A 57671-nucleotide genomic window follows, 5' to 3' on the forward strand; every position below is an offset into this window, starting at 1 on the left:
TTTTGATCTGGTTTCCCAACGCAAGCCCAACCACTCGCTACCGGGCGCGCTATATAGCAGTGATGAAGTCTATCGCCAGGACCTCGAGCAGATCTGGCACAAGGACTGGATCTTTGCAGGCCATACTTTCGAAGTCGCCAAACCCGGTCAGTACATGACGCTTCAAGTAGGCGATTACCCCGTGGTCATCGTGCGCAGCAAGGACGGCGAAGTCAGAGCGTTCCACAACGCCTGCCGCCACCGTGGGGCCAAGGTCTGCGAAGCCGCGCAGGGCAAGGTCGCCAAGCTGGTCTGCCCGTACCACAAGTGGACGTTCGAGCTCGATGGCAAGCTGCTGTTCGCCGGCAACATGGGCCAGGACTTCGACAAGAGCCAATACAACCTCAAACCGGTGCACTGCGAAGTGGTGAACACTTACATCTACGTGTGCGTAGGTGTAGTCAAACCTGACTTCGAATCGTTCCGAAAGGCTGTGGATCCGTTCGTGGCACCGCACAACCTTGAAGAATGCAAAGTTGCCTTCGAGTCGAACATCATCGAGAAAGGCAACTGGAAACTGGTGTTCGAGAACAATCGCGAGTGCTACCACTGCGACGGCTCGCACCCTGAACTCTTGAACTCGTTCGTGGATAATCTTTCAGTGGGTGGCACCAGTGGGGAAGACGATCCGGAACTGGCGGCATACTGGAACAAGTGTGAAAAGGCCGGCCTGCCCAGTCGCCTGGTCATGGATATCCACGGACGCTTCCGCATGACCCGGATACCGCTGTCGGCGGGCGCTGTCAGCTACACCATGGACGGCAAACCTGCCGTCAACGGTCGCCTGGACAAGTCCGGCGAGCCCGACATCGGCGCCTTGCTGTACTTCAACTATCCGTCGACCTGGAACCACTTTCTGGGCGACCACGCGTTGAGCTTCCGCGTGCTGCCCATCAGCGCCACTGAAACCCTGGTGACCACCAAGTGGCTGGTGCACAACACTGCCATGGAAGGTGTGGACTACGATCTGGATCGCCTCACCAAAGTCTGGATTGCCACCAACAACCAGGACAGGACACTGGTAGAGGGCACTCAGCGTGGGGTCACTTCCCCGTCGTTCGAACCGGGCCCGTTTTCCGAAACGGCCGAAACCGGCGTTTGCCAGTTCGATGACTGGTACTGCAATACCATGCTCGATCGCCTTCAGGGGCCGATCCCTTTGAAGTCGGTTGGCTAGGTTCGAAGCCGGGGGGGCATTTGCACCCCCGCGCCCTGTCTGCACAGCGACCGCGTGGCCGAATCACGCGCACCGCCTTCCCTCCTCGCCACGCAAGCATGGCGCTGTCACAGTCGATGCCGCATAATTCCCCGATTCGTTTTCGGGAGGCAGTGGGGCGCATTCGCAGCCCCTCCTAGATCAATGGCTCATATTCTCTACGGCATCAAAGCCTGCGACACCATGAAAAAGGCCCGTACCTGGCTCGACGAGCACCAGGTGGAGTACGCCTTTCATGACTACAAGAGCGCCGGTATCGACCGCGAGCACCTGTCCCGCTGGTGCGACGAGCACGGCTGGCAAATGGTGCTCAACAGGGCCGGTACCACCTTCCGCAAGCTCGGCGACGAACAGAAGGCCGATATCGACCAGGCCAGGGCCATCGAGCTGATGCTCGCCCAGCCGTCGATGATCAAGCGCCCGGTGTTGCAGCTTGGCGACAAGACCGTGATCGGCTTCAAGCCTGATATCTACGCAGCGGCCCTTGCCTGACGCGGGCCCGCACTTATTCTGCACGAGGTAATTCCATGTCCAATTCCCTGTTCAGCCTGGCCTTCGGTGTCGGCACGCAAAACCGTCAAGGCACCTGGCTGGAAGTGTTCTATGCACAGCCGTTGACCAACCCGTCCACTGCACTGGTCGATGCCATCGCTCCGCTGCTGGGTTACACCGGTGGCAACCAGGCCGTTGCCTTCAGCAACACCCAGGCCTCGCAGCTGGCCGAGGCGCTCAAGCACGTCGACCCGGCGCAAGCCGCCCTGTTGACCCGCCTGGCCGAAAGCCACAAGCCGCTGGTCGCGACGCTGCTGGCCGAAGACGCCGCGCTGACCTCCACGCCCGAGGCGTACCTGAAGCTGCATCTGCTGTCGCACCGTCTGGCCCAGCCACACGGCCTGAACCTGGCCGGCATCTTCCCGCTGCTGCCCAATGTCGCCTGGACCAGCCAGGGCGCGGTCGACCTGGCCGAACTGGGTGAGCGTCAGCTGGAAGCCCGCCTGAAGGGCGAACTGCTGGAAGTGTTCTCGGTGGACAAGTTCCCCAAGATGACCGACTACGTGGTACCGGCCGGCGTGCGTATCGCCGACAGCGCGCGCGTGCGCCTGGGCGCCTACATCGGCGAAGGCACCACCGTCATGCACGAGGGCTTCGTCAACTTCAACGCCGGCACCCAAGGCCCAGGCATGATCGAAGGCCGTGTCTCGGCGGGCGTGTTCGTCGGCAAGGGCTCGGACCTGGGCGGCGGTTGCTCGACCATGGGTACCCTGTCCGGTGGCGGCAATATCGTGATCAAGGTCGGTGAAGGCTGCCTGATCGGCGCCAATGCCGGTATCGGCATTCCATTGGGCGACCGCAACACCGTGGAAGCCGGCCTGTACATCACGGCGGGCACCAAGGTGGCGCTGCTCGATGAACAGAACCAGTTGGTCAAGACCTTGAAGGCACGGGACCTGGCTGGCCAGCCCGACCTGCTGTTCCGTCGCAATTCGGTCACCGGCGCCGTGGAGTGCAAGAGCCACAAGTCGGCCATCGAACTCAACGAAGCGCTGCACGCTCACAACTAAGTGGCGATATCGGGCCCGGCATCCCTGCCGGGCCTTTTGCCTGGGGTCTTCGACCATGTTCCACGCCTCCCCCTGGCGCTCTGACTTTCCAGCCATCGCCGCCTTGCACCAGCAGCAGCAGACCTACCTGGACAGCGCTGCAACCACCCAGAAACCGCAAGCCCTGATCGACGCCATCGGCCACTACTATGGCCACGGCGCGGCCAACGTACATCGCGCCCAGCATCTGCCGGGATCCTTGGCGACCCGTGCATTCGAAGCCAGCCGCGAGAAGGTCGCGCGATGGCTGAATGCAGGCAGTTCCGAGCAGATCATCTTCACCCACGGCGCGACCAGTGCGCTGAATCTGCTCGCCTATGGCCTGGCCGAGCAACTGCAGCCCGGGGACGAACTGGTGATCAGCGCCGCCGAACACCATGCCAACCTGCTGCCGTGGCAACAGCTGGCCAAACGTCGTGGCCTGCCACTGCGGGTGCTGCCGCTGGATGCCAGTGGCGTGGTCGACCTGCAGGCGGCTGCGCAGATCATCGGGCCACGCACCCGGCTGCTGGCAGTGACCCAACTGTCCAACGTCTTCGGCGCGTGGCAACCGCTGCCGGAACTGCTGGCGCTGGCGCGTGCACAAGGGGCGATCACGGTGGTGGATGGCGCTCAGGGCGTCGTCCACGGACGCCATGATGTCGAGCGCCTGCAGTGCGATTTCTATGTGTTTTCCAGCCACAAGCTGTATGGCCCGGACGGTGTCGGCGTGCTGTATGGCCGGCGCGAGGCCTTGCAGAAGCTTGCGCACTGGCAGTTCGGCGGCGAAATGGTGCACCAGGCCGATTACCAGAGTGCGAGCTTTCACCCGGCGCCCTTGGGCCATGAAGCGGGCACTCCGGCCATTGCCGGAGTGATAGGACTGGGCGCGACCCTGGATTACCTCAGCGGTCTGGACGCCCAGGCCGTGGCCGCACACGAAGCGTGCCTGCATGCGCAATTGCTGGCGGGGCTGCACGCGCGCAGCGGCGTGCGCTTGCTCGGCACGCCGCAGATTGCGCTGGCCAGTTTCGTCGTGGACGGCGTACACAACGCCGATCTGGCGCACTTGCTGACCGATCAAGGTATCGCCGTACGCGCCGGGCATCACTGCGCCATGCCATTGATGAAGCACCTTGGCCTGTCCGGCGCCATTCGTGTGTCCTTGGGCCTGTACAACGACTCTGGCGACCTGCAACGGTTTTTCGAGGCACTGGACAAGGCGTTGGAGATACTCACATGACCTTGAACCCACAGGCTGAAGACGCACTTCAGGCTTTCAAGCAGGCCGCCGGTTGGGAACAACGGGCGCGGCTGTTGATGCAGTGGGGCGAACGCCTGGAGCCGCTGGGCGAAGGGCAGAAAGTGGACGCCAATCGTGTGCACGGGTGTGAAAGCGTGGTGTGGTTGGTGGCTGAGCGGCAGGATGAGCGCTGGCACTTCAAGGCCGCCAGTGATGCACGGATGATCCGCGGCTTGCTGGCGCTGCTGCTGGTGCGGGTCGAGGGCCTGGATTCGCAGGCGCTGCGCGAGCTGAAGCTGGCCGACTGGTTCGAACAACTGGGCTTGGGCCGCCAGCTGTCGCCTTCGCGCAGCAATGGGCTGAATGCGGTGTTGAAGCGGATGGCCGAGCTGGTGTGAACCTTGTAGGTCCGGTGGGCGAGCCCTTCGCGGGCAGAGGGCTCGCCGCCCGCCCCGCTCCCACAAAAGGCGCATGCATCATACTACCCCTGTGGGAGCGGGCTCTGCCCGCGAAGAAGCCGCCGCGGCGTTATGGCTACCTCTCCCTCAGACTTCCGCCTTGACCCTATCCGCCGGACGCCGCACCCCGGCCACGATCTTGTCGACCGCCTTGGTCGCCGCCACCATGCCAAAGGTCGCCGTCACCATCATCACCGCCCCGAACCCCCCGGCGCAGTCCAGCTTCACCCCGTCACCGACGAAACTCTTCTGCAGGCAAATGCTGCCATCGGGCTTGGGGTACCGCAGCTGTTCGGTGGAGAACACGCAGGGCACGCTGTAGTGGCGCGTGACCGTGCGTGAAAACCCATAGTCGCGACGCAAGGTCGAGCGCACCTTGGAGGCCAGTGGATCGTTGAACGTACGGTTCAGGTCGCAGACCTGGATCAAGGTCGGGTCGATCTGCCCGCCGGCGCCCCCGGTGGTGATGATCTGGATCTTGCGCCGCTTGCACCAGGCGATCAGCGCGGCCTTGGCATTCACGCTGTCGATGCAGTCGATCACGCAGTCGATGTTCGGCGTGATGTATTCGGCCATGGTGTCGCGAGTGACGAAATCCGCCACCGCGTGCACCGTGCAGTCGGGATTGATACCGCGCAGCCGCTCGGCCATCACCTCGACCTTGGGCTTGCCCACGGTGCTGTCCAGCGCATGCAACTGCCGGTTGGCATTGCTGACGCAGACGTCGTCCAGGTCGAACAGCGAAATCTCCCCCACCCCGGTGCGAGCGATCGCTTCCGCCGCCCACGAGCCGACGCCACCCACACCGACGATGGCCACGTGGGCGTCACGCAGGCGCTGCATGCCCTCCAGGCCATAAAGGCGGGCAATGCCGGCGAAACGGGGATCTTCTGTACTCATCACACGGCACCTCAAAAAACCGGCGCGCAGTATACACCACCGCCCAATGCAGGAGCGGTCATCGGCCGTGAAGGGCGCACCGCGGTTCGCCTGATACACCGCGCCGCCCTTTTCGCGGCCACGGGCCGCTCCTACGGACGAACGCTGCACCACGCCCACCGTAGGAGCGGTCATCGGCCGCGAAGGGCGCACCTCGGTCTGCCTGACGCACCGCAGCGCCTTTTCGCGGCCACGGACCGCTCCTACGGACGAACGCTGCACCATGCCCACCGTAGGAGCGGTCATCGGCCGCGAAAGGCGCACCGCGGTCTGCCTGAAGCACCGCAGCGCCTTTTCGCGGCCACGGACCGCTCCTACGGACGAACGCTGCACCACGCCCACCGTAGGAGCGGTCATCGGCCGCGAAGGGCGTACCGCGGTCTGCCTGAAGCACCGCAGCGCCTTTTCGCGGCCACGGACCGCTCCTACGGACGAACGCTGCACCATGCCCACCGTAGGAGCGGTCATCGGCCGCGAAAGGCGTACCGCGGTCTGCCTGAAACACCGCAGCGCCTTTTCGCGGCCACGGACCGCTCCTACGCGAGGGAAAACGTTAATATAGCGCCTGACCGTCATTATCCGAGGTGAACCCCATGAGTTCGTCCACACCCCATACCGCCAAGCTCGATCGCATTCTCGCCGATGCCCAGCGCGAGCGCGAAAGCGGCTACCGCGACAAGGCCCTGCGCATGTACCCGCACGTGTGCGGCCGCTGCGCCCGCGAGTTCGCCGGCAAGCGCCTGAGCGAGCTGACCGTGCACCACCGCGACCACAACCACGACAACAACCCCCAGGACGGTTCCAACTGGGAACTGCTGTGCCTGTACTGCCACGACAACGAGCACTCGCGCTACACCGACCAGCAGTACTACGCCGAAGGCTCCACCAGCAGCCCGACCATCGCCAAGGCGACCCACAACCCCTTCGCGGCCCTGGCCGGATTGATGAAAAAAGACTGAGCGAGCACGTGGCCAACAAACGGTACAGCTGCATCGGGTTGTTCAACCCCAAATCCCCGGAAAACGTCGGCTCGGTCATGCGCGCCGCCGGTTGCTACGGGGTCAACTCGGTGTTCTATACGGGCAAGCGCTACGAGCGTGCACGTGATTTCGTCACCGACACCAAGCGGGTTCACTACGACATACCACTGATCGGCATCGACGACCTGCAGAAGATCATCCCGCTGGGCTGCACCCCCGTGGCCGTCGAGCTGGTCGATGGCGCACGTCCGCTGCCCGAATACACCCATCCGGATCGCGCCATCTACATCTTCGGCCCCGAAGACGGCAGCCTCGACCAAAGCGTGCGCGACTGGTGCGAAGACACCATCTACATCCCCACCACCGGCTGCATGAATCTGGCCGCCACGGTCAACGTCGTGCTTTACGACCGCCTGGCCAAAGGCAACAACACGCGCTCCGGGCCCAAATTCAAATAAGCCGATGGAACAGCGTGAAGATTTGGCAGTCAGCTTGTTATCACTGCCCTATCAGGAGATTCACCATGAGCGACAGCAAAACCGTGGACGTCATCAAATCCGTTACCCAGCCCGACTACCATAACGTCAAGGGCTGGGAACGCGCCGGCTCGTTGCTGGTGGGCGTCGTCTCGATCGGCAAGGGTCTGCGCCGCGGCGGGATCTTCGGTCTGATCCAGGTGGCCATTGGCGGCGCAGCCCTGGCCCGCGGCTGGAGCGGTCACTGTGCAGCCAAGTCGCTGGCCGAGAAAGGCCGCAACGATCTGGAAGAGATCCGCAACAAGATCGAACGCGCTGGCGAAGATCTGCTGAACCTGAAGAAAAATGCTGATTCGGCGACCGACACCGCTACCGTGACTGGCGAAGACCCGGCGGTAACGCCAAAGATCTGAGTGCCTCGAGCCTCAAACGCGCCCCTCTGCAGTCATGCTGCAGCGGGGCGCAGCTTTATCGGCCGAGCGACCGGCGCGACGAATCAACCCGCGCGAAAGATCAGATAGTCTTCCCAATCGTCTTCGTCGACATCCTTCTCGCTGACCATTTTGCCGGACTGCGAAATACGCTGTTTGTGCACCTGTTCGCGGTCACCGCAGACCAGATGATGCCAAAGCGGCAGGTCCTGGCCCTGGCTGACCAGGCGATAACCGCAGGTCGGTGGTAGCCATTTGAATTGGTCGGCCTGGCCCGGCGTCAGCTGGATGCAGTCCGGCACGAAAGACTTGCGCCGCGGATAGTCGCTGCACTGACAGGTCTTGAGGTCGAGCATCTTGCAGGCCACACGCGTGTAGTAGACGCTCTCGTCGTCTTCGTCCTCGAGCTTCTGCAGGCAGCACAGGCCACAGCCGTCGCACAGGGACTCCCACTCGAGCGGGTCGAGTTGCTCGAGCGTCTTGCGCATCCAGAAGGGTTCGACGATGGCAGCCATGTGACCGAATGTCCTGTACGAAATTGACGGCTCAGGCGCGGGCGGTACCTGAAAGGGCCGCCAGTCTAGTGCGCCCTGCAGCGCGGGCCAAGCTCTGGCGACTGCCGGTAAGCTTCACTTGTCAGGCGCGATCGATTCGCAGTAGTTTTTACCCCCTGCCCTCCATCACCCTTCAATCAGGAATGCCATGAGCGCCAATCCCCGCATCGCCGACTATGCCATCCACGAGCAATTCATCAATCGCTGGTCGCCGCGCGCGTTCGAGCCGGTCGAGATCGAACAGGACACCCTGCTCAGCTTCTTCGAAGCTGCCCGCTGGGCCGCCTCGGCCTACAACTCGCAACCCTGGCGCTTTCTCTACGCACGCCGCGGCACGCCGAACTGGGAGCGCTACCTGGGCCTGCTCAATGAATTCAACCGTTCCTGGGCGCAGCACTCGTCCGCCATCGTGATCATCGCCTCGAAGACCACCTTCACCGCCCCCGGCGCCACCGAAGAATCGCCGGCGTTGTGGCACACCTTCGATACCGGCTCGGCCTGGGCGCACCTTGCGCTGCAAGCCAGCATCAGCGGCTGGCACACCCATGGCATGGCCGGCTTCGATCAGGATAAAACCCGTGAAGAGCTGAAGATCCCGGCTGAATATGCCGTGCATGCAGCCGTGGCCATCGGCAAGCTGGGTGACAAGGCCACCCTGGCCGAGTACCTGCAAGGTCGCGAACTGCCCAGCCCACGCCTGCCGTTGAGCCAGCTGGTGGCCGAAGGCGATTTCACGCTGTAAGCCAACCCGTAGACCGATGGGGCGGCAGACTCTGCGCCGCCGCCCCTGACCCACTCAATACCCGCGAGCGAAATCCACTTCGCCGCGCAGCGCCTTGCCGTCCTGCCACGCCTGCAGGTTCTCGACGAACAGCTCGACCATCGCCAATGGCGAGGTTGGCGCTGCGCTGTGGCCGGTGAGCAGCAAGCCCCAGGCCGTCCAGAACGGGTGTTTGACCGGCAACGGCTCCTGACGACAGACGTCGATCACAGCCCCAGCCAGGTGCCCTTCCTTGAGTGCTTCCACCAGATCGGCATCCACCACCGCCACGCCGCGCCCGGCATTGATGAACAGTGCCTGCGGCTTGAAGCGCTTGAACAGCGCGGCGTCGAACAGATCGTGGGTCTGCGCGGTGTCGGGCAGCAAGTTGATGACGTAGTCGGCCTCTTCCACCAGACGCCCGAGCTCAGCGAGCCGCGCCACCTCGACGAACGGTGACAACTCCCTTGCAGTGCTGGCCACACCTATCAGCGTGACGCCGAAGGGTTGCAGGAACTTCGCCACGGCCTGGCCGATCTCGCCGACGCCGACAATCAGCACGCGACGCCCGGCCAGACTGCAACCGGGGCGCGGATCCCACTTGCGCTCGACCTGGCTGACCAACCGCGCCAGCACTTCGCGCTCATGGCCCAGCATATAGGTCAGCATGTACTCGGCCATGACCTGGCCGAAGATGCCCACGGCACGGGTCAGGCGATAGGCACGCGGCAGGCCGTCGCCCAAGAGCGGGGTGATGCCCGCCCACGTCGACTGCGCCCAGTGCGGGGTCGCGCCGGTGCGCAGCAGGTTGACGAACAGGTCCGGCTGGCCGAGCCAGACCGGGCAGTCCGCCGCCAGCCGCGCCAGCTCGGCAGGGTCGCCGCTGGTGTGTACATTCAAATGGGGAGCAGCTGCGCCGAGCAACTTGGCGTAAACGGCATAATCGTGTTCGGCGATCAGAACGCGGGTCATTGCGAGGCCTTGGTCAAGACAGCTGCGCGACCCCGTATCGGCAGGGCGGCAGCAGGCAGGGTTGGTCAGATAAGGAAAGTCAGATAGGGTCGTTGCGGCGCAGCAGCTCTTCGGGAAGATGCTCGATGTACTCGTCTTCGGCAGGCGGCATCTGCAGGTGGTAACCCTGTGTTTCCAAGTGCTCGAGCACCAGGTTGATGTCTTCGCGCGCCAGGGCACGTTCCGGGCTGAGCACCAGATCGAAGGCGTGCACCGGTTTGCCGAACACGCTCAACAGGCCTTCGGGAACGCGCTCGAGCGCATCGCTCTTGAGCACATAGAGGTACATTCCGTTCTTGCACGGGCTACGGTAGATCGAACAGATACGTTTCATGGCTGGTCTCCAGCGGTGGCCAGGCTGTCGAGCAGGGCCTGCCCCATGCGCTCGCGTCGCCATCCACGCAGCGAATCGGGCAAGTGATAGGGGCCGTCGGGGTAGCCTGTCTTGAGCAACGCCTCGAGGGTCTTCTTGCGCAGCATCAGCTCGGGCGCCATGTTCAGACGCTCGGCCTCACGCTGGCCAATCGCACGCAACTGCTTGAGCACGGCCGACGCTTCGATCGGCAGCGGCTCGGGCAGCACCGCAGGCCACTGCTCGGGCGCAACGCTGGCCGCAGCCTTGATCAACGCCAGGATCTGCTCGCCATCCTGGCGGACGGTGCGCGGATGCATGTCTTCGATCTTGGCCAGCGTCTGCAGGTTATCCGGTTGCAGCTTGGCCAGCGGCCACAGCGACTGCTCGCGCACGATGCGGTTGCGCGGCAGGTCGCGCGCACGGGCTTCCCGTTCGCGCCACGCGCACAGTTCGCGCAGTACCGCCAGTTGCGCGCGTGACAGTTTCCAGGCCAGCTTGGCGTCACGGTACAGCTCGTCGGGGTTCACTTCGCGGCGCAGCTGTGCCACCAATTCGGCGCCGTCTTCGAGGACCCAGGCGTACTTGTCAGCGGACAGCTGCGGGCGCAGCTTCTCGAACACCTCGGCCAGGTGCACGGCATCCTCGGCAGCGTAGCTGACCTGGGTGTCGGACAACGGTCGCTGCAGCCAATCCGAACGCGTCTCGCCCTTGGGCAACTCGATGCCCAGCACTTCCTGGACCAGGCGCGAGTAGCCCATGGAGAACCCCAGGTTAAGGTAGGCGGCGGCCAGCTGCGTGTCGAACAGCGGCGCCGGCAGGCTGCCGGTCAGGCGCAGCAGCACTTCCAGGTCTTCGCTGCAGGCGTGCAGCACCTTGATCACCGCCGGATTTTCCAGCAGTTGGGTCAGTGGCTGCCACTGGGTAATCGACAACGGATCGATGAGGAAGGCGCTGGCGCCATCGCCGATCTGCAACAGCCCTGCGATGGGGTAGAAGGTGTCGACCCGCATGAATTCGGTGTCGAGGGCAACGTACGGCAAGCTCTGCCAGTGGGCGCAATGCTCAGCCAGGCTGGCATCGTCGCGAATCCAGTGAATATCGATGGCCACAAGGCTCTCCCACGAATAATGGCGCGCAGTATATATCGGCCCTGCTTCCACGGGGACATCCATGCGTGCCTGCGGTCGTTAATCCGGCGAGCGCCCGTTGCGGGCACATGCATTGAACGATCTGCCCCCAACGGGGGGTCGAACCTAGGCATCGGGTCATTTTCCATGGCCCACCATTCTGTCCACCCCACCCAGAGGTGTCGAGATGCCGGTAAAACACAACCTGTTCGCTGATCTGAAACAGAGCAAGGAAGAAGTCGAAACCCGCGCCAAGAGCGACGATCGGCTTAGCCAGCTACTGACCCAATACCATGTCAGCGATGCCGACGTGGTCAAGGCCGAAGACCGCGCCGCGCCGGACGACGAGGTCAAGAAGCTCAAGGAAAAACGCCTGCTGATCAAGGACAAGATCGTTCAGCATCTGGGCTGACCCTACCCATCGCAGCGGCGCATGCGCGCCGCCTGCCGCCGCACCGATCCTGCACGCTTCACAACGTCGACGATTCGCGCTTCAGGTCTGCATGGCGAAAGGGCTTTGTCGCCCCGGACAGCGATGTGGCGACTTGATCGAGCCAGTGCTCGGCAGTGAATTTTGGCGCAGCCCCGGCGAGCGTGATCAGCATCAGGCCAGGCAGCAACGTAGCCGGCCCCAGGCGCTGCAAGTTCCAACGCTCCAGCACCAGCAAAAATCCAAAGGCGGCACTCCCCCCGATCAACGCGCCCATGATGGCCTCCGCCATCGGGTGGATCACATTGCCCACCAGTGTCGCCGCAAACCATACTCCAAAGCCGATACCTGCCAAGGCTGCTGGCCATCGCAGGTATGGGTGAACCTGCCGCGCCAGAACGCTCGCCAGCACCGGCACCATCAGACAGGCATTCATCGCATGACCGCTGAACACGGCAATGTTCAACGACGGCAGGCCGATGCCCCAGCCCTTGAACAGGATCTTGCTGGCACCCACCAGGCCATAGGCGCACAGCACCGTCAGCAACCACACCGTACAAGCCGCGCGTGAACCGGCCAACCACAACCAACCGGCAATCACCAGCGCAATTGGAAACATCACGGTGATAGCACCGTATTCCAACAACATGCATCACTCCTTCAAAATCGAACAGGCGGCGCCAGGCGTGAAGCCCGGCGCGACGTCAAAGCGTCTTGTTGAGCGTTATACGCGAGATATCATTCACCGCGATGTACTTCTTGGCATTCTTCGACACACGCATGCAACCAAACACCAGCACGTAGGCACCGGCCAGGTCTTCCAGCTCATGGATGGGGAAACGCTGGGTGAAATCATCGACCAGCGAACCGTCGACCACCACGCTCAAGTCCTGCCGCCCGCCGGTGTTGAGCCACAGGCTCGGCGGCTGATCGCCCGACTGCGCCGCATCGGACACCAAGCCCCAGTAACCGCGCATGCGCTCCAGCTCATCGAACTCGGCGCGGGCGAACGGCACGAAGAAATCGCGCACCTTGAACAGCCCGCTTTCCACCGAAATCAACTGCTCGGAGCGACGGAAGTCCTCACTCAGGATCAAGTTCTTCAACAGCGTGCTCAACCGACGCTGACGCGTCTGCGCCCCCTGGGCGGCATGCCCGCCACTGTGCCGGCCCACCCCGTAGACCGGCTCGGTACCCTCCTCTACCCCGTAGTGACGCAGCGGCGCACCGAAGGCAAAGTCCACCTCGATGCGCTCGCCACGATTGACCACATCATCCTGCTCCAGCGTATCACCCCGATACGACTCACTTTGCGGGCCGCCCATGTCGCAGAAGTCGGCATGCGGCCGCGCACCGAAACACGACGCCTGGCCACTGCGCGCCGCCTTGCGATAGAACCCCGGCCCCAGGCAACGCGGACACAACAGATTGCGCCGCATGACAGCCACGCAATTGGGGCTCAGCGCCTCGAATCCGGCGATGTCGTAAACGGTGTTGTTGATGGTGCACAAGGCGACGTCCATGCAGCTCTCCGGCTCAAGCGTTTGGTAAGGGAAAGCCGGAGGTTGGCAGCGGGTGGGGTGGGAGGATAGGCAAAGGGGGGATTTTCAGATTTGTCCTACAGGGTTTCTTCAGCGCAGCCTATGTATGCAAGAGACCAGGGAGCGAGCCGGTAACCGGCTCACCCTGGACGCAGGTAGGGGCTGCTGGACCCATGGAAAAAAATTTCGCCAGACCGCTTTTCAGGCCTTGGCAATCTCTGGCGCCAGCAGCCATTCGGCACTGTCATTCCAGACGTCCATGCGCACTATCTTGCCATTGCGTACCTCGAACCGATCCAGATAACGATTACCCGAGAAACTGCGGCCATCAGCCCACTCGCCGAACAGCGTGCCGTTCGAATACACCACGGTGTGATCGCCACGATCCATCCAGTCGAAGTTACCCAAGGCCTTTTTGACCCAAGCGTAACGTGAACCGTTGAACGCAGTGATTGCCTGGGGATCGGGCATCACCCGCCCGCCGGTAAAGGTGATCTGCACATCCTCACTCATGAACGTCGCAGCGCGGACCGGATCCGGCGCCATCGAAGCTTCGAGGAAACTGCTAACAATCTGTACGTCTTCGTTCATATCGATCATTGCCATAACTCCTGAATCAAGGGAAACCCGGCAACCAAGGATGCCTCTGCCTGGTGCGGAACGCTTTATTTTGGCGCGTAAACAGGCGCTCGGATGGCTAGTTAAGCCGTTTTCAAGGATGTAACGACTGGCACCCTACTTGCTAGCAATAAATATGCAAATGCTAGCAATCAGGAGAGTAAACCATGGCCACCTGGCTTCCAAACCTGCAACGTCTGCTGTTCCCCGTGGCTGCGGCAGCCACTTTCAACCTGGCAATGGTCCTGGGCGCACACGCGGTCGAACCGCCGATCAAAGTCGGTCTGGTAGCCGCCCTCTCGGGTCAGTCGGCCAAGTCGGGCGAAGCCTTGACCCGCGGCCTGAGCATGGCCATCAATGAGGTCAACGCCCGTGGCGGCGTGCTTGGCCGGCAGTTGGAGTTGGTGCGCCGTGACGACGAAAGCAACCCGTCCAAAGGTATGCTCGCCGCCCGCGAACTGGTCCAGCGCGAGAAAGTCACCGTGCTGTTCGGCGGCTTGGACACGCCGGTTTCTCTGGCAATCGTACCGCTGGCCAATCAGCTGAAAGTACCGTTCATGGGCATCTGGGCGGCAGGTACGAAGATCACCGAGAACGGCGCGGCAGATAACTATGTGTTCCGCGTCTCTGCCGTTGACGAGCTGGTGGACGAGGCGCTGGTGCAATACGGCGTCGCCAACGGCATGAAAAAGCCGGGAATGATCCTTATCAATAACCCATGGGGCGAATCCAACGAGGCAGGTTTCAAACGTGCCCTGGAAAAACGCAGCCTGGCCAATGCCGGTGTCGAGCGCATCCAGGACAGCGATCTGGATGTAGTTCCGCAGTTGACGCGCCTGAAAAACGCCGGTGCGGACACATTGCTGATGGTCGGCAATGTGGGTCCATCGGCGCAGGTCGTGAAGTCTCTGGACCGCATGGGCTGGGACGTCCCGGTGGTTTCCCACTGGGGGCCGGCCGGTGGTCGCTTCGGCGAACTGGCAGGCCCCAATGCGTCCAAGGTGCATTTCATCCAGACCTACGTGTTCACCGAACACAACGGCGCCAAGGGCGATGCATTGCTGGCCGCATTGAAAACAGCCTACCCGCAGATCAAGACCGTGGCCGACGTGACCCCGGCAGTCGGCATTGCCAATGCGTACGACGCGCTGCATCTCGCTGCTCAAGCCATCGAAAAGGCCGGCAAAACGGACGGCCCGGCCGTGCGCGATGGTTTCTACGCCATCACCGACTATGACGGCTTGATCAAGCACTACAAGCAGCCGTTCAGCCCATCCAAGCATGACGCCCTGGGGCCTGACGACTATATCTTCAGCCACTTCGTCAACGACCAGATCGTACCGCTCAAGCCGCAGGAGTAAGCGATGTTCACCGCCGCCATTGTTACCGGGCTTGGCCTGGGCAGCATGTATGCGTTGCTGGCGTTGGGTTTTCACCTGACCTACGTCGTATCGCGCACCGTCAACTTTGCCCAGGGCAGCGCCATGATGGTCGGTGCGGTGCTCGGCTACACGTTTTGCATCAACTGGGGCTGGCCACTGTGGGCGGGCGTGCCGCTGACACTGATCCTCTGTGCGCTGTATGGCCTGGCGATCGAGCGCTACCTGGTGCGACCTTTCCACAGCCGCGGCTCGCAGGCCTGGCTGATGGCAACGGTGGCGGGCGGAATCCTGGTGGACAACCTTGCGCTGTTTACCTTCGGCAAGGAGCCTCGACAGTTCGAAAGCGCCTTGGTGAACCTGAATGTCGAGCTGTTCGGCAGCCACATCAGTGCCCTGCAATTGCTGATTCCGCTAGCAGGCGCTGCCGTCGCCTTGGCGCTGCATCTGGTGCGGCGTTACACCCGGCTGGGCAAGGTACTCGAAGCCTGCGTGCAGAATCCGCGCGCCGCGATGTTGATGGGCATCAACGTCAATCGTGTGGTGGCCATCGCCTTTGCGTTGTCGACCGTCTTCGCGGGGGTGGCGGGCCTGCTGATTGCGCCGCTGTTCAGCGTCAACGCGGAAATGGGCATGTTGTTCGGCCTGAAAGCCTTTGCGGTAGCGATTCTGGGCGGCATCGGCAGCGCCGGCGGGGTCTTTGCCGCCGGATTGCTGTTCGGCCTGACCGAAGCATTGATCACCTTGTACTTCGGCTCGGCATTCACCCAGATATTTACCTTCGCGCTGGTCATTCTGGCGCTGGCGATTCGTCCCAACGGTCTGTTTGGCAGCCGGGCATTGGTGAAAGTATGAACAACCTCAAAACCCTGGTCGCTCCGGCGTTCATCGCCTTGCTCGCTGTGCTGTCTGGCGTCCTGGCATTCACCCTCGACAGCTACTCGCTGTTGGTTTTCACCCTCTGTGCGCTGGCGGCAGTGGTCGGTGTGGGCCTGAACATCCTGATTGGCCTGAGCGGGCAAATTTCCTTCGGACATATCGCGTTCTACGCGATTGGCGCTTATGTATCGGCCCTGCTGAGCATGGCGGGATGGTCGTTGTGGCTGGCCCTGCCGATGGCCGGTGCCGTGGCGGGTCTGATCGGCGCGCTGTTGGCGATCCCCGCGCTTCGGGTCAGCGGCCCGTATCTGGCGATGATCACCATCGCCTTCTCGTTCGTGGTGCACCACGGCTTGATCGAATGGCGGGATGTAACAGGGGGATCGAATGGCCTGATGGGTATCCCGTTGCCGGAGTTCGCCGGCCTCGATCCGGCGATCCTGCTCGCGCTGCTGGCCGCCGCGCTGATGATCGGCGCGCTGCTGTTCTATCGGCGCCTGAGCCAGAGCGGCTGGGGCAAAGCCATGCTGGCGGTGAAAACCTCGGAAATCGCCGCGCGCTCGCTGGGCTTCAACCCGGTGATAAGTAAAACCCTGGCATTCGCATTGTCGGCGGCCTTGACCGGGCTGGCAGGTGGGTTGCTCGCGCCCTTGCTGATGTTCATCAACCCGGAGTCCTTCCCCTTCTCCCAATCCATCCTGTTCGTTCTGGCCGTGATCGTGGGCGGCAGCGGTATGCTGTTCGGGCCGCTGATCGGTGCCGTGTTGATCGTGTTGGTGCCGGAACTGCTGTCGGATTTCGCCGAATACCGGTTGCTGATCTTCTCCATACTGCTGCTGATCGTACTGTGGATCGCGCCCAACGGCTTGCTCGGTGCCCTCGCCCGGCGCGTGATCAAACCCGCTCGCCTGGTGCCGCCGACGTGCATCGATCACGCACGCGTCGCCGCTCATCTGCGCAGCCGCGGCCCGTCCTCAGGGCTGCGGGTTACCGATATCGGCATCCGCTTCGGCGGCGTACAGGCTGCGCAACACGTCAGTCTGCAGGCACCCGCCGGCAGTATCACCAGCATCATCGGCCCAAACGGCGCGGGCAAAACCACGGTTCTGAACATGATCAGCGGGTTTTACGCACCGGACAGCGGCCAGATCGAATTGCAACAACCGCTGGCTGGGCTGCCTGCCTGGAAGACGGCCCGGGCCGGCATTGCCCGTACGTACCAGACCACCTTGTTGTTCGGCGAACTGTCCGTGCTCGACAACCTGCTCGTGGCGATGCAGAAGGGGCGCCTGGGCCTGCCGTTCAGCCGTGCCCTGGAAACGCAACGCAGCCTGGCGCTGGAGTTGCTGGCGTTGGTGGGCTATCGCGGCGAAGTGAATATTGCCGCCGAGGATTTGCCCCACGTAGACCGCCGCCTGGTGGAAATAGCCCGGGCGCTGGCGACTGCACCGACCGTGCTATTGCTGGACGAGCCAGCGGCAGGCCTCAGCCGTCGCGACACCGACGACCTGGCGGTACTGCTGCGCAAGCTGGCGGATTTTGGCCTCACAGTGATTCTGGTCGAGCACGACATGGCACTGGTGATGTCGGTGTCCGAGCATTTACTGGTGCTCGACGCGGGCAAGCCGATTGCGTCGGGGCCACCCTCCGAAATCCGCCAGAACCCGCAAGTGATCGCCGCGTATCTGGGCGGCACCGACTACCAAGCCACCCCGCGCGCGCAACCCTGGGCGGGTAGCCGCGACGCGCGTTTGTACGTCAAGGATCTGGTCATTGATTACGGCGCGTCCGCCGTGGTCAACAAGGTCAATCTGCTGGTGAATCCCGGCGAACTGGTGGCCATCCTCGGCGCGAACGGCGCGGGTAAATCCAGCATCCTGCAATGCCTGGCCGGCCTGCATCGCGCCAGCAGCGGCAGCATCCTGCTCGACAACGAAAATATCGAACAAACCAGTGCCAGCCTGATCGCCGCGCAGGGCCTGGCGTTGGTACCCGAAGGTCGTCAGGTCTTTCCTTACCTGAGCGTGCGCGACAATTTGTTACTGGGTGGTTACTCACGTCGCGAAGCCTTCGATACCGACGCTGAAATCGAGGCCATCCTCAAGCGCTTCCCTCGTCTGCGCGATCGCATCGACAACCCGGCCGGTCTGCTGTCCGGTGGCGAGCAACAGATGGTCGCGGTGGGTCGCGGCCTGATGGCAAAGCCGAAAATCCTTCTGCTCGATGAACCGTCGCTGGGCCTGTCACCTGCCATGATCGGCGAGCTTTACGACGCGCTGGCTGCGCTGCGCGACGAGGGTGTGACCATTCTGCTGGTAGACCAGATGGCCAACCTCGCGCTGCAAGTGGCTGACCGCGCGTATGTGCTGGAAACCGGAACCATTGTGAAGTCTGGCAACGCCGCGCAATTGCGCGACGACAAAGATCTGGCCGCGGCCTACCTGGGCGAAGGAGTCAGCGCATGAACGCTTTGCAGATCATCAATGCGCGGCTTGGCGACGGTAACCACCTGACCCAGCTGCAGGTAGAGAACGGCTATTTCGTCGACGCCTGGAGTGCCGACACACACCAGTGGGACACCCTTGATCTGCAGGGGCAGCTCATCATGCCCGGCCTGATCGAAACCCACATTCATCTGGACAAGGCCTGCATCATGGAGCGCTGCCACCTGCAGGAAGGCACGCTGGCCGAAGCGGTGGCCCAGACCCGAGCGGCGAAAGCGGGGTTTACCGAAGACGATGTGTATCGGCGCGGCGCTCAGGTGCTGGACAAAGCCATCGTGCAAGGCACGACACACATGCGCACCCATGTCGAGCTGGACCCTCAGATCGGCTTGACCGGCTTCCATGCCATTCGCCGCTTGCAGGCTGACTATGCCTGGGCGATCAGCCTGGAGCTGTGTGTGTTCCCGCAGGAAGGGCTGCTGAACAACCCGGGCACCGAAGCGCTGTTGTGCGAGGCCCTGGAAAGTGGCGCAACGGTCCTGGGCGGGTGTCCGTACATGGACAGTGACCCGCTGGGACAGATCCAGCGCTTGTTCGAATTGGCTACGCGTTACGACTGCGACCTTGACCTGCATCTGGATTTCGATTTGAACCCCGAAGGCCTGACCGTCATGGAAGTCGCACGCTGTACGCGGCTGCATGGCTGGGGCGGACGCGTGACCATCGGCCATGTGACCAAGCTGTCCGCCCTGCCCAGGGAATCACTGACGGTAATCGCCCTCGAGCTGGCCGAAGCAGGCGTACAGGTGACCTGCCTGCCCAGCACCGACCTGTTCCTGATGGGTCGCGAGGTGTTCCACAACAAGCCCCGCGGGCTGGCGCCGCTGGCGTATCTGCACGCCTGTGGCGTGACGTGTTCGGTGTCTACCAACAATGTCGGCAATCCGTTTACGCCCTATGGCGATGCCTCGCTGGTGCGTCAGGCCAATCTGTTCGCCAACGTCTGTCAGATGGGTACTGTAGGGCAGCTGCTGCAATGCCTGGCTTGGGTCTCCAGCGAGTCGGCACGCCTGCTCAGGCTGAAAAATTACGGCCTGCTACCAGGCTGCCGCGCCGACTTCATCGTCTTCGACGCGCCCTCACCCGCTGCGGTGATCGCCGAGATAAGCGCCCCGGTGATGGGTTTCAAGGGTGGCAGGCAAACCTTCAGCAGACCGGCGGGGAAGTTGCTGAGGCCGTGATCGAACAGGCAACGCCTGCGCATCAGCCACGCAGCGCTTGCTTGAGGTTGAACTCCTCCAGCGCTCGCTCTTCCAGCGCCAGCTGCCCTTCCAGTTCGTCCAGGTGTTCGAGCATGACCGCCACGGCCCGTGCATTATCGCCTTGCTCCAGCGCGGTAATGATTTCCTGATGCTCATCCGACGCGCACGACGGCACGTCGTTACGCTGGTACAGCGCCACGATCAACGAGCTGCGCACCATCAGGTTGCCCAGGATATCGCTGAGCACGGTATTGCCGCTGATCTCGCCGAGCAGCAGGTGAAATTCGCTCAGCTCGCGAACGATGGCGCGGCGATCGGTATCGCTGGTGGCTTTGCGCTCGTTACTCATATGGCTGGCAATGCGTTGCCGCTGTTTGCGCATCACGGCCGGGGTAATGGCCTCGACAATGGCCCGCTCGATGGCACGACGGGCGCTGAAGATGTCCCGCGCTTCCTTCGCCGTCGGCTGGGCAACCATGGCGCCGCGATTGGCTTCGATGGTCACTACTTTCTGCATCGCCAGGCGCTGTAGCGCGACCTGCACATGATTGCGGTTGGCCTGCAAGGTTTCGACGATGTGGGCTTCGACCAACCGGGTGCCGGGCGGCAGGCGATGTTGGGCAATGGCCTTGAACAACGCATCGACGATACGCTGCACCTCGAGCTGTTTGGCAGTGACGGTACTCAACCCCATCGTTTCCTCTGTTGTCTGGAAGGCCTCATGCCTATACACGAGATGCCCCGTATCCGGCAAATGCCCGGTTCGGCCCTCAGTCTACCTGGCCAAGGGCCGTACCCTCACCTCGCGGATCATGCATGGCGCTGCGCCGACCCTCGGCATCAATGGCAATGATACCGGCATGGCCCGTCATCGGGCTCTGCGCAGCTATGATTTCCACCTCATGGCCGAGCGCCGCCAGGCCTTCGATGGTCGCGGCAGGCATATCGCCCTCGAGCTTGAGGTTGTCGGTGCTGTCGAAAAAACTGCGGCCCAACAGAAAGCGCGGAGTGGCCAGCGCCTGATCGATGGGCTGCCGATAGTCGATCAGCTGAGTCGCTAGAACCATCTGTGTCTGCGGTTGGCCATCGCCCCCTTGCGTGCCGAAGAACCAGCGCTGGCCATCGTCCGCCAGGTAACAGGACGGGTTGAGCGTGTGCGCGGGACGCTTGCCGGGGGCCCAGCCGTTGACGTGTTCGGGGTTGGCGTTGAAACCCGCAGCACGGTTCTGCCATAGCACCCCGGTGTCACCCAGAATACAGCCGGAGCCGAAGTCGTGAAACAAACTCTGGATGAGGCAGGCCGTGCGACCCTGGGCATCGGTCGCCGCCATCCACACCGTATCGGCCGGACGTCCCGGCTCGTTCCACGGAGCTGCACGCTGGTCGTCGATGGCATCGGCATACCCCTGAACGTGCCGTTCATCGAGACTGGCGGTGAAATCCCAAGCGGTGCTCAGCGGATCGCACAACTGCGCGTTGCGGCGCAGCAGACCTTGCTTGATGGCTTCGACCAAGTAGTGGTAATAAAGCGCACTGCCATTGCCGAGCCGCGCGAGTGGCTTATGCTGCAGCGCGGCCATGGCTTGCAATGTGTACAGACCCTGGCACGGCGGTGCGACGTTATAGAGTCGGCCCTGGCGATAAGGTACTGAGATCGGGGCAACCAGCGGCGCTCGCGTGGCCGAAAGATCGGCCTGGGTCAAGCCACAACCTAGCCGATCGAACGCCGCCTCGAAGGCGTGGGCCAACTCGCCCTGATAGAAGTCCTCGACACCGTGCCTGGCCAGATGCCGCAAGGTATTGGCCAGCGCCGGCTGGCGCAGCGTATCGCCCGCGCGTAGCCAACGCCCATCGGTTTTGCAGACACCGTGCAGGTCCGGCAATTGCTCGATGAGTGGCTGCCGCAATGTCTGCCAAAACAGCTGCGACTGTGAAACCGGCGTGCCCGCCTCCGCCACGCTGGCGGCGTCCTGCAACAGGTCGGCCCAACCAAAATTCGAACCCCACTCATGTCGGCTGATCGTCGCCGCCGTGTGCCAGCTCGCCAGCGCACCCGCCGTGGTGGCGACCGACGATGGCCCTCTCAAACCGATGACTCCGCCGTCGGGCAAACGCTGTCCGGCCTGCCCGATCCCCACGATGGTGCGCACCTGGGTGTCGTGGATCATCCACAGGGCATCCCCGCCCAGGCCGGTCATGTGCGGGAAGACCACGGCGAGCATGGCGCTGGCTGCCAACATGGCATCAATGGCAGTGCCACCGGCTTCAAGGATCTGCATCCCAGCGGCACTGGCCTGGGCGTGAGGCGTGCAGATCACCGCACGAGAGGAGGTAGCGATCATGATTTGGGGGCCCCGGCTTTGCTAGCTATCTATAAATTTATTGTTAGCAGAGCAATATGTGTGCCGTGGTTTTTACTGGTGGCGGATGAGGCTGGGGGTACGGATAGCAGCGGGATGGATCAAGGAGCTGGCAGGCGAAGAGGGATCTTCAGATTTTCTACCAGGGTTTCTGCGATTGAAGTCATCGGGGGCACCATCTGTGCCCCCCATCCGGTCAGTGTGCCGCGTCGAACTTCGGCGTGGCCTCAATGGGCGCCCTGACCAACAAATACGGCGGCTGCCGGGTGTCGAATCCCTTGCCCATCCGGCTCCACTGCCCCAGCGTCACGTACACCGAACCGGCGGTCACGAATACCCCGTCCGGCCACACCAGTCGCGGGTCACGCACGACCACGTCGAGGCGGCCATCCGGCCAGCGACGCAGCACCTGATGATGCTCGGCATCGGTCATGTACAAGCGGCCCTGAGCATCCATGTCCATCCCGTCGACCATCACTTTCTCCCCTTCATCCTTGATCTGCTCAGCCAGTTGTCGATCATCGAGACTGAAGTCAGCAAGAGCCGCGGTCGGCAGGCTCCACAGGTGTCGACTGGTGAGCGGCGAGTAGAACAAACGCGAGCTGTCGGGCGTCAGCGCCAGACCATCGACGCCACCATGAGGAAATGCGCTGTTCTTGCCGTCGTAGCGCATGGGCACACCGTCGAGCTGGGTGACGAAATCTTTTTGCGCAACGATGGAGGGGTGACCGGCGAGCACACGACGCTGCTTGCCGGTGGCCAGATCCACCACCACCAAGGCCGGGTCGTCGCCGAAGGATGAATCGGCGACATAAGCGGTGCCTTGGCTGCCGTGGGTGAGATCGATGCGCAGGTCATTCATGTGGCTGTCTTGACGCAAGGCATCCTTGAGCTCGATGGAGGTCGCGATGCTGTTGCTGCTCAGGTCGATACCCACCACCTTCGCTGCACCCGCCGGAATGCCCTGCTTGCCTGCGCGTTTGCCATCGTCGATCAACCAGAGGCGCCCACGCTTGTCCAGGGTCATGCCATGCAGGGAAACAATCCGCTTGGCGTCGGATAGTTCAGACGGCAGGCTGACGGCGGCGGAGGGATAGGGAACCAGCTTGCCGTTGACCAACTCGCCCAGCGTCATGCCCGCGTGATCCTCGGCATGACGCGGAAAGCCAACAAACGTGCGCCCTTCCGGGGTCACCACGATACCTGACGGGCCTGGGCCGTTGAACGCCGCCACCTCTTGGATCGAACCGATGGGAACCAGGCTGCGATCGATGGTCTCGGCATGGGCTGCGTTCACTGCCAGCGCCAATGTTGCGGCCGCCAGGACGGGGATTGAGGTTCGCTTCAATAGGTTTCTGTTCATCCGTTCCAGGCTCCTTCGGGATGAGATGGACTGGTATAGGGTTGATCCTGAAACCGGTTTCAGGATCAACCGAAAAAAAACCTGCTCAGGTACCGATAGGAACAGACGCCGCGACAGGTTCATGGGTATTGAAGGGAATTGGGGTGGGGAAGTTCCACTGGATGGGTGACGACATATGGTTGGGGTTTGACTGAAAGGTCGTTATCGGCCTGGGCGTTCAGATAAAAGTGGTAGGCGCCGGAGATTATCAGGGCTATGTAGACACCGAAACGAGGCTTGATGCGTGACTCTTAGATCATTTGTGTACGGACCGTACTTTTAACAAGTTAACTTGATTCATATCTCACGGCATAATCGCAAATTGATCAATCTTGTTTTCCCAGTCATCTGCCGCTAACGGAACCCTCGACACCTAACTCTCACACCGATTATTAAAATGTATCAGGACAAAATTCGGGGCTGCGATGGGCCATGAACCCTTAGCGACCGGACGAGTAGCCTTACACTCATTCATCACCCATCGCACCGTAACGTCTCTCCATCAGAAATTTGAAAAAGAATATATGACCGAGTTACTCAAGAACGCCTAAAGCTAAAAAGGTTACTCCCCATTAATTTCAAAGCTAATGGGCAACTCGCCAATTAGTTTTATTTCGAAAGGTTGCGCGGGGCTATAGGTTTGAATGAAATTTAAAACTTTGGTAGAAGCCTCCCCAAACTCGGACCTGTGGCTAGAGAGGTTCGCATCATACGTATCGTCCCACGCCTTAACCGAGCCTGAAAAAGAAACAGTTTCTCCAGTCTTATTTATGTCACCCTCAATTTTCAGCGTTATGTCACCCAGAAACGCGCCAGTCACTAGTGAGTCATTAGACGTTGAATACGCCAGCTTATCAATATACAAATGACTAACGCCCTGATCGGCAGACATCATTGCACTATGCACTTTACCAAACTCACCAATTTCAAAGTGCAAACCAAGATTGTTTATATTAGCCCACATAGGCGTTCCTGATGCCGCCACCGAATGAAACAGTGCGGCCGCCGGGGAGTACACGCTTCCTGAAAGCTCACCATCATAATGTCGCATAACGTCTGCAAAAACGCCGTACCCCCAGTTAACACTGATGGCGTTATCGATAGTACTTGCGCCTTTGGCTACCAAGTAGTCAGCTACTGATGCTTTCTCAAACGCCATCATCGCTTCATCCTTGCCCCAAACAAGTGCCGAGTTCAAAGCGCTTTTCCAGTCACCCTTTTTATACATATCCTCCCTGAATAGCTCGTCTGCCGCCTGCTGTGCAAACAGCCAGTACGCAGATGAGTAGGCAATCATGTCGCCCGCGCCCGATAGGTGTATACCCATGTCGTTAAAATAGGGAGAGTTCGCGCCAACGTGGCTGGGTGGCAAAACTAGAGCTGCCATGACAAAGTCCTTTTAAGAAATTTTAGTTTGACCCCTCGAAATCTAACGCAGAAGACATACACGCGTGCTTCCGGAGGCTCGACCAAATCTTACAAAGAACCGGAAAATTATAACAACCCTATTAATTGCTAAGTTCTTTCGACATATTTCTCAATTCAGCGTATGTAGATTTGCCACCCATAACAAACAGTTACATAATCGTACTGCACGTAATCCAGCACTGATCTATAGCGATCTAGATTTACTGAAAGCTTCTTTATTTATCCCATAAAGCCTGCATCACATGGGCAAAATCATTCCCTGCTGGAAACCCTGGGAAAAATCCCTAAAGGGATTTTTTTGGAGCCACCCCACCTAGCTCCCTAACCGACAGCTCCACACTGCCCGCGCACGACACAAGTGCGAAGTACTCTTTGCCAGGGCTGTCTACCGACACTATCCAGCCTTTGGTCGAGGGGTTATATTCTTCGTCATAAAATATCTGGACGAAATTGCCCCCTTGATTCGGCTTGAACCTATCAAAGTAGGCCCGCACTGATCTCTCCAGAAAGTCTCTCCCTGCCTGGGGGCATGGTTCTATCTGCCGTTTTTCGCAGCCCATCATAAAAAAACAGCATGCAGTTGTTACGATCATTCTGAACGAGCACATTTTTTCCTTCCTTTGAATAGTAGGCGACCCTGCCGTTGGGTTTTCGTTTGACCGCTGGAACTTTACTCGGTCCGATGTGAAACGCGTCTGATTTTTTGAAAGCTGCTGTGTCGATATTGTAGGCGCCAAACAGGATTCGCAGAGGACAGCATTGCGCTGAAAACCATGGACTGAAGCGTCAAGGGCTGGCCGGCTGCAGACGCACAGGCACCCACTACTTAAATCCCTGACACAAAAAAGCCCCGAGGCTATAAGCACTCGGGGCTTTTCAAATAATGGCGGAGAGATAGGGATTCGAACCCTAGGTACCGGTGAAGGTACAACGGATTTCGAATCCGTCCCATTCGGCCACTCTGGCATCTCTCCAACGGCGCGAATCATACCAGCGTCTGCGCCAAACGCGAAGCCCCTGATGCAAAATAATTTGCGAATTCAGGCGCTTGCGCGTCTAAAACGGTGTTACAGCGGCACGCCCAGACGATTGGCCACTTCTTCGTAGGCTTCGATGACGTCGCCCAGGCCCTGACGGAAGCGGTCCTTGTCCATTTTCTTGCGGGTGTCCTTGTCCCACAGGCGGCAGCCGTCGGGGCTGAATTCGTCGCCCAGAACGATAGAGCCGTCGCTGAACACGCCGAACTCGAGCTTGAAGTCGACCAGCAGCAGGCCGGCGTCGTCGAACAGCTTGGTCAGTACGTCGTTGACCTTGAGCGACAGCTCTTTCATCTTCGCCAGTTGCTCGGCGGTGCCCCAGCCGAAGGCGACGACGTGGGATTCGTTGATGAACGGGTCACCCATGGCGTCGTCCTTGAGGAACAGCTCGAAGGTGTACGGGTTCAGCTTCATGCCTTCTTCGACGCCCAGGCGCTTGACCAGGCTGCCGGCGGCGTAGTTGCGCACTACGCATTCGACCGGAATCATGTCGAGCTTCTTGACCAGCACTTCGTTGTCGGCCAGCAGCTTGTCGAATTGGGTCGGGATGCCAGCGGCTTCCAGTTTCTGCATGATGAAGGCGTTGAACTTGTTGTTCACCATGCCCTTGCGGTCGAGCTGTTCGATGCGCTTGCCGTCGAACGCCGAGGTGTCGTTGCGAAACAGCAGGATCAAGCGGTCGGCGTCGTCGGTCTTGTACACCGACTTGGCTTTGCCGCGGTAGAGTTCTTCACGTTTTTCCATGATGGGCTCCGCTTGCTAAAAGTATGGGCTAGGCGCCCCTTTGGGACGCTAGGCGATGTGGCGCCAGTCGAGCCCTGAATCTTGGTCGGCCAGTTGCAGCCAGTCCGCATCGCACCCCAGGGTGTCGACGAAGCATTGCCGGGCCAGCTGCGGCAGGTTGTTCTTGCTGCTCAAGTGGGCCAGCACCAGGTGTTGCAGGTTCTGCCAGCCCAACTGTGCCACCAGGCCGGCAGCTTGATGATTGTTCAAATGGCCCCAGTCACCGCCGACGCGCTGCTTGAGAAAATAAGGGTAGTGCCCACGGGCAAGCATGTCGCGGCAGTGGTTGCTTTCGATCATCAGGGCATCCAGGCCCTGGTAATGGTCACGCACCCTGGCGCAGTGGGAGCCCAGGTCGGTCAGCAGGCCGAAGCGTCGCTTGCCGTCGCTGAACACGTACTGCGTAGGCTCCAGGGCGTCATGGGCCACGGCAACCACTTCGATACGCAACGCACCGATTTCCAGCACGTCGCCGCAGCGCACATGGGTGCGTACCGGCACCGGCTTGCGCAGGCCGCGCTCGGTGCCGAGGCTCATGTAGACAGGCACGCCATGGCGGCGCGCCAGCAGCTCCACGCCATGCACGTGGTCGGCATGTTCGTGGGTCACCAGCACGGCGCTCAATTGCGCGGCGCTCAGGCCCAGGCGGGCCAGCCGACGTTCGGTTTCGCGCAGGGAGAAACCGCAATCGACCAGCACATGGGTGTCTTCGCTGCTGATCAGCGTGCCATTCCCTTGGCTACCGCTGCCGAGAACGGCAAAACGCATCGCTTAACCCAGGTTGTCTTGAATCACACCCAACACACGGCGGGCAACATCTGCCGGGGCCACGGTGTTGATGTTCTTCTCGACGGTGACCTGGACGCTGTCGCCCACCTTGCTCAGGCGCACCTGGTAACGCTCGGCGCGGGCTTCGAGTTCTTCCTTGCTCGGCGCATTGCCGAACACGCGGCTGAAGAAGCCGGGCTTGTCGTCGGCGCGCTGGGCGGATTCGGCAACGTTGATGTAGTACAGGCCCAGGCTGCGGTTGATGTCTTCGATGCGCCACTGGCCCTGCTCCAGGGCACGGCCCACACTGGACCAGGCACGGTCCAGGTCGGCACCGACGTTGAGCACCGGGTTGCCGCTGCCGTCTTCGCTCATGGCCACACGGCTAGGCGCGTCGAAATCACGTGCGGCTACCAGGGACACCGAGCCACCGCGTTCCGAGTCGCGGGTCATGCTGGCGAGCATCTGGTCGACCAGGATCGAGTCCAGGCCGGTGTTCACCGAGCGCGCCGGGAAATCGGGCTCGGTGCTGCTGCCGGCCGGGCGCTCGACGCTGACCACGTAGATTTCGCTGCTGTTGCGCTGCACGCCGGGTTCGATGCGCACGCGCACACGGGTTTCGCTTCCACTGGAGGTGGTGGCACCGCTCAGGCGCTGTGCCATAGAGGCGGAGAGCTCGTCGAAGCGCTGCCAGGTGGTGGTGAATTCACCGGTTTGCGGACGGTCTTCGGCGATGCGGAAACCGTTGTCCTCGAAGAACTGGTGAGCAATCGGCCAGACTTCGGCAGGCGCACGCTGGGCCATGATCCAGCGGTTTTCACCGCTGCGCTGCAGCGAGAAATCACTGGCCTGCGCAGCTACCTGCAAGGGCAGTGGGCGCGGCACTTCGAATTCGGAAGCCTTGGCGTTATCGTCGGCGACGTTGCGCGGGATCGGCAGCAGCGGATCCAGACGCTTGTCGGTTTGCACGCCGGGCGGCAGTTGCATCGGGGCGGTTTGGGTCGCCTCGAGGTAATCATTGCCACGATCGCGGAAGTAACCGTTTTCGCCCCAGAGCCACCCGCAACCGCTGGTGCTCGAAATGACCAAGGCAAGGGCAGAAAGGCCAGCCAATCGCTTCATGCGTCTTACTTCCTCAATTAAACCAGGACGCCGGACTGGCGCAGGGCCTGCCGCAGCGGTTCATGACAGGTGGCGCTCAACCAGGTGAGCGGCAGGCGAATGCCTTCGGGCATCAAGCCCATTTCATGCAACGCCCATTTGACCGGAATCGGGTTGGCTTCCAGGAACAGGTTCTTGTGCAGCGGCATCAGCTTGTCGTTGATGGCGCGGGCCAGTTCGGCCTCGCCCTTCAACGCCGCATTGCACAGGTCGGCCATGGCGCGCGGGGCGACGTTGGCGGTGACCGAAATATTGCCCTTGCCACCCAGCAGGATGAGCTCGACCGCAGTGGGATCATCGCCGGACAGCACCAGGAAGTCGCTGTCGACACGGCTGATGATGTCTTTGGCACGGGCCAGGTCGCCGGTGGCTTCCTTGATGCCGATGATGTTCGGCACGCTGGAAAGGCGCACGACGGTGTCGGCCAGCATGTCGCAGGCAGTGCGGCCGGGAACGTTGTAGAGGATCTGCGGAATGTCGACGGCTTCGGCGATGTGCTTGAAGTGCTGGTACAGGCCTTCCTGGGTCGGCTTGTTGTAGTAGGGCGTGACCAGCAGGCAGGCATCGGCGCCGGCCTTCTTGGCATTGCGGGTCAGCTCGACGGCCTCGCGGGTGGAATTGGCGCCGGTGCCGGCGATGACCGGGATACGCCCGTTCACCTGCTTGACCACGTGCTCGATGACCTTGATGTGCTCTTCGTAGTCGAGCGTCGCCGATTCGCCGGTGGTGCCGACCGCGACGATGGCATGGGTGCCCTCCTGCAGATGGAAGTCCACCAGTTTGCTCAGGCTGTCCCAGTCCAGACGCCCTTGGGCGTCCATGGGTGTGACCAGTGCCACCATACTGCCCGCAATCATGCAACCGCTCCTGCCGGAAAAAGAGAGCGGTAATGGTACTGGCGCTATCCACCTTGCACAAGCGAAGTACCACGCCGCGAGCATTCCCCTTGGCGCCGGTTTTCTATACCCTTTCAGACTTTGATCGGCAGGGGTTGCCTTTCTTGCCTGGTCATCGCCTGCCGTAACGGCGCTTCGAACCCCGTCCCTGAGCCTTGCCACCTGGCTTTACCCCGTATTTGCGGGCGTTGCCGGGCGGTTGGCAGGGGTACGCACGAGGTACGGCGCAGGCCTTGAACCAGTCATCCGGCCCCTTGACGCCGCCGACCGCTCATCGCTTTAGGAATGCTGCATGTCCACCCCCACAGTTCGCGAACAATTCCTCGTCATCAGCGCCCTGGGCCGCAATCCCATGGAACTGACCAATGTACTGTGCCGCGCGGCCCACGACGCCCGCTGCTCGGTGTCCACCTCGCGCCTGACCCGCCACGGCGAATACAGCGCCCTGGTGCTGCAGGTAGCAGGCAACTGGGACGCCCTGGCGCGCCTGGAAACCAGCCTGGCTTCGCTGGCCAAGAAGCACGACTTCACGGTCAGCCTGGTGCGCAGCGCCACCCTCGACAGCCGCCCGCAGGCGCTGCCGTACGTGGCCTACGTCAGTTCGGCGTACCGCTCGGACATCATCAACGAGCTGTGCCAGTTCTTCATCGACCACAACGTCGAGCTGGAGAACCTGACCTGCGACACCTATCAGGCGCCGCAGACCGGTGGCACCATGCTCAATGCCACGTTTACCGTGACACTGCCCGCCGGCGTGCAGATCAGCTGGTTGCGCGACCAGTTCCTGGACTTCGCCGATGCCTTGAACCTGGATGCGCTGATCGAACCCTGGCGCCCACAGAACCCCATGTAAGGACTGACCGATGGCTGTCGCTCTCAACGAACCTGTAGCCGATTTCCAAGCCCAGGCCACCGGCGGCCAGACCGTCCACCTGAGCGAGCTCAAGGGTCGCCAGGTGGTGGTCTACTTCTACCCCAAGGACAGCACGCCGGGCTGCACCACCCAGGGTCAGGATTTCCGTGACCTGCTCGAGCAGTTCAAGGCCGCCGACACCGAGGTATTCGGGGTGTCGCGCGACGGGCTCAAGTCCCACGAGAATTTCAAAGCCAAGCAGGGCTTCACCTTCGAGCTGATCAGCGATCAGGACGAGGCGTTGTGCCAGCTGTTCGACGTGATCAAGTTGAAGAAGCTGTATGGCAAGGAATACCTGGGCGTGGATCGCAGCACCTTCCTGATCGACCGGGACGGTGTGTTGCGCCAGGAATGGCGTGGCGTGAAGGTGCCGGGGCATGTGCAGAGCGTGCTGGAGGCGGCACAGGCGTTGAGCAAGGGTTGAGAGGGGGTTGGATTTTTCGCGGCTACTGACCGCTCCTGCGACGATCGTGTGTAGGAGCGGTCAGCGGCCGCGAAGGCCGCGCCGCGGTTTCAGAGCATCGGCGCCACGGTGGGCTCCTGGCGCGGCCAGGCATCGAGCACGGCCTTGAACAAGGTTGCCAGGGGGATGGCGAAGAAGATTCCCCAGAACCCCCACAGCCCGCCGAACAGCAACACCGCGCAGATGATCGCCACCGGGTGCAGGTTCACCGCCTCGGAGAACAGCAGCGGCACCAGCACGTTGCCGTCCAGGGTCTGGATGATGCCGTACACCACCATCAGGTAGATGAACTGGTCGCCCCAACCCCACTGGAACAGTGCGATCAAGGTCACCGGTACGGTCACCACCACGGCGCCCACATAGGGCACCACTACCGACACGCCTACCAGCAGGGCCAACAGCGCCGCGTAGTTCAAGCCCAGCGCAACGAACGCGATGTAGGTCACCACCCCGCAGATGAAGATCTCGATGACCTTGCCACGGATGTAATTGGCGATCTGCCGGTTCATCTCCTGCGCCACCCGAGTCAGCAGCGCCCGCTCGCGCGGCAGGTAACCGCTGACCCAGCGGCCGATCATCACCCGGTCCTTGAGAAAGAAGAACACCAGGATCGGCACCAGCACGAAATAGATCATGATGTTCACCAGCAGTGGCAGGCTGGACAGGGAAAAGGTCAGTGCCCACTGGCCGAACTTGCCGATCTCGCCGCGCGCCGCTTCGATGGCCTGCAGCACCTGTTCGTCGCTGACCAGGTGCGGATAGCGTTCGGGCAGCAGCAACAGCAGTGACTGCCACTTGCCCAGCATGCCGGGCAACTCGTTGAACAGCGTGATCAACTGGTGCCAGAGCAGCGGCACGAGCACCAGCATGAACAGCGCCAGCGCACCCATGAACAGCGCGAACACCGCTCCCACGGCCACGCCCGAAGGCACCCGCAAGCGTTCCAGGAAATTGACCAGGCCCTGCATGAGAAACGCCAGCACCATCCCTGCCAGCACCGGCGCCAGCATGCCGCCCAGGGTCAGTACGGCGGTGAACGCCAGCACCAGCAGCACCGCCAGGACGACGGCCTCTTCGTCGGAGAAGTACCGCTGGATCCAGTTGCGTAACACTTTGAACATTGAAATTCCCTTGAATGGCCCAGCTACCGAAGGTGGTGGCTCAGGCCTTGCGCAACCAATACGAGTAGACCCCGTCCAGCGCCTGTTCATGTAACAGCGCGTGACCTGCCAACGTGGCGAACGAGCGGAAGTCGCGCTGCGAGCCGGCGTCCGTGGCGATCACCTTCAATACCGTGCCACTGGCCATCCGGTTCAGTTCCAGCTTGGCCTTGAGCAGTGGCAACGGGCAATTAAGACCGCTGGTGTCCAGCTCGGCGTCACATTCGGGCGCATCGCTCATCGATATCTTCTCCAACCAAAGAAAGCCGTGATGCTGCCTCGATCGCGACAGCCAGCGGCGCGACAGGATAACCCAAGGCCGGCGCCTCTGGTGGTCGTCGGATGGGGCGGCTACAGTAGGGCCTTTCATCTGCCGAGCTCAGTGCATGCCCTTTCTGCGCCCTACCCTGCTGACACTTGCCTGCCTGCTGGCGCTGCCGGGCCACGCCAGCGATCTGCCGTCACTTGGCGACGCCAGTTCCGCGATCGTCTCGCCCCAGCAGGAGCATCAGTTGGGTCGTGCCTGGCTGAGCCTGCTGCGCGGTCAGGTCAAACAGCTCAATGACCCACAGCTCAAGGATTTCGTCGAAACCAGCGTGTATCGGCTCTCCGAAACCAGCCAGCTGAACGACCGGCGCCTGGAGTTCATCCTGATCGACAGCAAAGAGCTCAATGCCTTCGCTGCGCCAGGGGGCATCGTCGGGGTCAATGGCGGGTTGTTCTTCAATGCCGAAACCGAGGGTGAGTACATCGGTGTGCTGGCCCACGAACTGGCGCACTTGTCGCAACGCCACTTCGCGCGCGGGGTCGAGGCGCAGCAGCGCATGCAACTGCCGATGATGGCGGCGCTGCTGGCCGGCATCGTGATCGCCGCGTCCGGTGCCGGTGACGCCGGTATTGCGGCAATCGCCGGCAGCCAGGCTGCGGCGATCCAGGAACAGCGACGCTTCTCCCGGCAGAACGAGCAGGAGGCGGACCGCATCGGCATCATCAACATGGAAAAGGCCGGCTACGACCCGCGCAACATGCCGACCATGTTCGAACGCCTGATGCGCCAGTACCGTTTCGATGCACGGCCGCCGGAATTCCTCCTGACTCACCCGGTCAGCGAATCGCGTATCGCCGACACGCGCAACCGCGCCGAACAGGCCGCCAAAGGGGGCAAGGAAGACAGCCTGTGGTACCAACTGATGCGCGCGCGCGTTCAGCTGTACTACGAGGAAACCCCAGGGCTGGCAGCCAAGCGCTTCCGCGCGCAACTGGATGAAAACCCCAATGCGCTCCCCGCGCGCTATGGCTTGGCGCTGGCTCAGGTCAAGGCTGGCCAACTCAACGAAGCGCGGGAGAACCTCAAGCAGCTGCTCGGCAAACAGCCGGACGACATCACCTTCAATCTGGCGCAGGTCGATCTGGACATCACCAACAACCGCATTCCCGATGCCCAGCAGCGCATCGATCGGCTGGTGACGCAGTATCCCGGCAACTACCCGATCAACCAGAAGCGGGTCGACGTGCTGCTCAAGCAGAACCGCATGGCGGATGCCGAAAAAGGCCTGGAAAACCTGCTCAAGAGCCGCTCGGACGACCCGGACGTGTGGTACCTGGTGGCCGAAACGCGCGGACAGAATGGCAACATCGTTGGGCTGCATCAGGCACGCGCCGAGTTCTTCGCCCTGGTCGGCGAGTTCGACCAGGCCATCCAGCAACTCGATCTGGCCAAGCGCCGGGCCGCCGACAACTTCCAGCTCGCCTCGCGAATCGATGCACGGCAACGCGAGTTGATCGAGCAGGATCGGCTGGTCAAGGAAATGCTGCGCTGAGGCTGCGGCGGGCCGAATCGGACCCGCACGGTCGATCGGAATGAACCGACGTATCAGACACATTGATTTTCACATTTTTTTCACGCAACTGCTCTAGCGTCTAGACTTGCTCCAGGTGCGATGAATTTTCCGTGACCGGTGTGAATATCTATGGGCGTTTTGTGGCAAACCGAACCTGACAAGACTGCAACCCCCGCTGTCAGTCCTGACCCGTCTCCATTGCCAGATAGCCCACGTCAACGTCACCTGTGGTGGCGTCTGTTCTGGTTGCTGGTGGTGATCACTGTCGCGGCGCTGGCGTATGCGATGTACGCGGAAATGCGGACGTCGCGACTGCAGGCGCGCGAATTCAGCCGTTGGGCGGCGTCGCTGACCTACGAGCTGCAGCCGGGGCCAAGCGAAGCTATCGTCTATCCAGGCGAGGGCCCGTTCGACAAGCGCCTGGGCTACAGCGCCCTGGGCGATTTCATTCCACGCCTGCTCAAGCGCAATTACGTGGTCGAACGACAGACGCATTTTTCGCCGGCGCTGATGCGTTACGCCGGGCACGATCTGTTCGTGCCCTATCAGGAAAAACCCCAGGCCGGGCTGGTGATCACCGATTGCCGGGGCGACCCGTTGTACCTGTATCGCTACCCCCAGCAGCTCTACACCGAGTTCGCCCAGATTCCGCCAGTCATGGTCAACAGCCTGCTGTTCGTCGAGAACCGCGGCCTGCTCGACAGCCCCGAACCCCTGCTCAACCCTGCCGTGGATTGGCCGCGTTTTGCCAAGGCGGCCTGGTCGCAGGTAGCCAAGATGTTCGCCCTCCCCGGGCAGTCGGCCGGTGGCAGCACCCTGGCCACGCAATTGGAGAAGTATCGACACTCGCCCGACGGCCTGACCGGTTCCGGGCCGGAGAAGATTCGCCAGATGATCTCGGCCAGCGTGCGTGCCTATCAGGACGGTCCGCAGACCCTGGAGGCACGCCAGCGCGTCGTGCGCGACTACCTCAACAGCGTGCCGCTGTCGGCCGTGCCCGGCCATGGTGAAGTGCACGGCATGGCCGAAGGCTTGCGGGTCTGGTATGGCGCCGATTTCGAGCAGGTCAACCGCGCCCTCGCCAGCACCACCACCGACCCCGCCAGCGAAGCCGCGCGTGGGCTCGCCCTGCGCCAGGTACTGTCGCTGATGATCGCCCAGCGCCGTCCTTCGTACTTCCTCAACAAGGGCCATGACGACCTCGCCGAGCTGACCGACAGCCATATTCGCCTGCTGACCGCCAACGGTATCGTTGACCCGACCCTGGCCACCGCAGCCCTGGCCAGCCAGGTCATGTACCGCGATTGGGTGCAGGAGCCTACCTGGCAACCCAACGAGTCGAACAAGGGCATCAGCGTGGCGCGCAACCGCCTCTCGTCCATGCTTGACCGACCGTTGTACGACCTGGACCGGCTGGACCTCTCGGCCACCACCACCCTGCATGCCGATCTGCAGAAACAGGCCAGTGATTATCTGCGCCACCTTGCCGACCCGGCCTTCGCCCAGCAAATCGGCCTAATCGGCGAGCGCCTGCTGACCTCGGCCAGCACCCGAGAGGTCAGCTACAGCTTCACCCTGTTCGAACGGACGGCCGACGGCTCGCGGGTACGAGTGCAGACCGACAACACCGACCAGCCCTTCGACATCAACGAAGGCAGCAAGCTGGAGCTGGGGTCGACGGCCAAGATGCGCGTGCTCACCACCTACCTCGAGATCATTCACGAACTGCATGAGCGCTATGCCGGGCAGACACCCGCGCAACTGCGCCAGGTGAAGATCGAAGAAGCCGATCGGCTGTCGCGCTGGGTGCTCGACTACATGATCCAGAACCCCGGCGCGGATGCGCGGGCATTGCTCGGCGCCGCCCTGGAGCGCAAGTACTCGGCAAGCCCTGCCGAGAGTTTCTTCACCGGCGGCGGGATCCACACTTTCGGCAACTTTCGGCGCGAGGACAACGGCCGCATTCCCACGCTCAAGGAAGCGCTGCAGGAGTCCATCAACCTGCCCTTCATCCGCCTGATGCGCGACCTGGTGCGCTACAGCACCTACTCCGCGCCAAGCAACAGCGGGCAGTTGCTCAGGGACGACGACGATCCGCGTCGCCAGGAATACCTGGCCCGCTTCGCCGATCGCGAAGGCACGGAGTTCCTCCAGCGCTTCTGGAAGAAGTACCAGCGCAAGACCACCGAGCAGCGCCTGGAAACCTTCCTCGACGGCATGCGCCCTACCCCGCAGCGGCTGGCGGCCGTGCATCGCTACCTGTACCCCAATGCGCCCCAGGCGCAATTCGATCGCTTCGTGCGCGAGCACAGCAAAAGCGACAACGTCACCGACAAGCGCCTGAACGAGATGTACACCGGCTATGGCCCGGGCCGCTACAACCTGCCGGATCAGGGCTACATCGCGCGCGTCCACCCGCTGGACCTGTGGCTGCTGGGCTACCTGCTCAATCATCCGGACGCCAAGTTCGGCGAGGCGGGCGCGGCCAGCCGGTTCGAACGGCAGGAGGTTTACAGCTGGTTGTTCAACAGTCGCCACAAGCGCGCCCGCGACAATCGTATTCGCACCATGCTCGAGATCGAAGCGTTTACCGATATCCATCAGCGCTGGCAGCGCGTGGGTTATCCGTTCGATCACCTGGTGCCGTCGCTGGCGACCGCCATCGGCAGCTCAGGTGACCGCCCTGCGGCCTTGGCCGAGCTGATCGGCATCATTCAGAACGATGGCATCAAGCTGCCTACCGTGCGCATCGATACTCTTCATTTTGCTGCCGACACGCCCTACGAAACGCGGGTGATCAGCGATCCGGACCGCGGCAAGCGAGTCCTGCCCGCCGAGGTCGCGGCGGCCATGCGTGAGGCGCTGTCGCAGGTGGTGGACGCCGGCACCGCGCGGCGGGTATCGGGCAGTTTCAAGACCGATGACGGCACGGCGCTGGTGATGGGCGGCAAGACCGGCACCGGTGACAACCGCATTTCCAGCTTCGGTGCCGGGGGCCGGGTGATCAGCTCGAAGGCCATCAACCGTACCGCCACGTTCGTGTTCTTCATCGGTGAGAACCACTTCGGCACCCTGACCGCGTTCGTGCCGGGCAAGGCGGCGGAGGGCTTTCGCTTCACTTCGGCGCTTCCGGTGCAGGTGCTCAAGGGCATGGCTCCGATTCTCACTCCCTACCTGCAGCCGGGTGCACACACCCAGTGCAGTGCGCCCTTGCAGGCTGCACGTTGAATGGCAGGGCGCGCGGCGAACGAACTCATTCACGCGGGCCTGGCGGCGTAATAAGCTATGTCGATAGCCCCCTATCGGACCAGGAGCCCCGCAATGAAGGCAGACAACCCATTCGGTATTCATCGTGTCATGCACGAGATCAAACGTCGCCGCCTGCAGGTGTTGCGTGTTGTGCAGCTCACCCCACGCATGCGCCGCATCACCCTCGGCGGCCCCGAGCTGGCCGGTTTCGTCAGCGAAGGCTGCGATGACCACATCAAGCTGATGTTCGCCACCACCCCGGAGCAGCAAGCGGCGCTCGACACCATGGTGCTGGGCGCACCGACGCCGGACGAAGCCAAGCCCGACATGCGCGACTACACCCCTCGCCGCTTCGACCTCGCGGCCGGCGAGCTGGACATCGACTTCGTCCTGCACGGCGACGGCCCCGCCGCAACCTGGGCGGCCCAGGCCGAGCCGGGTCAATTCCTGCACATCGGCGGCCCACGCAGCTCGATGCATGTACCGGATGTGTTCGACGCCTACCTGCTGATCGGCGACGAAACGGCGATCCCCGCCATGGCGCGCCGTCTGGAAGAACTGTCGGCCAACCGTCGCGCGCTGCTGGTGGTCGAGGTGGAGAACGCCGACGAGCAGCAGCCGTTCGACAGCGCGGCGGCATTCGAGGTGATCTGGGTCGACCGGCACCAGGGCGACCTGCTGCAGACGGTCAGCGACCTGCGCCTGCCCGAAGGCGTGGTCTATGGCTGGATCGCGACCGAGGCGGGGCTCTCGCGCAAGTTGCGGCGCGTATTGCTCGACCAGCATGGGCTGAGCGAAGAGCAGATCAAGGCCGCCGGCTACTGGCGGCTCGAAGGTGACGACGGCGAGTGATGCTGGCGCCGGGTCGGTGCACGGGGTCGCCTAGCGCGCGCCCCGACGCCCCCACCAGCGGTCCACGGCCAACACCAGCACCGAGCAGCCAAGGAAGGCCATCAATACGCCCAGTGCATTCAACCAGACCTGCCCCATGCCCAGCTTCGAAACGTCCAGGAACGGATAAGGGTAGACGCCGATGCTCTGTCCACGCAGCAACAGGTAGGCGAAATACACCAGTGGATAGATCGCCCACGCCGGTACGTGCCACAAGCGCAACGTACCTTTGGGCACGCAGAGTGCCCAATACAGCACGAAAGCGACCGGCAGCACATCGTGCAGCAACTCGTTGGCCAGCCATTGCCAACCCTGGGGCTGCCACAGGTTGCGCAGCAACAGGCTGTAGGCCACGCCGACCACAACGATACTGACCATGACCCCACTGCTCACCGCGGGCCGCAGGCAGATACGCCGCCACTTCGAGTTGCACGTCGACACGTGAGCGGTCAACACGCCAGCCACTGCCGTATTGGTAAGAATGGTGAAGAAGCTGAAGAAATGCACCAGCCCACCCAGCAGGCTCGCTTCGATCTGCCAGCGCGACCACAGCACCAGATACAGCTGCAGGGCCAGAGCAAACCAGGTGGCGGCCGCCGCCAGCGCAACCAACCGGCGTTCGCCAGGGATCAACGCTTGCCGCGCTGCAGTTGCACATAGAGCCGTTCGACTTTTTCCCGCGCCCAGGGCGTCTTGCGCAGGAAGGTCAGGCTCGACTTGATGCTCGGGTCGCTCTTGAAGCAGCGGATGTCGATCCGCTGCGCCAGCCCTTCCCATTGGTAATGCGCCACAAGCGCAATAAGGATCTGCTCCAGCGTTACGCCGTGCAGGGGGTTGTGTGTAGGCTCATGCATGCCAGGCTCCAGAAACGGCGGGGCAGAAGGTGCGCACCTTAACCAACGGGCACGGCGGCGCAAAGCTTTTATTGGGCGCTCGCCATCGGTCGCAATGCCCATTCGGGCAGGCGCCAGACCGCGCCGTGCGTGCGCGCCACCTGCGGCAAGCCGCCGCACTGTTGCAGTTTCGGCAACTAACCCTCTTTCAAACCCGGCTTTAAAAGCATGGCCTCGAGCTATATCCTTCCGCCGCAACAAACTGAAACGTTTCACTTTTGAAAAATAACGAAGCGCCTCTCGAACAGCTTCGGACCCACCAGAAGAACTCTCTGCCAATGCCTCTTACTGCCCCTTCACGCCCCATGGCGTTTTTGCCGTTCACCGCGCTACTTGCATTAGGTACCCTGGGCACCAGCCAAAGCGCTGTTGCCCTGCCCGCTTTCGATTCGCAGTCTCCGTTCATGTTCGGCGACTGGAACGGCACCCGCGGCGATCTTTCCGCCAAGGGTTACGATTTCAAGCTCGACTACACCGGCGAAGTCGGCAGCAACCTGCACGGCGGTTACAACCACGACCATGCCACGCGCTACAGCGACCAGTTTGCATTGGGTGTGCACATGGACCTGGAGAAGATCCTCGGTTGGCATGACGCCGAGTTCCAGCTCACCCTGACCGACCGTAACGGCGACAACATCAGCAACGACCGGATCAACGATCCGCGTGTCGGCGGTTTTACATCGGCGCAGGAAGTCTGGGGTCGCGGCAACATCACGCGGATCACCCAGCTGTGGTACCAGCAGAAGTTCTTCGACCAGCGCCTGGACATCAAGGCCGGTCGCTTCGGTGAAGGCGAAGAATTCAACAGCTTCCCGTGCGACTTCCAGAACCTGGCGTTCTGTGGCTCACAGGTGGGCAACTGGGTCGGCAGCGTCTGGTACAACTGGCCGGTGAGCCAGTGGGCATTGCGCATCAAATACAACATCACGCCGCAGTTGTATGCCCAGGTCGGCATTTTCGAGCAGAACCCCTCGAACCTGGAGAACGACAACGGCTTCAAGCTCAGCGGAAGTGGTACCGAGGGCGCCATGCTGCCGGTCGAGCTGATCTGGAAGCCGACGTTCGGCGGGCTGCCGGGCGAGTACCGTGCCGGCTACTACTACAGCACCGCAAACGCCGACGACGTCTACAAGGACCGCAGCGGTCAGCCTGCTGCCATCACCGGCCAGGATTACCGCAGTGCATCCAGCCGCCACGGTTTCTGGCTGGGTGCCCAGCAACAGCTGACCCGTGTCGCCAGCGACAACTCGCGGGGCCTGAGCGTGTTCGCCAACGCCACCCTGCATGACAAGAAAACCAACGCCATCGACAACTACGTCCAGGCCGGCGTCGTCTACAAGGGTCTGTTCGATGCGCGTGCGCGCGATGACATCGGTTTCGCCGTGGCCAGGGTCCACGTCAACCCGGCGTATCGCAAGAACGCCGAGTGGCACAACCGTACCCTCGCGCTCAGCGATTACAACGATGCCGCGTACCTGCCGATCCAGGACACCGAGTACAGCGCCGAGCTCTATTACGGGGTTCACATGGCCAACTGGCTGGTGCTGCGACCGAACCTGCAGTACATCCGCCACCCGGGCGGCGTCAGCCACATCGACGACGCATTGATTGGCGGCTTGAAGATTCAAGCATCGTTCTGAAACTAAACGGCGCTGAAATACCCTTACACACACGAGCTCAGAAAAACTTGAACTCTGCTGAACCATTTGAACATGACGGAGAAAACTCACTATGAGCACTGACGGTGCTTTGCGTCGGTCGCGCCTGCTGCCCAAACTTCTGGGTATCGTGATGCTGCTGATGGGTCTGGCCTTGCTGGCCGGCGGTATCAAACTCGCCACCCTGGGTGGCTCGCTGTACTACTTGATCGCCGGTATCGGCGTAGGCTTCACCGGCGTGCTGCTGCTGCAGGGTCGTCGCTCGGCCATCGGCCTGTATGCAGCGGTATTGTTCGCCAGCACCGTCTGGTCGTTGTACGAAGTGGGTCTGGACTGGTGGCAACTGGTGCCGCGCCTGGCCCTGTGGTTTGCCTTGGGCGTGGTCCTGCTGCTGCCCTGGTTCCGCAAGCCACTGCTGCGCCAGCCTGCACCCAAGGCCACGGCTGCGCTGAGCATCGCCGTGGTTCTGGCGGGCCTCTGCGCACTGGCCAGCCAGTTCACCAACCCTGGTGAAATCAAAGGCGAGCTGGACCGCGAAACCGCCAACATGCCCAACACCGCACCGGCGATGCCCGACGGTGACTGGAACTCCTACGGTCGCAGTGCCCACGGCGATCGCTACTCGCCACTGGCGCAGATCACCCCGGAAAACGTCAGCAAGCTGACCCCGGCCTGGACCTACCGTACCGGCGACATCCCTGGCCCGAACGATCCGGGCGAGACCACTGCGGAGAACACCCCGCTCAAGGTCAACGGCATGCTCTACGTGTGCACGCCACACAGCCAGGTCATCGCCCTGGACCCGGACACCGGCAAGGAAATCTGGCGTTTCGACCCGAAGATCAGCACGCAGAACGCGCCGAACTTCAAGGGCTGGGCCCACATGACCTGCCGTGGCGTGTCGTATCACGATGACGCTGCCTACGCCGCCGCCAGCCCGGCCACCGACGCCACCGCACCTGCGGCTGCGCCGACTGCCTGCCCGAAGCGCATCTTCGTGCCGACTGCCGACACCCGTCTGATCGCTCTGAATGCCGACACTGGCAAGATGTGCGAAGACTTCGGCGACAAGGGCCAGATCGACCTGCGCGCCAACATCGGCGAGTTCGCTGCAGGCGGTTACTACTCCACTTCGCCACCGGCCGTGACCAAGAACCTGGTCGTGATCGGCGGCCACGTGACCGACAACGTTTCGGTGGACGAGCCTTCGGGCGTGATCCGCGCCTATGACGTGCACGACGGTCACCTGGTATGGAACTGGGACAGCGGCAACCCCGACGACACCACGCCGATCGCTGCGGGCCAGACCTATACCCGCAACTCGCCGAACATGTGGTCCATGTTCAGCGTCGATGAAAAGAACGGCATGCTGTACCTGCCCATGGGCAACCAGATGCCCGACCAGTGGGGCGGCAACCGCACTCCCGAGTCGGAGAAGTACAGCGCTGGCCTGACCGCGCTGGACATCGACACCGGCCATGTGAAGTGGACCTACCAGTTCACCCATCACGACCTGTGGGACATGGACGTAGGCGGCCAGCCTACCCTGATGGACCTCAAGACCGCCGATGGCGTTAAGCCGGCCGTGCTGGCCTCGACCAAGCAGGGCAGCATCTACGTGCTGAACCGCTTGACCGGCGAGCCGATCGTGCCGATCCACGAAGTGCCGGTGCCCCAGGGCGCGGTGGAAGGCGACCATACCTCGCCGACTCAACCAAAATCCGACCTCAACTTCATGCCACCGGTCATGCAAGAGCGCGACATGTGGGGTGTGACGCCATTCGACCAGATGCTGTGCCGAATCGACTTCAAGTCGCTGCGCTATGAAGGTCCGTTCACGCCACCTTCGCTGCAGGGCACCTTGGTGTACCCAGGCAACTTCGGCGTGTTCGACTGGGGTGGCCTGTCGGTCGACCCAGTGCGTCAGGTGGCGTTCGTCAACCCAAGCTACATGGCTTTCCGCTCCAAGCTGGTGCCTGCTGCAGAAGTGGCCGGCGGCCCTGGTCGCAAGAGCGAAACCGAGGGTGTGCAGCCCAACAAGGGCGCGCCGTACGGGGTAATCCTGGAGGCGCTGCTGTCGCCGATGGGCCTGCCTTGCCAGGCGCCTGCCTGGGGCTACGTGGCTGCGGTCGACTTGACCACTCACCAGACCATCTGGAAACACAAGAACGGTACCGTGCGCGACAGCTCGCCTGTGCCAATCCCGTTGAGCATGGGCGTGCCGAGCCTGGGTGGCGCTTTCACCACGGCCAGCGGCGTGTCGTTCCTCAGCGGTACGCTTGACCAGTACCTGCGTGCCTACGATATCCGCAACGGCAAGCAGCTGTGGGAAGGTCGCCTGCCTGCAGGCGCACAGACCACGCCGATGACCTACACCGGCAAGGATGGCCGTCAGTATGTACTGGTGGTCGCTGGCGGGCACGGCTCGCTGGGTACCAAGCAGGGTGACTACGTGATGGCGTTTGCACTGCCTGAAAAGAAGTGATGTCGATGTGATGAAAAACGGCTCCCACGGGAGCCGTTTTTTTGAGTGTGTCAGTGACGACCATTCACCCCGCTACTTCTCAATCACCTCCCCCCGCTGCGCCGCCAGCCTGACCAACAACCGATTCTGCGCCGGCACCGGAACACCCTGGGCTTCCATGGCCTTGATCAGATCCTCCACCAAGGCGTTGAACTCGCTGCGGCTGATCTGCTGGCCCTTGTGCGCTTCCACCATGTCATCCCCGGTGTACTCGCACGGCCCGCCCGCCTCGACACAGAACTTGTCGATCAACTGCACACGCAGCAACTCGATGTTGACGTTGCGAAAGTGCGCCACGATCCGCTCATCACGAGCCACGTTCAGCAACATCCCCTCCACGATCCGGCTGATCCCCGGTTTGCCACCCAGCGCCTGGTACAGGCTGTCGTCCTTGGCCGGCTGCTGGTGACCCGTGCAGGCACCCAACAGCAGAACCATGCCCAGCACACACATGCGCATGTCAAAAACTCCCTTGCACGGACAGGTAGGTGCCGTTCTGGTTGTCCAGCGTGGCGATCTCGCCCAGTTTCGCGTAGGCCAGCACGATCGCCAGATGCTTGTTGGGGAAATACCCCAGGAACACATCCGCCCAGTCGCTTTCGCCGGCGAACGACAGGTTGTCCGGCTTCTCTCGGTACTCCACGCCCAACGCCCAGCGCGGGTTGAACAGCACGGCCAGCGAACCCTCCTTGAGCAGGCTGCGGCTGTCGCGGCAATCACCGCCGAAGCCCAACAGGCCCAGTTCGTTGGCGCGGCTGTAGCGCACTCCGCCATTGACCAGCAGGTTGTAGCCAAACGCTGCGCCCATGAACAGGCGACTGGCCGTCAGGTAACCCTCGACATCTTCGTCACGCTTGGCGCCGACCAGGCTGGGAATGAGGAAATCCTTCTGCCGCTTGTAAGCCAGGCCCAGCGCCACCTGCGGCAGTTGGTCGTAGATCAGGTCACCGAACAGGCGCACCTTCACCCCGAAAACGTCCTGGCTGAGGCTGTCTTCGGGCAGTCCCAGCTTGTGCACCAGCGACCCCAGGTCGAAGCGTTGTCGGGCGTAGGAGAATTCGATGCGATTGTCGTAGCTGGCGGCCATGCCTGCCACGTCGAGCCGGTAGTCCGGCAGGTCCACGCGGGTGGCAAATGCCGTGGCGCCCCACTCGCCCTGCTCGCCATAGCCGGAAAGCACGGCCCAGGGCGTGATCCCCCCACCGGCGGCGCCGTCGATACTGCTGGCACCGCCGGTGGCCAACAAACGGCCCTCGTTGGCGTGGAGCGACGGTTGCCAGCACAAGGCCAGCGAGCACAACAACATGGCTTTTCGCATCATGACATCAGTGAACCACAGCAATTGAAATGGGCGAGGACTGCTGCATCCAGGCTTCGAAGGCGACAGCGGTCAGCGGCCGGCTGATCAGATAGCCCTGGGCGGTGTCGCAGTTCCAGCGTTCGAGCAAGCGCAGGCTGTGTTCGTATTCGACGCCCTCGGCCACCACTTTGAGGCCCAGGTTGTGGCTCATTTCGATGGTGGAACGTACGATCACCGCATCCTCGCTGGTTTCGTCGAGGTTGCGCACGAACGACTGGTCGATCTTGAGCTCCTGCACCGGCAGGCGCTTGAGGTGGGCCAGCGACGAATAACCGGTGCCGAAGTCGTCGACAGACAAACTGATACCGCAGTCACGCAGGCTGTTGAGCACCTTCAGCGCCTTCTCGGGCTCGCGCATGATCGCGCTTTCGGTGATCTCGAAAATCAACTGCTCGGCCGGCACCTGATGCAGGCCGAGCAGGCGCACGACCCGCTCAGGCAGGTCCGAACCCAGCAGGTCATCCGCCGAGATGTTCAGCGACAACTGCACGACCAGGCCGCGCGTGTTCCATTCGCTCAACTGTCGAATGCCTTCCTCGATGACCCACCGGGTCAGCGTCTGGATACTGCCGGTGCGCTCGGCCAGCTCGATGAATTCACCGGGCGAGACATTGCCCAATTGTGGATGCTGCCAACGCAGCAAGGCTTCGGCCTGGCGTACCTGCTTGTCGCGCAGGTCCAGCTTGGGCTGGTAGTGCAGGGACAACTCGTTGTTCGCGGCGGCCCGACGCAGGTCGCGGATCAGCCGCACCTGACGCTGGTGCGCGAGGTCGCGACCGTGCTGATACACCTGCAGGCGACCCGGCATGTCGGCGGCGTCTTTCATCGCGATTGCCGAACGCGCCAGCAACTCCTCGGCGCTCAGGCCATCGGAGGGAAAGGCCGCGATGCCGATCCGGCAGTCGATGGCAACGTCGTGACCACCGAAACGGTGGGGTTGCAGCAGCACCTGTTGCAGTTTGTCGGCCACCGCCACGGCGCTGTCGCTGTCGAGGTTTTCCAGCAGCAGGAGGAATTCGTCGGTGATCAGGTGCGCCACCGTGTCGCCGGGTCGCACCAGTTCCAGCAGGGTTTGCGCAACTTGCTGGAGCAGTTTGTCGACGAAGGTCGGTCCGCCGCTTTCACTGAGTTCGCGCAGGTTATCGATACCGATGTACAGCAGGCCGATCGGTCGGTCGGCGGCAATGGCGCTGCCCAGGCGCTCCATCGCCAGCGTGCGGTTGGGCAAGCCAGTCAGCGCGTCGTGCAAGGCATTGTGGGCCAGTTGCAGCTCGCGCTCGGCGATCCCGGCCTGCATGCGACTGATGGCCTTGGCCAGCACGCCCAGTTCGTCGGTGCGGTCCAGCGGCACGTCGGTCTGGTAGTCGCCATGGCCGATGCGCCCAGCGGCCCGCGCCAGGCTCTGCACCGGCAGCGAGACACTGCGCGCCAGCAGCAAGGCACCCACCAGGGAGGCCAGCAATGCGGCGAAGGCAATGCCGAAGATATTGCGATCCAGGGCGACGAACGCGCGCATCGCTTCATCCAGCGGGCTCTGCAGCAGTGCCATGACCTTTCCGCCCTCCGGGCCACTGCTGCTGGCCAGCAGCAAGGGCTGGCTGAGGTAGGTACGATCATTGTGTTCGGAAAGGGAAATGTGCTGCGCCGCCGATTCATTGACCTGCATCCATTGACTGATGCTGGCGGACAATTCGGTCGGCTGGGTGCTCACCAGCGTGCCGACCTTGCCGGCCTCGGTAGTCAGGAAGGACACCTGCAAGTTGGTCAGCGAGTGCAATTCCTGGGCAAGGGTCACATCCATGCTGAAACCCATCACCACCCGCGCGATCGGCAGCGGTGCCAGCACTGGCGCTTCCACCAGCAAGTGCGGCAGCCCCTGCAGCGGCACGAACAGCATCGACTGGCTGGTTCGGCGGGCTTCGCGCAGCGCCGTGTCATAGGGAAACACGCTGCCGGTGGGGACCTGGTCCACGGTACTGGCCAGGACACGACCGTCCATGCCCAACACGAACATGTCGGTGGCGCCGATGCGCGCGCCCTGGTTCTGCAGCGCCGAACGGATGGTCGGCGAGTCGCCGCTGGACACCGCATCGCGGAAACCGAAGTCGGCAGCCAGCAACTGCACGCCGTCGCGCAGGCGCCGACCGCGCACATCCAGCAGACGCTCGAACACTCGCGTGCCCACTTGCAGCTGCTCGCGGGCCTGGGCGCGCACGGCATCGTTGGTGGCCACTTTCACGGCCACGGTCAAGGCCCCCACTACCACCGACAGCAGCAGAATGAGTACGCAGGCGATGCGCGCCTGGAAACTATTGCGCAGCTTCACCGGCAGCCTTTTTGAATGCATCGCTGAACGCGCCGGTCGCCGGCTCCTGGGCACCGTCTTCCGCCGTTGCTTCGACCTTCAGGGTGTAGTTCTGCGTCATGGCCGTCGCCGTCATGTCGATCTCGCCTCCTGGCTGTACTTGCGCATCCACGCTGCGCGGATGCCACAGGCTCACTTGGTAGCGGCCTGCGGGTAATTGATCGAAACGCACGCGCCCCTGCTCGTCGCTGACGGCGAACCAGGGATCATCGGTGACATAGATATAGCCAAGCATCCAGTCGTGAATATTGCAACCCAGGACTACCACACCAGGCTTGTCGAACAACTCCGGCTTGCTCGGCGTGCCCTCATAGAGCCGCAGCTCGAAGCGCTTGGCGGGCGAAAAGGAATACACCTGATGGCGGATATTGTCGCTGTTGGGAAATGAAACCGAGGTACCGGTGGCCACGGCCAGCACGTGCGGCAGGTACTTCTGCGCGCGCTGGTCCATGACCGCCGTGGCCTGCCTGGATCCGGCGGCCGCCGGCCCTCCGGACAGGCTGAACACTGCGTCGGCCAGAGGCTTGCCGTCGGCCTGGGTGATACGTGCCTCGAAGGAGGCCGCGCTGACCCACGTACTGAGGACGAGACTGCCGAGCAAGGCGCCAAACCTGATCATGAAAATTTACCTGACGGATGAAAGTGTCGCCTGTTGCGGCCCACTTGGGCCACAAGCCCGGTTACAACCTTATCGGCAGCCGGCCGCAAAGCTTCAGTGCAACCATTGAAACCAGTCGCACCCTGCCCCATCTAAGCAGCATAGTCATTGACGCAGGTGCCCCATGAGCGACCAGCAGGAATCCAACGAGAATCCGTCCGAAAATCTGGACAACGAGCACATCGAGCACTCGACCCACTCCAGCACCGAGCTGGCCCTGCCTGGGCAGAACCTGCCGGACAAGGTCTACGTCATCCCGATCCACAACCGCCCGTTCTTCCCCGCGCAGGTGCTGCCGGTCATCGTCAACGAAGAGCCCTGGGCGGAAACCCTGGACCTGGTCTCCAACACCGAGCACCACTCGCTGGCGCTGTTCTTCATGGACACCCCGCCCGACGATCATCGCCATTTCGACACTTCCAGCCTGCCGCTGTACGGCACGCTGGTGAAGATCCACCACGCCAGCCGCGAAAACGGCAAGCTGCAATTCGTCGCGCAGGGGCTGTCGCGCGTGCGTATCCGCACCTGGCTCAAGCACCATCGCCCGCCGTATCTGGTAGAAGTCGAATACCCGCAGCAGCCCATCGAGCCCACCGACGAGGTGAAGGCCTACGGTATGGCGCTGATCAACGCCATCAAGGAGCTGCTGCCGCTCAATCCGCTGTACAGCGAAGAGCTGAAGAATTACCTCAACCGTTTCAGCCCCAACGACCCGTCCCCACTGACCGACTTCGCCGCCGCGCTCACCTCGGCCACGGGCAACGAGCTGCAGGGCGTGCTCGACTGCGTGCCGATGCTGCGGCGCATGGAAAAAGTCCTGCCGATGCTGCGCAAGGAAGTCGAAGTCGCACGGCTGCAGAAAGAAATTTCCGCTGAAGTGAACAAGAAAATCGGCGAGCACCAACGTGAGTTCTTCCTCAAGGAACAGCTCAAGGTCATCCAGCAGGAGCTGGGCCTGACCAAGGACGATCGCAGCGCCGACGTCGAGCAGTTCCAGCAGCGTCTGCAGGACAAGACCTTGCCGCCCGCCGCGCAGAAGCGCATCGACGAGGAAATGCAGAAGCTGTCGATCCTGGAAACCGGCTCGCCGGAATACGCCGTCACGCGCAACTATCTGGACTGGGCCACTGCCCTGCCATGGGGTGTGTACGGCAAGGACAAGCTTGACCTCAAGCACGCGCGCAAGGTGCTCGACCAGCACCACGCCGGCCTCGACGACATCAAGACACGCATCATCGAATTTCTCGCGGTGGGCGCCTACAAAGGTGAGATCAGCGGTTCCATCGTGCTGCTGGTGGGCCCGCCGGGCGTGGGCAAGACCAGCGTCGGCAAGTCCATCGCCGAATCCCTGGGTCGTCCGTTCTATCGCTTCAGCGTCGGCGGCATGCGTGACGAAGCCGAGATCAAGGGCCATCGCCGCACCTACATCGGTGCCCAGCCGGGCAAGCTGGTGCAGGCGCTCAAGGACGTCGAGGTGATGAACCCGGTGATCATGCTCGACGAGATCGACAAGATGGGCCAGAGCTTCCAGGGCGACCCGGCGTCGGCGCTGCTGGAAACCCTGGACCCGGAACAGAACGTCGACTTCCTCGACCACTACCTGGATCTGCGTCTGGACCTGTCCAAGGTGCTGTTCGTGTGTACTGCCAACACCCTGGATTCCATCCCCGGCCCGCTGCTCGACCGCATGGAAGTGATCCGCCTGTCCGGGTACATCACCGAAGAGAAAATGGCCATCGCCAAGCGCCATCTGTGGCCCAAGCAACTGGCCAAGGCCGGTGTCGACAAGAATCGCCTGACCATCAGCGACAGTGCGCTGCGCACGGTGATCGAAGGCTATGCCCGCGAGGCCGGCGTGCGCCAGTTGGAAAAACAGCTGGGCAAACTGGTACGCAAGGCCGTGGTGCAGTTGATCGACAAGCCTGATGTACCGATCAAACTTGTGCCCAAGGACCTCGAAGCTTCCCTGGGCATGCCGGTGTTCCGCAGCGAGCAGGTGCTGTCGGGCAAGGGCGTGATCACCGGCCTGGCCTGGACCAGCATGGGCGGCGCCACCTTGCCGATCGAAGCGACACGTATCCATACACTGAACCGTGGCTTCAAGCTGACCGGGCAATTGGGCGAGGTGATGAAGGAGTCGGCGGAAATTGCCTACAGCTACGTCAGCTCCAATCTGGCGCAGTTCGGCGCGGACTCCAAGTTCTTCGACGAGGCCTTCGTGCACCTGCACGTACCCGAAGGCGCTACGCCCAAGGACGGCCCGAGCGCGGGTGTGACCATGGCCAGCGCGCTGCTGTCCCTGGCCCGCGATCAGGCACCGAAGAAAGGCGTGGCCATGACCGGCGAACTGACCCTGACCGGGCACGTGCTGCCGATCGGTGGCGTGCGCGAAAAAGTCATCGCCGCACGGCGGCAGAAGATCATGGAATTGATCCTGCCCGAGCCAAACCGTGGCAATTTCGAAGAGCTGCCGGATTACCTCAAGCAGGGCATCACCGTGCACTTCGCCAAACGTTTCGCCGACGTCGCCAAGATCCTCTTCTGACCCATCCACCCCCTGTAGCGGCGGCGCAAGCCGCGTCAGGGGGGTATTGCGTCCGGTCGGACATACCTCATGGACCGCCGACGCGGCTCGCGCCGCTGCTACAACGGCCTCATCCGCCACACCGTTGCGCCCTGACGCGGCTGGCGCCGCTGCTACGACGGCCCCATCCGCCACACCGTTGCGCGCCGACGCGGCTCGCGCCGCTGCTACAACGGCCTCATCCGTTACACCGTTGCGCGCCGACGCGGCTCGCGCCGCTGCTACAACGGCCTCATCCGCCACACCCCTTGCGCGCTGACGCGGCTCGCGCCGCTGCTACAACGGCCTCATCCGCCACATCCCTTGCGCGCTGACGCGGCTCGGGCGGTGGCTACAACGCCCCGAAACGACACGATCCCCTGTAGCAGCGGCGCGAGCCGCGTCCGGCCCCACCACCGCCCCACCAGACTCACCACAATCTCCCTAAACGCGGCTCATACCCCTCACTCCTGCACATTCGACGAACTGGGTTATGCTTTCCAGATCCTCGTCCGTTCGGAGCCACCATGTCCGTCGTCCGCCTGATCCTTCCCGCCAGCCTTGCCGCGCTTACAGCCTGCGCCCAGCAACCGCTTCACAGCGTCGTGCTGGAAAGTCAGAGCCAATGCCCGGTTTTCCTCAACGTCGACCAGACCGTCACCCTGCAATTGCCGACCAACCCCAGTACCGGCTACCGCTGGCTGGTGCAGAATCCGGGCGCGAGCGTTTTGCGCAGCCTCGGGCCAGAGGTCTACAGCCATCCAGAAGAAGCCGGGGTGGTCGGGGCTGCCGGGCAATCCACCTGGCGTTTCCAGGCGCGCACCCCAGGCAAGGGTCATCTGATGCTCGTGCTGCAGCAACCCTGGGCCCCGGAAATCCCCCCAGCCCAAACCTTCAGCTGCGACATCACCGTAAAATAATCCGTAGGAGCGGTCATCGGCCGCGAAACAGGCACCGCGGTTCACCTGACACACCGCACAAACCCTTCGCGGCCACAGCCCCCTCCTACAGGAATCGTCATCCCCCCGTAGGAGCGGTCATCGGCCGCGAAACGGGCACCGCGGTTCAACTGCTACACCGCGGGGGCCCTTCGCGGCCACAGACCGCTCCTACAGCAATCGTCACCCCCCCGTAGGAGCGGTCATCGGCCGCGAAATGGGCACCGCGGTTCCACTACCACACCGCACATCCCACAAAAAATGCACCCCCGCCCTACATCCGCTAAAATGCCGCCCCGATTTCCCGCAACCCGCCTGGATCGCCCCGTGAGCAAAGAGCCCGACCGCCTATTCGCCCAGCCCCTGAGCCAGGTCCCCGACTTCGCCTTCAACGAAGACGTGGTGCGCGTGTTCCCGGACATGATCAAACGCTCGGTCCCCGGCTACCCCACCATCGTCGAAAACATCGGCGTGCTCGCGGCGCAATTCGCCCAGCCCAATACCACACTCTACGACCTGGGCAGCTCCCTGGGCGCCGTCACCCAAGCCTTGCGCCGCCACGTGCGCGCCGAAGGCTGCCAGGTGATCGCCATCGACAACTCCCAGGCGATGGTCGAGCGCTGCCGCGAATACCTCAACGCGCAGAACTCCATGTTTCAGGAACTGCTGCCGGTCGACGTCATCGAGGGCGACATCCTGGCCCTGGACTTCAAGCCCGCGTCGGTCATCGCGCTCAACTTCACCCTACAGTTCATCCCCCCCGCCCAGCGCCTGGAACTGCTCACCCGCATCCATCAGGCCTTGGTCCCCGGCGGCGCACTGATCCTCTCGGAAAAATTGCGCTTCGAAGACGACCAACAACACGACCTGCTCACCGACCTGCACATCGCCTTCAAACGCGCCAACGGCTACAGCGACCTGGAAATAGCGCAGAAACGCAGCGCCATTGAAAACGTCATGAAGCCCGACAGCCTCGAAGAAAACCGCGACCGCCTGCTCGCCGCCGGCTTCAGCAAGGTCGTGCCCTGGTTCCAATGCCTCAACTTCGCCTCGATGATCGCCCTGCCATGATTGACCTGTCCCCGCTCGTCCGCCGCCTGGCCAACACCCCGTTGGCCAACTGGGCCAATGGCCTGCAAGCCCAGCTCGACACCAAGATGGAAAAAGGCCACGGCGACCTCCAGCGCTGGCAGAGCGCCCTCGACGCCCTGCCCCCGGTAACCGCCTGCAACATAGACTTGGTCAACGGCCTGCGCCTGGACTGCGAAGACAACCCCGCTACCTACGACCAGATGCGCGCCGCTCTAATGGGCCTGTCCCCGTGGCGCAAAGGCCCTTTCGACCTGTTCGGCGTCCACGTCGACACCGAATGGCGCTCGGACTGGAAATGGGACCGCGTCGCCCCCCACCTCGACCTGCGCGGCAGACGCGTGCTCGACGTCGGCTGCGGCAACGGCTACTACCAGTGGCGCATGCTCGGCGCCGGTGCCGACAGCGTCATCGGCGTCGACCCCAACTGGCTGTTCTTCTGCCAGTTCCAGGCCGTGCAACGCTACCTGCCCGACCTCCCCGCCTGGCACCTGCCCTTCGCCCTGGAAGACCTGCCCGCCGGGCTGGAAGGCTTCGACACCGTGTTCTCCATGGGCGTGTTCTACCACCGCCGTTCTCCGATCGAGCACTTGTTGGCGCTCAAGGATTGCCTGGTCAAAGGCGGCGAACTGGTCCTGGAAACACTGGTAGTGCCCGGCGACGAGCACCAAGTGCTGGTCCCCGAAGACCGCTACGCGCAGATGCGCAACGTCTGGTTCCTGCCTTCCGTCCCGGCCCTGGAAAAGTGGGTGCGCCGCGCCGGCTTCACCGACGTGAAATGCGTGGACGTGAGCATCACCACCGTGGCCGAGCAACGCGGCACCGAATGGATGAAATTCCAGTCACTGAGCGACTTCCTCGACCCCGACGACCACAGCAAAACCGTCGAAGGCCTGCCGGCGCCGATGCGCGCGGTGATCACTGCCCGGAAATAGGCCGTGAGGCTGGAAGGGGCAAATGGACGGTGAAATAAACGCCGTCGCACTTCCCTTCTTGCCGCTCATCGACTCCTTCACAGAACCATAAAAAAACCTTGAAACGGTTGCATTTGCTGCAAGCCAAGCAGGGCAAGGTTTTGCGCCCAGCACAGCGAAAACCTGGCTGATTTCTAACCAGCTCATTGGGTTTTCAACCCGAACTCAAGCCTATATCCTGTGTCCACTTCTTACCAAAACCACCACATAGGCGATTTTTGATGCAAACCAGGGCTTTCAGGTCCTGACCGGACGACTGGCATCAAGGTTGTAAGAAATACCCGTTTCGGCGGTTTTTTTGTGTCCTGGCGTGAACACGAGCAGGCAAAAAACCCTATAATCGCCGCCCACTTCAAGGACCTGAGACATGACCCATCGCGACATCGAAGCCGGCACGAGCACCTCGACCGAAGCTTGCCCGCGAAGTCAGCGTCTCAGCGCGCTCCAACCGGATCGTTGATAGCCCACGCCAGGGCACCACGCTGAAAAAGCCTGGACCCGGCGACGCAACACGCACACCAAGCCAGCTTGCGCCACGCAACCTCGGCAATCAGATTTCTAAATTCATCAGCCGCTCACAGCGGCCTCGAGCAGGAGCCTCCCCCATGCTGAGCTGGGACGAATTCGACAAAGAAGACGCAGCCGAACCCGCCAAAGGCGCCAACGCCGGCCACGCCAGCGAAGCTGCGATGGACAAGCTCGACAGCGCCGGCGGCGCCGCCGCCCAAGAGGCCCGCGCCGCCAGCGCCAGCGACTCCGCTGCCGTAGCCCGCGCCAAAGCCGCGCTGAACAAACTCGACATCGCCGAAGGCCTGGCCGAGCTCGAAGGCTCCGCCGCCCGCGTCGCCGTCGACGAGAAGCGCATGATCAACTGCCGCGCCGACCTCAACCAACTCGTACCCTTCAAGTACGACTGGGCCTGGCAGAAGTACCTGGACGGTTGCGCAAACCACTGGATGCCGCAAGAAGTCAACATGAACGCCGACATCGCCCTCTGGAAAAACCCGGAAGGCCTGACCGACGACGAACGCCGCATCGTCATGCGCAACCTGGGCTTCTTCAGCACCGCCGACTCCCTGGTCGCCAACAACCTGGCCCTGGCCGTGTACCGCCTTATCACCAACCCGGAGTGCCGCCAGTACATCCTGCGCCAGGCCTTCGAAGAAGCGATCCACACCCACGCCTACCAGTACTGCATCGAATCCCTGGGCATGGACGAAGGCGAAATCTTCAACATGTACCACGAGATCCCATCGGTCGCTAAAAAAGCCGCCTGGGGCCTCAAGTACACCCGCGCCATCTCCGACCCGGAATTCAACACCGGCACCGTCGAAACCGACAAAGAACTGCTGCGCAACCTCATCGGCTACTACTGCGTACTCGAAGGCATCTTCTTCTACTGCGGCTTCACCCAGATCCTCTCCATGGGCCGCCGCAACAAGATGACCGGCGTCGCCGAGCAGTTCCAATACATCCTGCGCGACGAATCCATGCACCTGAACTTCGGCATCGACGTGATCAACCAGATCAAGATCGAGAACCCACACCTGTGGGACGCCGAACTCAAGGAAGAAGCTTCGCAGATGATTCTGCAAGGCACCCAGCTGGAAATCGAATACGCCCGCGACACCATGCCCCGCGGCGTGCTGGGCATGAACGCGGCGATGATGGAGGACTACCTCAAGTTCATCGCCAACCGTCGGTTGTCGCAGATTGGGTTGAAAGAGGAATACCCAGGGACCACAAACCCGTTCCCTTGGATGAGCGAGATCATGGACTTGAAGAAGGAGAAGAACTTCTTCGAGACGCGGGTTATTGAGTATCAGACGGGTGGGGCGCTGAGCTGGGATTGATGGTTGGTCATCGTAGGTTTTCACCTCCGGCTGAATTTTTTTCACCAACGCTGAACTAAGCTACATACCACAAGCAATGCTGATTGAGTGCACAGGGCCCGAATAAACTCACTGTGCGCTCAATCCCACCAATTTTTCTCATTCAGCCTCTAATGAATCCTAGCCATCGCCGCCCCTTTACCACACCTCCGACAAATACTGTAGCAAGCGAAAATTCTCTGGGAGAGTAAAATCCGTTTGGAAGCCGTGTGTCAACCACGGAGCGTTCGTGGTTCCGGATCTTCGTAACTGGCAAAACAGCGTATTAAAAGAATAATTCGATTCGATATCCTGCTCATCCACGTGCTAGCTCACCTCGACATCTCGGGGGGGACGCGCGGGCCGGCGTTGAGGAGCTATGAATTAATAGGTCAATTCCAGTCCTGCGCGGAGCACAATTCAATTTAAAAATCCAGGATAACTGCTGTCTAGCGCTCATACGAAGATGGGCCTACCCTTCCTTCGGAGCCAAGATAAGCACATTACCAACCCACTTCGGCATCTCAAAACTTTCCCATGCCTTGAGACCTTGCTTACTCACGCGCTCTACATCAGAGATACAGCGTTTTTATCTGCAAGAGACCTTGTAAATATATAGCAGCGAGCTCCAAGCTTGTTGTGCGCCCCCCTTGCGATGGCACTGAGAAAGCCAGACGATGCCGCACTAACTCGCTCCCAATGTTTCATCATGATTTGGCCCGCACGATAGTTGTAAAAAACTCCAATACCATACCTATCGAGAGCCCAGCGACTACCTTTACCAAACCAACCTACGGCTAAATGCCCAGGTTAAAGACCATTTGCGAACTACGCACTGCCAGCTTTTGACACCGCAAGAAAATCGTGATTGAATTTACGTACCGCTCACTAAGCGCTCTTTCATCATGGATGATATGAGGTCTTCATGGATTGTCATATTTCTAACCAACATAAATGAAATGCAAAATGCCGCCGGCAATTCTGGCTGCATTCTTACTAGCGGCACACTCAAACGGATATTTTAATTGGGGGTGTTCGAGCTTTTTTTGCGCGGAAGTCCCTAGATGTCCTTTGCAGTACCCTATTGAGTTAAATCTGAAGCACTGCCTCTGTGCTGTGCGGACAGATCTATGCAAAAGGGCTGCCCTGGATCCAGAGCGTAGTAAACCCAGACCTCACTTTTGACGAGAGTTCGACTATGACATCGCAAGACGAACTGACTAGACGCCGCAGTTGGGAACACCTTCTCCTCCGGGCAGCGAGCAACATCTCTCTGACACCCAGCCAATACATAACGATCGAAGATCGGTATTCACAGCTGCAAAAGATCCTCGATGTGTCCACAGACCCGCTGCTGTCCGGCGCTCATATTTTCCCGCAAGGCTCAATGCGTCTGAGAACTACGATCAACCCGATCAGTGGGGCCCCCAAGGATCTCGGGACCATCGATGCAGACGCCATTATTTGGTTGCCTCACGCCGGTACTGCCGATGCAATGACCGTGCTAAATGCCATCGAGCAGCGATTCCGTGAAGGCAGCCGTGTAAAATCGGATATCGTCAAACTCCGCCGCGGAATCCGGATAGAGTATGCAGACGAAGACCCTGGCTTCCATATCGATGTAACACCTGCTCGTAATGTATGGGGCAACAGCCATGTTGATGGCCTCGGCAAGCTGGAGGTACCCGATCGTGAGATCGGCTGGAAAGCCAGCAGCCCAATTTCCTACGCGGATTGGCTGAACGACGCGTCAAAACAAGAGATCTCACTAGAGCACTTCCAGAAGGCCATCGCCGCCAGCCGTAGCGGTGATGTCGTGATGGACTCCGCAACCCAGGAGCCTCTTCCAACCTATCAGGACTACGATTCACTGGACCCACTGCGCGCTACCGTGAAATTGTTAAAGCGCCACCGTGATGAATGGGCCATTGAGACCCGTAACGAAGGGCACCGTCCTATCTCAGCAGTAATTACTACGCTTGCGACCCATGCCTACCTCAAGGTGGTTGAGGAGTCACAATGGGCCCCGCTGAAGCCTATCGATGCGGTCCTCAAGATCGTCGAGAAGATGAGTGAATACGTGAGGTACGTTGGGGGGGAGTACCAAGTACTCAACCCGAAAGACGGCGGAGAAAACTTCTCTGAAAAATGGAACAGGCCTGATGAGGGTCACAAGTACCGTCAGGCATTCGCCAACTGGCATGCAAGTGCCGTGGTCTCCTTCCAGCTCGGACTGCAAAGCCATGACAGTGCGGATGCTTTCGCACGGGCTATGCAGGCCAGCTTTGGTATTGGCCAGAAGATCATCAACGACGTCAACCGAGAGATTCCAGGAAACTGGACGATGCCCGGCCGTAAAGCCGGTATGACGCGAAACGCCGTATCACTGGCCGCACTCTCCGGTAGCGCGAGCCATGCCTCCACTCAAAGCAATGTGAAACCAGTTGAACGCCTCGGTTGAAGCGACCTTTACTCCGTCCGTGGTGCGCGGTATCGCCGCGCTCCACGATTTTATTGGCGAAGAAGCCGTTACTTCGCTTCTTCAGTCAGTGCCGCCCGAAAAATTCGAAGTCGCGAGGTTCGTACTCCCGCTTCCGCGCGACTACACCGGGGTAGAGCGTGATCTGATTATCGCCTTCCCACGTGTCTTTCCTCGAGTTCCCCTTACGCTTCAAGTAGAGCCCTCGCCGTGGCTAATGTGGCC

The 57671-nt window shown here is 61.8% G+C and carries 52 protein-coding genes and 1 tRNA gene (2 of these 53 cut by a window edge); 28 read left to right on the plus strand and 25 right to left on the minus strand.

Annotated features, from left to right (window positions below):
• The 5 genes from IFU31_RS06025 to IFU31_RS06045 all read left to right on the plus strand — a co-directional run.
• Positions 1–1216 carry the 3' portion of an aromatic ring-hydroxylating oxygenase subunit alpha gene (locus IFU31_RS06025; RefSeq protein ID WP_192102507.1) on the plus strand. It extends 20 nt beyond the left edge of the window, so 1216 of the gene's 1236 nt are visible here — the last part of the coding sequence; its start codon lies off the left edge, out of view; its stop codon occupies positions 1214–1216.
• A gap of 183 nt (positions 1217–1399) precedes the next feature.
• A complete protein-coding gene (locus IFU31_RS06030; RefSeq protein ID WP_185794249.1) occupies positions 1400–1747 on the plus strand; it encodes an ArsC family reductase in 348 nt (115 codons plus the stop codon).
• A gap of 35 nt (positions 1748–1782) precedes the next feature.
• A complete protein-coding gene (dapD, locus tag IFU31_RS06035) occupies positions 1783–2817 on the plus strand; it encodes a 2,3,4,5-tetrahydropyridine-2,6-dicarboxylate N-succinyltransferase (protein ID WP_122476625.1) in 1035 nt (344 codons plus the stop codon).
• 55 nt (positions 2818–2872) lie between these two features.
• The gene (locus IFU31_RS06040) at positions 2873–4078 is read left to right on the plus strand and encodes an aminotransferase class V-fold PLP-dependent enzyme (protein WP_192102508.1); all 1206 of its coding nucleotides are present in this window, start codon (positions 2873–2875) and stop codon (positions 4076–4078) included.
• Positions 4075–4476 (plus strand): SufE family protein, encoded by a 402-nt coding sequence (locus IFU31_RS06045; RefSeq protein WP_122476629.1) that lies wholly within the window; start codon positions 4075–4077, stop codon positions 4474–4476. The genes IFU31_RS06040 and IFU31_RS06045 overlap by 4 nt, the downstream gene beginning before the upstream one ends.
• A 147-nt stretch (positions 4477–4623) precedes the next feature.
• On the opposite strand, the gene tcdA is transcribed toward IFU31_RS06045, so the two are convergent.
• Complete coding sequence (gene tcdA / locus IFU31_RS06050; RefSeq protein WP_122714058.1) at positions 4624–5436, minus strand: tRNA cyclic N6-threonylcarbamoyladenosine(37) synthase TcdA; 813 nt, start codon at positions 5434–5436, stop codon at positions 4624–4626.
• A 632-nt stretch (positions 5437–6068) separates the two neighbouring features.
• Here tcdA and IFU31_RS06055 point away from each other — a divergent pair.
• The 3 genes from IFU31_RS06055 (at position 6069) to IFU31_RS06065 (ending at position 7344) form a co-directional block, all read left to right on the plus strand.
• The gene (locus IFU31_RS06055; RefSeq protein ID WP_043185061.1) at positions 6069–6434 is read left to right on the plus strand and encodes a YajD family HNH nuclease; all 366 of its coding nucleotides are present in this window, start codon (positions 6069–6071) and stop codon (positions 6432–6434) included.
• An 8-nt stretch (positions 6435–6442) separates the two neighbouring features.
• Positions 6443–6913, plus strand: a complete 471-nt coding sequence (locus IFU31_RS06060; RefSeq protein WP_049862310.1) for an RNA methyltransferase — start codon at positions 6443–6445, stop codon at positions 6911–6913.
• Positions 6914–6978: 65 nt separating this feature from the next.
• Entirely contained in the window at positions 6979–7344 is a 366-nt protein-coding gene (locus IFU31_RS06065; RefSeq protein ID WP_192102509.1) for a YgaP family membrane protein, read from the plus strand.
• Between the two features lie 83 nt (positions 7345–7427).
• Here the strand turns inward: IFU31_RS06065 and IFU31_RS06070 are convergent, their stop codons facing one another.
• Positions 7428–7877 (minus strand): YcgN family cysteine cluster protein, encoded by a 450-nt coding sequence (locus IFU31_RS06070; RefSeq protein WP_122476635.1) that lies wholly within the window; start codon positions 7875–7877, stop codon positions 7428–7430.
• Between the two features lie 187 nt (positions 7878–8064).
• Between IFU31_RS06070 and IFU31_RS06075 the strand changes: the two genes are divergently transcribed.
• Entirely contained in the window at positions 8065–8658 is a 594-nt protein-coding gene (locus tag IFU31_RS06075; protein WP_122476637.1) for a nitroreductase family protein, read from the plus strand.
• Between the two features lie 54 nt (positions 8659–8712).
• Here the strand turns inward: IFU31_RS06075 and IFU31_RS06080 are convergent, their stop codons facing one another.
• The 3 genes from IFU31_RS06080 to rnd all read right to left on the minus strand — a co-directional run bounded on the left by IFU31_RS06080 (position 8713) and on the right by rnd (position 11151).
• On the minus strand, positions 8713–9648 hold the full coding sequence (locus tag IFU31_RS06080) for a D-2-hydroxyacid dehydrogenase (RefSeq protein ID WP_192102510.1): 936 nt from the start codon (positions 9646–9648) through the stop codon (positions 8713–8715).
• Between the two features lie 79 nt (positions 9649–9727).
• The gene (locus tag IFU31_RS06085) at positions 9728–10021 is read right to left on the minus strand and encodes a YcgL domain-containing protein (RefSeq protein WP_122476641.1); all 294 of its coding nucleotides are present in this window, start codon (positions 10019–10021) and stop codon (positions 9728–9730) included.
• Positions 10018–11151, minus strand: coding sequence for a ribonuclease D (gene rnd / locus IFU31_RS06090; protein ID WP_192102511.1), 1134 nt, complete (start codon positions 11149–11151; stop codon positions 10018–10020). Before rnd ends, IFU31_RS06085 begins: the two co-directional genes overlap by 4 nt.
• 205 nt (positions 11152–11356) lie before the next feature.
• On the opposite strand from rnd, the gene IFU31_RS06095 reads away from it, so the two are divergent.
• Entirely contained in the window at positions 11357–11581 is a 225-nt protein-coding gene (locus tag IFU31_RS06095) for a hypothetical protein (RefSeq protein ID WP_122476645.1), read from the plus strand.
• A gap of 58 nt (positions 11582–11639) precedes the next feature.
• Here the strand turns inward: IFU31_RS06095 and IFU31_RS06100 are convergent, their stop codons facing one another.
• From IFU31_RS06100 to IFU31_RS06110, 3 genes are all read right to left on the minus strand, one after another.
• Positions 11640–12248, minus strand: coding sequence for a hypothetical protein (locus IFU31_RS06100; RefSeq protein ID WP_240998687.1), 609 nt, complete (start codon positions 12246–12248; stop codon positions 11640–11642).
• Positions 12249–12303: 55 nt separating this feature from the next.
• Positions 12304–13122, minus strand: coding sequence for a hypothetical protein (locus IFU31_RS06105; protein ID WP_122476646.1), 819 nt, complete (start codon positions 13120–13122; stop codon positions 12304–12306).
• 219 nt (positions 13123–13341) lie between these two features.
• Positions 13342–13740: a nuclear transport factor 2 family protein gene (locus IFU31_RS06110; RefSeq protein WP_192052753.1), complete on the minus strand. Its 399-nt coding sequence runs from the start codon at positions 13738–13740 to the stop codon at positions 13342–13344.
• 185 nt (positions 13741–13925) lie between these two features.
• Here IFU31_RS06110 and IFU31_RS06115 point away from each other — a divergent pair, with 185 nt between their 5' ends.
• The 4 genes from IFU31_RS06115 to IFU31_RS06130 are packed head-to-tail and all read left to right on the plus strand — an operon-like array spanning position 13926 to position 19701.
• Positions 13926–15119, plus strand: coding sequence for an ABC transporter substrate-binding protein (locus IFU31_RS06115; protein ID WP_192102512.1), 1194 nt, complete (start codon positions 13926–13928; stop codon positions 15117–15119).
• 3 nt (positions 15120–15122) lie between these two features.
• Positions 15123–15992, plus strand: a complete 870-nt coding sequence (locus IFU31_RS06120; protein ID WP_192057828.1) for a branched-chain amino acid ABC transporter permease — start codon at positions 15123–15125, stop codon at positions 15990–15992.
• Positions 15989–18481 carry a branched-chain amino acid ABC transporter ATP-binding protein/permease gene (locus IFU31_RS06125; RefSeq protein ID WP_192102513.1) on the plus strand — a complete coding sequence of 831 codons (2493 nt, stop codon included), beginning with the start codon at positions 15989–15991 and terminating at the stop codon, positions 18479–18481. The genes IFU31_RS06120 and IFU31_RS06125 overlap by 4 nt, the downstream gene beginning before the upstream one ends.
• On the plus strand, positions 18478–19701 hold the full coding sequence (locus tag IFU31_RS06130; RefSeq protein WP_192102514.1) for an amidohydrolase family protein: 1224 nt from the start codon (positions 18478–18480) through the stop codon (positions 19699–19701). Before IFU31_RS06125 ends, IFU31_RS06130 begins: the two co-directional genes overlap by 4 nt.
• Positions 19702–19723: 22 nt before the next feature.
• Here the strand turns inward: IFU31_RS06130 and IFU31_RS06135 are convergent, their stop codons facing one another.
• From IFU31_RS06135 to dapA, 9 genes are all read right to left on the minus strand, one after another.
• Positions 19724–20416 (minus strand): GntR family transcriptional regulator, encoded by a 693-nt coding sequence (locus IFU31_RS06135; protein ID WP_122476658.1) that lies wholly within the window; start codon positions 20414–20416, stop codon positions 19724–19726.
• A 76-nt stretch (positions 20417–20492) separates the two neighbouring features.
• Positions 20493–22064, minus strand: a complete 1572-nt coding sequence (locus IFU31_RS06140; protein WP_192102515.1) for a gamma-glutamyltransferase family protein — start codon at positions 22062–22064, stop codon at positions 20493–20495.
• 214 nt (positions 22065–22278) lie between these two features.
• A complete protein-coding gene (locus IFU31_RS06145; RefSeq protein ID WP_192102516.1) occupies positions 22279–23445 on the minus strand; it encodes an SMP-30/gluconolactonase/LRE family protein in 1167 nt (388 codons plus the stop codon).
• 601 nt (positions 23446–24046) lie between these two features.
• The gene (locus tag IFU31_RS06150; protein ID WP_122801033.1) at positions 24047–24871 is read right to left on the minus strand and encodes a lipid II-degrading bacteriocin; all 825 of its coding nucleotides are present in this window, start codon (positions 24869–24871) and stop codon (positions 24047–24049) included.
• Positions 24872–25796: 925 nt separating this feature from the next.
• Positions 25797–25886 (minus strand) — tRNA-Ser (locus tag IFU31_RS06155).
• Between the two features lie 93 nt (positions 25887–25979).
• A complete protein-coding gene (gene purC / locus IFU31_RS06160) occupies positions 25980–26693 on the minus strand; it encodes a phosphoribosylaminoimidazolesuccinocarboxamide synthase (protein ID WP_192102517.1) in 714 nt (237 codons plus the stop codon).
• A 48-nt stretch (positions 26694–26741) separates the two neighbouring features.
• Positions 26742–27500, minus strand: coding sequence for an MBL fold metallo-hydrolase (locus tag IFU31_RS06165; protein WP_122714075.1), 759 nt, complete (start codon positions 27498–27500; stop codon positions 26742–26744).
• A gap of 3 nt (positions 27501–27503) precedes the next feature.
• Positions 27504–28622 carry an outer membrane protein assembly factor BamC gene (gene bamC / locus IFU31_RS06170; RefSeq protein ID WP_192057816.1) on the minus strand — a complete coding sequence of 373 codons (1119 nt, stop codon included), beginning with the start codon at positions 28620–28622 and terminating at the stop codon, positions 27504–27506.
• A 17-nt stretch (positions 28623–28639) separates the two neighbouring features.
• On the minus strand, positions 28640–29518 hold the full coding sequence (dapA, locus tag IFU31_RS06175) for a 4-hydroxy-tetrahydrodipicolinate synthase (RefSeq protein WP_122476685.1): 879 nt from the start codon (positions 29516–29518) through the stop codon (positions 28640–28642).
• A 331-nt stretch (positions 29519–29849) separates the two neighbouring features.
• On the opposite strand from dapA, the gene IFU31_RS06180 reads away from it, so the two are divergent.
• Complete coding sequence (locus IFU31_RS06180; RefSeq protein WP_122476686.1) at positions 29850–30410, plus strand: glycine cleavage system protein R; 561 nt, start codon at positions 29850–29852, stop codon at positions 30408–30410.
• 10 nt (positions 30411–30420) lie between these two features.
• Positions 30421–30894 (plus strand): peroxiredoxin, encoded by a 474-nt coding sequence (locus IFU31_RS06185; protein ID WP_192052739.1) that lies wholly within the window; start codon positions 30421–30423, stop codon positions 30892–30894.
• An 89-nt stretch (positions 30895–30983) separates the two neighbouring features.
• Here IFU31_RS06185 and IFU31_RS06190 read toward each other — a convergent pair whose 3' ends face one another.
• Both IFU31_RS06190 and IFU31_RS06195 read right to left on the minus strand, forming a co-directional pair.
• Positions 30984–32054, minus strand: a complete 1071-nt coding sequence (locus IFU31_RS06190) for an AI-2E family transporter (RefSeq protein ID WP_122476688.1) — start codon at positions 32052–32054, stop codon at positions 30984–30986.
• A gap of 40 nt (positions 32055–32094) precedes the next feature.
• Positions 32095–32334, minus strand: a complete 240-nt coding sequence (locus IFU31_RS06195) for a sulfurtransferase TusA family protein (RefSeq protein WP_122476689.1) — start codon at positions 32332–32334, stop codon at positions 32095–32097.
• Positions 32335–32479: 145 nt separating this feature from the next.
• Between IFU31_RS06195 and IFU31_RS06200 the strand changes: the two genes are divergently transcribed.
• From IFU31_RS06200 to IFU31_RS06210, 3 genes are all read left to right on the plus strand, one after another.
• Positions 32480–33913, plus strand: a complete 1434-nt coding sequence (locus IFU31_RS06200) for a M48 family metalloprotease (RefSeq protein WP_122476690.1) — start codon at positions 32480–32482, stop codon at positions 33911–33913.
• 150 nt (positions 33914–34063) lie between these two features.
• Complete coding sequence (locus tag IFU31_RS06205; RefSeq protein WP_192102518.1) at positions 34064–37162, plus strand: transglycosylase domain-containing protein; 3099 nt, start codon at positions 34064–34066, stop codon at positions 37160–37162.
• A 93-nt stretch (positions 37163–37255) separates the two neighbouring features.
• Positions 37256–38035, plus strand: a complete 780-nt coding sequence (locus IFU31_RS06210; RefSeq protein ID WP_192102519.1) for a siderophore-interacting protein — start codon at positions 37256–37258, stop codon at positions 38033–38035.
• Positions 38036–38065: 30 nt separating this feature from the next.
• On the opposite strand, the gene IFU31_RS06215 is transcribed toward IFU31_RS06210, so the two are convergent.
• Both IFU31_RS06215 and IFU31_RS06220 read right to left on the minus strand, forming a co-directional pair.
• A complete protein-coding gene (locus IFU31_RS06215) occupies positions 38066–38704 on the minus strand; it encodes a Pr6Pr family membrane protein (RefSeq protein WP_446731019.1) in 639 nt (212 codons plus the stop codon).
• Positions 38704–38928, minus strand: coding sequence for a VF530 family protein (locus tag IFU31_RS06220; protein ID WP_122476696.1), 225 nt, complete (start codon positions 38926–38928; stop codon positions 38704–38706). Before IFU31_RS06220 ends, IFU31_RS06215 begins: the two co-directional genes overlap by 1 nt.
• A 317-nt stretch (positions 38929–39245) precedes the next feature.
• Here IFU31_RS06220 and IFU31_RS06225 point away from each other — a divergent pair, with 317 nt between their 5' ends.
• Together IFU31_RS06225 and IFU31_RS06230 are read left to right on the plus strand one after the other, a co-directional pair.
• Positions 39246–40607, plus strand: a complete 1362-nt coding sequence (locus IFU31_RS06225) for a carbohydrate porin (RefSeq protein WP_192102521.1) — start codon at positions 39246–39248, stop codon at positions 40605–40607.
• Between the two features lie 91 nt (positions 40608–40698).
• Positions 40699–43110 (plus strand): glucose/quinate/shikimate family membrane-bound PQQ-dependent dehydrogenase, encoded by a 2412-nt coding sequence (locus IFU31_RS06230; RefSeq protein ID WP_192102522.1) that lies wholly within the window; start codon positions 40699–40701, stop codon positions 43108–43110.
• Positions 43111–43182: 72 nt separating this feature from the next.
• Here the strand turns inward: IFU31_RS06230 and IFU31_RS06235 are convergent, their stop codons facing one another.
• Genes IFU31_RS06235 through IFU31_RS06250 form a run of 4 tightly spaced genes read right to left on the minus strand, consistent with a single transcriptional unit; the run spans position 43183 to position 47493 of the window.
• Complete coding sequence (locus IFU31_RS06235; RefSeq protein ID WP_192102523.1) at positions 43183–43608, minus strand: group I truncated hemoglobin; 426 nt, start codon at positions 43606–43608, stop codon at positions 43183–43185.
• A 1-nt stretch (position 43609) separates the two neighbouring features.
• A complete protein-coding gene (locus IFU31_RS06240) occupies positions 43610–44455 on the minus strand; it encodes a DUF3034 family protein (RefSeq protein WP_244652209.1) in 846 nt (281 codons plus the stop codon).
• Positions 44456–44474: 19 nt separating this feature from the next.
• The gene (locus IFU31_RS06245; RefSeq protein ID WP_192102524.1) at positions 44475–46835 is read right to left on the minus strand and encodes an EAL domain-containing protein; all 2361 of its coding nucleotides are present in this window, start codon (positions 46833–46835) and stop codon (positions 44475–44477) included.
• Positions 46819–47493, minus strand: coding sequence for a methylamine utilization protein (locus IFU31_RS06250; protein ID WP_185794226.1), 675 nt, complete (start codon positions 47491–47493; stop codon positions 46819–46821). The genes IFU31_RS06245 and IFU31_RS06250 overlap by 17 nt, the downstream gene beginning before the upstream one ends.
• Before the next feature lie 163 nt (positions 47494–47656).
• On the opposite strand from IFU31_RS06250, the gene lon reads away from it, so the two are divergent.
• The 7 genes from lon to IFU31_RS06285 form a co-directional block, all read left to right on the plus strand.
• Entirely contained in the window at positions 47657–50077 is a 2421-nt protein-coding gene (gene lon / locus IFU31_RS06255; RefSeq protein WP_192102525.1) for an endopeptidase La, read from the plus strand.
• A 545-nt stretch (positions 50078–50622) separates the two neighbouring features.
• The gene (locus tag IFU31_RS06260; RefSeq protein ID WP_185794224.1) at positions 50623–51015 is read left to right on the plus strand and encodes a protease inhibitor I42 family protein; all 393 of its coding nucleotides are present in this window, start codon (positions 50623–50625) and stop codon (positions 51013–51015) included.
• A 306-nt stretch (positions 51016–51321) separates the two neighbouring features.
• Positions 51322–52104: a carboxy-S-adenosyl-L-methionine synthase CmoA gene (cmoA, locus tag IFU31_RS06265; protein ID WP_185794223.1), complete on the plus strand. Its 783-nt coding sequence runs from the start codon at positions 51322–51324 to the stop codon at positions 52102–52104.
• On the plus strand, positions 52101–53057 hold the full coding sequence (gene cmoB / locus IFU31_RS06270) for a tRNA 5-methoxyuridine(34)/uridine 5-oxyacetic acid(34) synthase CmoB (RefSeq protein WP_192102526.1): 957 nt from the start codon (positions 52101–52103) through the stop codon (positions 53055–53057). Before cmoA ends, cmoB begins: the two co-directional genes overlap by 4 nt.
• Positions 53058–53701: 644 nt before the next feature.
• Positions 53702–54949 (plus strand): ribonucleotide-diphosphate reductase subunit beta, encoded by a 1248-nt coding sequence (locus tag IFU31_RS06275; protein WP_122476712.1) that lies wholly within the window; start codon positions 53702–53704, stop codon positions 54947–54949.
• Positions 54950–56165: 1216 nt separating this feature from the next.
• Positions 56166–57428, plus strand: a complete 1263-nt coding sequence (locus IFU31_RS06280) for a nucleotidyltransferase domain-containing protein (RefSeq protein WP_192102527.1) — start codon at positions 56166–56168, stop codon at positions 57426–57428.
• Positions 57412–57671 carry the start of a ThiF family adenylyltransferase gene (locus IFU31_RS06285; RefSeq protein ID WP_192102528.1) on the plus strand. The gene runs 1528 nt beyond the window's last position, so the window shows 260 of its 1788 coding nt (coding positions 1–260); the start codon lies at positions 57412–57414; its stop codon lies off the right edge, out of view. The genes IFU31_RS06280 and IFU31_RS06285 overlap by 17 nt, the downstream gene beginning before the upstream one ends.

The sequence above is a fragment of the Pseudomonas sp. CFBP 13602 genome (assembly GCF_014842725.1).
GTDB classification, from domain to species: Bacteria; Pseudomonadota; Gammaproteobacteria; order Pseudomonadales; family Pseudomonadaceae; genus Aquipseudomonas; species Aquipseudomonas baltica.

Coding starts and splice junctions, on each gene's coding strand:
- IFU31_RS06030 (WP_185794249.1), top strand. CDS start 1,400: ATGGCTCATATTCTCTACGGCATCAAAGCCTGCGACACCATGAAAAAG.
- dapD (WP_122476625.1), top strand. CDS start 1,783: ATGTCCAATTCCCTGTTCAGCCTGGCCTTCGGTGTCGGCACGCAAAAC.
- IFU31_RS06040 (WP_192102508.1), top strand. CDS start 2,873: ATGTTCCACGCCTCCCCCTGGCGCTCTGACTTTCCAGCCATCGCCGCC.
- IFU31_RS06045 (WP_122476629.1), top strand. CDS start 4,075: ATGACCTTGAACCCACAGGCTGAAGACGCACTTCAGGCTTTCAAGCAG.
- tcdA (WP_122714058.1), bottom strand. CDS start 5,436: ATGAGTACAGAAGATCCCCGTTTCGCCGGCATTGCCCGCCTTTATGGC.
- IFU31_RS06055 (WP_043185061.1), top strand. CDS start 6,069: ATGAGTTCGTCCACACCCCATACCGCCAAGCTCGATCGCATTCTCGCC.
- IFU31_RS06065 (WP_192102509.1), top strand. CDS start 6,979: ATGAGCGACAGCAAAACCGTGGACGTCATCAAATCCGTTACCCAGCCC.
- IFU31_RS06070 (WP_122476635.1), bottom strand. CDS start 7,877: ATGGCTGCCATCGTCGAACCCTTCTGGATGCGCAAGACGCTCGAGCAA.
- IFU31_RS06075 (WP_122476637.1), top strand. CDS start 8,065: ATGAGCGCCAATCCCCGCATCGCCGACTATGCCATCCACGAGCAATTC.
- IFU31_RS06080 (WP_192102510.1), bottom strand. CDS start 9,648: ATGACCCGCGTTCTGATCGCCGAACACGATTATGCCGTTTACGCCAAG.
- IFU31_RS06085 (WP_122476641.1), bottom strand. CDS start 10,021: ATGAAACGTATCTGTTCGATCTACCGTAGCCCGTGCAAGAACGGAATG.
- IFU31_RS06095 (WP_122476645.1), top strand. CDS start 11,357: ATGCCGGTAAAACACAACCTGTTCGCTGATCTGAAACAGAGCAAGGAA.
- IFU31_RS06100 (WP_240998687.1), bottom strand. CDS start 12,248: ATGTTGTTGGAATACGGTGCTATCACCGTGATGTTTCCAATTGCGCTG.
- IFU31_RS06105 (WP_122476646.1), bottom strand. CDS start 13,122: ATGGACGTCGCCTTGTGCACCATCAACAACACCGTTTACGACATCGCC.
- IFU31_RS06110 (WP_192052753.1), bottom strand. CDS start 13,740: ATGATCGATATGAACGAAGACGTACAGATTGTTAGCAGTTTCCTCGAA.
- IFU31_RS06115 (WP_192102512.1), top strand. CDS start 13,926: ATGGCCACCTGGCTTCCAAACCTGCAACGTCTGCTGTTCCCCGTGGCT.
- IFU31_RS06120 (WP_192057828.1), top strand. CDS start 15,123: ATGTTCACCGCCGCCATTGTTACCGGGCTTGGCCTGGGCAGCATGTAT.
- IFU31_RS06125 (WP_192102513.1), top strand. CDS start 15,989: ATGAACAACCTCAAAACCCTGGTCGCTCCGGCGTTCATCGCCTTGCTC.
- IFU31_RS06130 (WP_192102514.1), top strand. CDS start 18,478: ATGAACGCTTTGCAGATCATCAATGCGCGGCTTGGCGACGGTAACCAC.
- IFU31_RS06135 (WP_122476658.1), bottom strand. CDS start 20,416: ATGGGGTTGAGTACCGTCACTGCCAAACAGCTCGAGGTGCAGCGTATC.
- IFU31_RS06140 (WP_192102515.1), bottom strand. CDS start 22,064: ATGATCGCTACCTCCTCTCGTGCGGTGATCTGCACGCCTCACGCCCAG.
- IFU31_RS06145 (WP_192102516.1), bottom strand. CDS start 23,445: ATGAACAGAAACCTATTGAAGCGAACCTCAATCCCCGTCCTGGCGGCC.
- IFU31_RS06150 (WP_122801033.1), bottom strand. CDS start 24,871: ATGGCAGCTCTAGTTTTGCCACCCAGCCACGTTGGCGCGAACTCTCCC.
- purC (WP_192102517.1), bottom strand. CDS start 26,693: ATGGAAAAACGTGAAGAACTCTACCGCGGCAAAGCCAAGTCGGTGTAC.
- IFU31_RS06165 (WP_122714075.1), bottom strand. CDS start 27,500: ATGCGTTTTGCCGTTCTCGGCAGCGGTAGCCAAGGGAATGGCACGCTG.
- bamC (WP_192057816.1), bottom strand. CDS start 28,622: ATGAAGCGATTGGCTGGCCTTTCTGCCCTTGCCTTGGTCATTTCGAGC.
- dapA (WP_122476685.1), bottom strand. CDS start 29,518: ATGATTGCGGGCAGTATGGTGGCACTGGTCACACCCATGGACGCCCAA.
- IFU31_RS06180 (WP_122476686.1), top strand. CDS start 29,850: ATGTCCACCCCCACAGTTCGCGAACAATTCCTCGTCATCAGCGCCCTG.
- IFU31_RS06185 (WP_192052739.1), top strand. CDS start 30,421: ATGGCTGTCGCTCTCAACGAACCTGTAGCCGATTTCCAAGCCCAGGCC.
- IFU31_RS06190 (WP_122476688.1), bottom strand. CDS start 32,054: ATGTTCAAAGTGTTACGCAACTGGATCCAGCGGTACTTCTCCGACGAA.
- IFU31_RS06195 (WP_122476689.1), bottom strand. CDS start 32,334: ATGAGCGATGCGCCCGAATGTGACGCCGAGCTGGACACCAGCGGTCTT.
- IFU31_RS06200 (WP_122476690.1), top strand. CDS start 32,480: ATGCCCTTTCTGCGCCCTACCCTGCTGACACTTGCCTGCCTGCTGGCG.
- IFU31_RS06205 (WP_192102518.1), top strand. CDS start 34,064: ATGGGCGTTTTGTGGCAAACCGAACCTGACAAGACTGCAACCCCCGCT.
- IFU31_RS06210 (WP_192102519.1), top strand. CDS start 37,256: ATGAAGGCAGACAACCCATTCGGTATTCATCGTGTCATGCACGAGATC.
- IFU31_RS06220 (WP_122476696.1), bottom strand. CDS start 38,928: ATGCATGAGCCTACACACAACCCCCTGCACGGCGTAACGCTGGAGCAG.
- IFU31_RS06225 (WP_192102521.1), top strand. CDS start 39,246: ATGCCTCTTACTGCCCCTTCACGCCCCATGGCGTTTTTGCCGTTCACC.
- IFU31_RS06230 (WP_192102522.1), top strand. CDS start 40,699: ATGAGCACTGACGGTGCTTTGCGTCGGTCGCGCCTGCTGCCCAAACTT.
- IFU31_RS06235 (WP_192102523.1), bottom strand. CDS start 43,608: ATGCGCATGTGTGTGCTGGGCATGGTTCTGCTGTTGGGTGCCTGCACG.
- IFU31_RS06240 (WP_244652209.1), bottom strand. CDS start 44,455: ATGTTGTTGTGCTCGCTGGCCTTGTGCTGGCAACCGTCGCTCCACGCC.
- IFU31_RS06250 (WP_185794226.1), bottom strand. CDS start 47,493: ATGATCAGGTTTGGCGCCTTGCTCGGCAGTCTCGTCCTCAGTACGTGG.
- lon (WP_192102525.1), top strand. CDS start 47,657: ATGAGCGACCAGCAGGAATCCAACGAGAATCCGTCCGAAAATCTGGAC.
- IFU31_RS06260 (WP_185794224.1), top strand. CDS start 50,623: ATGTCCGTCGTCCGCCTGATCCTTCCCGCCAGCCTTGCCGCGCTTACA.
- cmoA (WP_185794223.1), top strand. CDS start 51,322: ATGCCGCCCCGATTTCCCGCAACCCGCCTGGATCGCCCCGTGAGCAAA.
- cmoB (WP_192102526.1), top strand. CDS start 52,101: ATGATTGACCTGTCCCCGCTCGTCCGCCGCCTGGCCAACACCCCGTTG.
- IFU31_RS06275 (WP_122476712.1), top strand. CDS start 53,702: ATGCTGAGCTGGGACGAATTCGACAAAGAAGACGCAGCCGAACCCGCC.
- IFU31_RS06280 (WP_192102527.1), top strand. CDS start 56,166: ATGACATCGCAAGACGAACTGACTAGACGCCGCAGTTGGGAACACCTT.